At 71.8% G+C, this 55207-nt stretch carries 52 protein-coding genes and 1 riboswitch (1 of these 53 cut by a window edge); of the genes, 24 read left to right on the forward strand and 28 right to left on the reverse strand.

Annotation, left to right across the window (positions count from 1 at the left end; genetic code table 11):
- Positions 1-196: 196 nt before the first annotated feature.
- Together ACFVHO_RS15855 and ACFVHO_RS15860 are read right to left on the reverse strand one after the other, a co-directional pair.
- Positions 197-931, reverse strand: a complete 735-nt coding sequence (locus tag ACFVHO_RS15855; RefSeq protein WP_385713893.1) for an isocitrate lyase/phosphoenolpyruvate mutase family protein — start codon at positions 929-931, stop codon at positions 197-199.
- On the reverse strand, positions 928-1545 hold the full coding sequence (locus ACFVHO_RS15860; protein ID WP_385713895.1) for a carboxymuconolactone decarboxylase family protein: 618 nt from the start codon (positions 1543-1545) through the stop codon (positions 928-930). The genes ACFVHO_RS15855 and ACFVHO_RS15860 overlap by 4 nt, the downstream gene beginning before the upstream one ends.
- Before the next feature lie 47 nt (positions 1546-1592).
- Between ACFVHO_RS15860 and ACFVHO_RS15865 the strand changes: the two genes are divergently transcribed.
- Complete coding sequence (locus ACFVHO_RS15865) at positions 1593-3026, forward strand: PLP-dependent aminotransferase family protein (RefSeq protein ID WP_385713897.1); 1434 nt, start codon at positions 1593-1595, stop codon at positions 3024-3026.
- Positions 3027-3156: 130 nt separating this feature from the next.
- Here the strand turns inward: ACFVHO_RS15865 and ACFVHO_RS15870 are convergent, their stop codons facing one another.
- Positions 3157-3918 (reverse strand): SDR family oxidoreductase, encoded by a 762-nt coding sequence (locus tag ACFVHO_RS15870; protein WP_385713899.1) that lies wholly within the window; start codon positions 3916-3918, stop codon positions 3157-3159.
- A 119-nt stretch (positions 3919-4037) separates the two neighbouring features.
- Between ACFVHO_RS15870 and ACFVHO_RS15875 the strand changes: the two genes are divergently transcribed.
- The 3 genes from ACFVHO_RS15875 to ACFVHO_RS15885 all read left to right on the forward strand — a co-directional run bounded on the left by ACFVHO_RS15875 (position 4038) and on the right by ACFVHO_RS15885 (position 11672).
- The gene (locus ACFVHO_RS15875) at positions 4038-4511 is read left to right on the forward strand and encodes an RrF2 family transcriptional regulator (RefSeq protein WP_385713900.1); all 474 of its coding nucleotides are present in this window, start codon (positions 4038-4040) and stop codon (positions 4509-4511) included.
- Positions 4512-4740: 229 nt separating this feature from the next.
- Positions 4741-11148 (forward strand): DNA/RNA non-specific endonuclease, encoded by a 6408-nt coding sequence (locus ACFVHO_RS15880; protein WP_385713902.1) that lies wholly within the window; start codon positions 4741-4743, stop codon positions 11146-11148.
- Between the two features lie 119 nt (positions 11149-11267).
- The gene (locus ACFVHO_RS15885) at positions 11268-11672 is read left to right on the forward strand and encodes a hypothetical protein (protein ID WP_385713904.1); all 405 of its coding nucleotides are present in this window, start codon (positions 11268-11270) and stop codon (positions 11670-11672) included.
- 69 nt (positions 11673-11741) lie between these two features.
- Here the strand turns inward: ACFVHO_RS15885 and ACFVHO_RS15890 are convergent, their stop codons facing one another.
- Complete coding sequence (locus ACFVHO_RS15890) at positions 11742-12590, reverse strand: hypothetical protein (RefSeq protein ID WP_385714265.1); 849 nt, start codon at positions 12588-12590, stop codon at positions 11742-11744.
- A gap of 161 nt (positions 12591-12751) precedes the next feature.
- Here ACFVHO_RS15890 and ACFVHO_RS15895 point away from each other — a divergent pair, with 161 nt between their 5' ends.
- A complete protein-coding gene (locus tag ACFVHO_RS15895) occupies positions 12752-13078 on the forward strand; it encodes a hypothetical protein (RefSeq protein ID WP_385713906.1) in 327 nt (108 codons plus the stop codon).
- A 19-nt stretch (positions 13079-13097) separates the two neighbouring features.
- Positions 13098-14288 carry a glutathionylspermidine synthase family protein gene (locus ACFVHO_RS15900; protein ID WP_385713908.1) on the forward strand — a complete coding sequence of 397 codons (1191 nt, stop codon included), beginning with the start codon at positions 13098-13100 and terminating at the stop codon, positions 14286-14288.
- 39 nt (positions 14289-14327) lie between these two features.
- On the opposite strand, the gene ACFVHO_RS15905 is transcribed toward ACFVHO_RS15900, so the two are convergent.
- Both ACFVHO_RS15905 and ACFVHO_RS15910 read right to left on the reverse strand, forming a co-directional pair.
- A complete protein-coding gene (locus ACFVHO_RS15905; RefSeq protein WP_385713911.1) occupies positions 14328-15386 on the reverse strand; it encodes a hypothetical protein in 1059 nt (352 codons plus the stop codon).
- Positions 15387-15900: 514 nt separating this feature from the next.
- Entirely contained in the window at positions 15901-16338 is a 438-nt protein-coding gene (locus ACFVHO_RS15910; RefSeq protein ID WP_385713914.1) for a winged helix-turn-helix transcriptional regulator, read from the reverse strand.
- A gap of 155 nt (positions 16339-16493) precedes the next feature.
- Here ACFVHO_RS15910 and ACFVHO_RS15915 point away from each other — a divergent pair, with 155 nt between their 5' ends.
- On the forward strand, positions 16494-17120 hold the full coding sequence (locus ACFVHO_RS15915) for a hypothetical protein (protein WP_385713917.1): 627 nt from the start codon (positions 16494-16496) through the stop codon (positions 17118-17120).
- On the opposite strand, the gene ACFVHO_RS15920 is transcribed toward ACFVHO_RS15915, so the two are convergent.
- Positions 17101-18396, reverse strand: coding sequence for an MFS transporter (locus tag ACFVHO_RS15920; protein WP_385714268.1), 1296 nt, complete (start codon positions 18394-18396; stop codon positions 17101-17103). The two genes, ACFVHO_RS15915 and ACFVHO_RS15920, sit on opposite strands and share 20 nt — an antisense overlap.
- Positions 18397-18559: 163 nt before the next feature.
- Here ACFVHO_RS15920 and ACFVHO_RS15925 point away from each other — a divergent pair, with 163 nt between their 5' ends.
- Positions 18560-19492 carry a LysR family transcriptional regulator gene (locus ACFVHO_RS15925; protein ID WP_385713920.1) on the forward strand — a complete coding sequence of 311 codons (933 nt, stop codon included), beginning with the start codon at positions 18560-18562 and terminating at the stop codon, positions 19490-19492.
- Between the two features lie 16 nt (positions 19493-19508).
- Here ACFVHO_RS15925 and ACFVHO_RS15930 read toward each other — a convergent pair whose 3' ends face one another.
- The 4 genes from ACFVHO_RS15930 to ACFVHO_RS15945 form a co-directional block, all read right to left on the reverse strand.
- Complete coding sequence (locus tag ACFVHO_RS15930) at positions 19509-19874, reverse strand: hypothetical protein (RefSeq protein WP_385713923.1); 366 nt, start codon at positions 19872-19874, stop codon at positions 19509-19511.
- Positions 19875-19906: 32 nt separating this feature from the next.
- Positions 19907-20773, reverse strand: coding sequence for a polysaccharide deacetylase family protein (locus ACFVHO_RS15935; RefSeq protein ID WP_385713926.1), 867 nt, complete (start codon positions 20771-20773; stop codon positions 19907-19909).
- A gap of 178 nt (positions 20774-20951) precedes the next feature.
- Positions 20952-21377, reverse strand: a complete 426-nt coding sequence (locus ACFVHO_RS15940; protein WP_385713929.1) for a hypothetical protein — start codon at positions 21375-21377, stop codon at positions 20952-20954.
- A gap of 145 nt (positions 21378-21522) precedes the next feature.
- Positions 21523-22452, reverse strand: a complete 930-nt coding sequence (locus ACFVHO_RS15945) for a hypothetical protein (protein ID WP_385713932.1) — start codon at positions 22450-22452, stop codon at positions 21523-21525.
- Between the two features lie 224 nt (positions 22453-22676).
- Between ACFVHO_RS15945 and ACFVHO_RS15950 the strand changes: the two genes are divergently transcribed.
- From ACFVHO_RS15950 to ACFVHO_RS15970, 5 genes are all read left to right on the forward strand, one after another.
- The gene (locus tag ACFVHO_RS15950; RefSeq protein WP_385713935.1) at positions 22677-22937 is read left to right on the forward strand and encodes a hypothetical protein; all 261 of its coding nucleotides are present in this window, start codon (positions 22677-22679) and stop codon (positions 22935-22937) included.
- Positions 22918-23436 (forward strand): DUF6879 family protein, encoded by a 519-nt coding sequence (locus ACFVHO_RS15955; RefSeq protein WP_385713938.1) that lies wholly within the window; start codon positions 22918-22920, stop codon positions 23434-23436. The genes ACFVHO_RS15950 and ACFVHO_RS15955 overlap by 20 nt, the downstream gene beginning before the upstream one ends.
- Before the next feature lie 12 nt (positions 23437-23448).
- Positions 23449-24297: a helix-turn-helix domain-containing protein gene (locus ACFVHO_RS15960; RefSeq protein WP_385713940.1), complete on the forward strand. Its 849-nt coding sequence runs from the start codon at positions 23449-23451 to the stop codon at positions 24295-24297.
- A gap of 137 nt (positions 24298-24434) precedes the next feature.
- Positions 24435-25643, forward strand: coding sequence for an alpha/beta fold hydrolase (locus ACFVHO_RS15965; protein ID WP_385713943.1), 1209 nt, complete (start codon positions 24435-24437; stop codon positions 25641-25643).
- A 142-nt stretch (positions 25644-25785) separates the two neighbouring features.
- Positions 25786-26301: a GNAT family N-acetyltransferase gene (locus tag ACFVHO_RS15970; RefSeq protein ID WP_385713946.1), complete on the forward strand. Its 516-nt coding sequence runs from the start codon at positions 25786-25788 to the stop codon at positions 26299-26301.
- A gap of 103 nt (positions 26302-26404) precedes the next feature.
- Here the strand turns inward: ACFVHO_RS15970 and ACFVHO_RS15975 are convergent, their stop codons facing one another.
- Genes ACFVHO_RS15975 through ACFVHO_RS15985 form a run of 3 tightly spaced genes read right to left on the reverse strand, consistent with a single transcriptional unit; the run spans position 26405 to position 28178 of the window.
- Entirely contained in the window at positions 26405-27175 is a 771-nt protein-coding gene (locus ACFVHO_RS15975) for an MBL fold metallo-hydrolase (RefSeq protein WP_385713950.1), read from the reverse strand.
- Complete coding sequence (locus ACFVHO_RS15980; RefSeq protein ID WP_385713953.1) at positions 27172-27345, reverse strand: DUF397 domain-containing protein; 174 nt, start codon at positions 27343-27345, stop codon at positions 27172-27174. The genes ACFVHO_RS15975 and ACFVHO_RS15980 overlap by 4 nt, the downstream gene beginning before the upstream one ends.
- On the reverse strand, positions 27342-28178 hold the full coding sequence (locus ACFVHO_RS15985; RefSeq protein ID WP_385714271.1) for a helix-turn-helix domain-containing protein: 837 nt from the start codon (positions 28176-28178) through the stop codon (positions 27342-27344). Before ACFVHO_RS15985 ends, ACFVHO_RS15980 begins: the two co-directional genes overlap by 4 nt.
- 138 nt (positions 28179-28316) lie before the next feature.
- On the opposite strand from ACFVHO_RS15985, the gene ACFVHO_RS15990 reads away from it, so the two are divergent.
- Positions 28317-28784 (forward strand): ATP-binding protein, encoded by a 468-nt coding sequence (locus ACFVHO_RS15990; RefSeq protein ID WP_385713956.1) that lies wholly within the window; start codon positions 28317-28319, stop codon positions 28782-28784.
- Here the strand turns inward: ACFVHO_RS15990 and ACFVHO_RS15995 are convergent.
- From ACFVHO_RS15995 to ACFVHO_RS16005, 3 genes are all read right to left on the reverse strand, one after another.
- Positions 28765-29295 (reverse strand): GNAT family N-acetyltransferase, encoded by a 531-nt coding sequence (locus ACFVHO_RS15995; protein WP_385713959.1) that lies wholly within the window; start codon positions 29293-29295, stop codon positions 28765-28767. The two genes, ACFVHO_RS15990 and ACFVHO_RS15995, sit on opposite strands and share 20 nt — an antisense overlap.
- 151 nt (positions 29296-29446) lie before the next feature.
- Positions 29447-30304, reverse strand: a complete 858-nt coding sequence (locus ACFVHO_RS16000; RefSeq protein WP_385713962.1) for a hypothetical protein — start codon at positions 30302-30304, stop codon at positions 29447-29449.
- Positions 30305-30472: 168 nt separating this feature from the next.
- Positions 30473-31453, reverse strand: a complete 981-nt coding sequence (locus ACFVHO_RS16005) for a helix-turn-helix transcriptional regulator (protein ID WP_385713964.1) — start codon at positions 31451-31453, stop codon at positions 30473-30475.
- A 143-nt stretch (positions 31454-31596) separates the two neighbouring features.
- On the opposite strand from ACFVHO_RS16005, the gene ACFVHO_RS16010 reads away from it, so the two are divergent.
- Positions 31597-31992 (forward strand): RidA family protein, encoded by a 396-nt coding sequence (locus ACFVHO_RS16010; protein WP_385713967.1) that lies wholly within the window; start codon positions 31597-31599, stop codon positions 31990-31992.
- Positions 31993-31996: 4 nt separating this feature from the next.
- Here ACFVHO_RS16010 and ACFVHO_RS16015 read toward each other — a convergent pair whose 3' ends face one another.
- Positions 31997-32908 (reverse strand): SAM-dependent methyltransferase, encoded by a 912-nt coding sequence (locus ACFVHO_RS16015; RefSeq protein ID WP_385713970.1) that lies wholly within the window; start codon positions 32906-32908, stop codon positions 31997-31999.
- Between the two features lie 95 nt (positions 32909-33003).
- Positions 33004-35556 carry a tetratricopeptide repeat protein gene (locus ACFVHO_RS16020; protein ID WP_385713973.1) on the reverse strand — a complete coding sequence of 851 codons (2553 nt, stop codon included), beginning with the start codon at positions 35554-35556 and terminating at the stop codon, positions 33004-33006.
- Positions 35557-35708: 152 nt separating this feature from the next.
- On the opposite strand from ACFVHO_RS16020, the gene ACFVHO_RS16025 reads away from it, so the two are divergent.
- Positions 35709-36272: a DinB family protein gene (locus ACFVHO_RS16025; protein WP_385713976.1), complete on the forward strand. Its 564-nt coding sequence runs from the start codon at positions 35709-35711 to the stop codon at positions 36270-36272.
- Between the two features lie 55 nt (positions 36273-36327).
- On the opposite strand, the gene ACFVHO_RS16030 is transcribed toward ACFVHO_RS16025, so the two are convergent.
- On the reverse strand, positions 36328-36663 hold the full coding sequence (locus ACFVHO_RS16030) for a hypothetical protein (protein WP_385713979.1): 336 nt from the start codon (positions 36661-36663) through the stop codon (positions 36328-36330).
- Positions 36664-36880: 217 nt separating this feature from the next.
- On the opposite strand from ACFVHO_RS16030, the gene ACFVHO_RS16035 reads away from it, so the two are divergent.
- Positions 36881-37243 carry a hypothetical protein gene (locus tag ACFVHO_RS16035; protein ID WP_385713982.1) on the forward strand — a complete coding sequence of 121 codons (363 nt, stop codon included), beginning with the start codon at positions 36881-36883 and terminating at the stop codon, positions 37241-37243.
- Positions 37244-37329: 86 nt separating this feature from the next.
- Here the strand turns inward: ACFVHO_RS16035 and ACFVHO_RS16040 are convergent, their stop codons facing one another.
- Positions 37330-38049, reverse strand: a complete 720-nt coding sequence (locus tag ACFVHO_RS16040) for an NAD(P)H oxidoreductase (RefSeq protein ID WP_385713985.1) — start codon at positions 38047-38049, stop codon at positions 37330-37332.
- Complete coding sequence (locus ACFVHO_RS16045; RefSeq protein ID WP_385713988.1) at positions 38049-39068, reverse strand: NADP-dependent oxidoreductase; 1020 nt, start codon at positions 39066-39068, stop codon at positions 38049-38051. The genes ACFVHO_RS16040 and ACFVHO_RS16045 overlap by 1 nt, the downstream gene beginning before the upstream one ends.
- A gap of 285 nt (positions 39069-39353) precedes the next feature.
- Here ACFVHO_RS16045 and ACFVHO_RS16050 point away from each other — a divergent pair, with 285 nt between their 5' ends.
- Positions 39354-42935, forward strand: coding sequence for a BTAD domain-containing putative transcriptional regulator (locus tag ACFVHO_RS16050; protein ID WP_385713991.1), 3582 nt, complete (start codon positions 39354-39356; stop codon positions 42933-42935).
- A gap of 112 nt (positions 42936-43047) precedes the next feature.
- Here the strand turns inward: ACFVHO_RS16050 and rocD are convergent, their stop codons facing one another.
- The gene (gene rocD / locus ACFVHO_RS16055) at positions 43048-44250 is read right to left on the reverse strand and encodes an ornithine--oxo-acid transaminase (RefSeq protein ID WP_385713994.1); all 1203 of its coding nucleotides are present in this window, start codon (positions 44248-44250) and stop codon (positions 43048-43050) included.
- A 194-nt stretch (positions 44251-44444) separates the two neighbouring features.
- Positions 44445-44535, forward strand: a riboswitch (ZMP/ZTP riboswitch).
- Positions 44536-44576: 41 nt separating this feature from the next.
- Here rocD and glyA point away from each other — a divergent pair.
- Positions 44577-45884 carry a serine hydroxymethyltransferase gene (gene glyA / locus ACFVHO_RS16060; RefSeq protein ID WP_385713997.1) on the forward strand — a complete coding sequence of 436 codons (1308 nt, stop codon included), beginning with the start codon at positions 44577-44579 and terminating at the stop codon, positions 45882-45884.
- A gap of 67 nt (positions 45885-45951) precedes the next feature.
- On the opposite strand, the gene ACFVHO_RS16065 is transcribed toward glyA, so the two are convergent.
- From ACFVHO_RS16065 to ACFVHO_RS16075, 3 genes are all read right to left on the reverse strand, one after another.
- Positions 45952-46689 (reverse strand): hypothetical protein, encoded by a 738-nt coding sequence (locus ACFVHO_RS16065; protein WP_385714000.1) that lies wholly within the window; start codon positions 46687-46689, stop codon positions 45952-45954.
- A gap of 101 nt (positions 46690-46790) precedes the next feature.
- Positions 46791-47729 (reverse strand): hypothetical protein, encoded by a 939-nt coding sequence (locus ACFVHO_RS16070; RefSeq protein ID WP_385714002.1) that lies wholly within the window; start codon positions 47727-47729, stop codon positions 46791-46793.
- 5 nt (positions 47730-47734) lie between these two features.
- On the reverse strand, positions 47735-48313 hold the full coding sequence (locus ACFVHO_RS16075; RefSeq protein WP_385714274.1) for an RNA polymerase sigma factor: 579 nt from the start codon (positions 48311-48313) through the stop codon (positions 47735-47737).
- A 155-nt stretch (positions 48314-48468) separates the two neighbouring features.
- Between ACFVHO_RS16075 and trpS the strand changes: the two genes are divergently transcribed.
- The 3 genes from trpS (at position 48469) to ACFVHO_RS16090 (ending at position 51434) form a co-directional block, all read left to right on the forward strand.
- Positions 48469-49506 (forward strand): tryptophan--tRNA ligase, encoded by a 1038-nt coding sequence (gene trpS, locus ACFVHO_RS16080; protein WP_385714005.1) that lies wholly within the window; start codon positions 48469-48471, stop codon positions 49504-49506.
- 89 nt (positions 49507-49595) lie between these two features.
- Positions 49596-50177, forward strand: coding sequence for a 2'-5' RNA ligase family protein (locus ACFVHO_RS16085; RefSeq protein WP_385714007.1), 582 nt, complete (start codon positions 49596-49598; stop codon positions 50175-50177).
- Between the two features lie 48 nt (positions 50178-50225).
- Positions 50226-51434, forward strand: a complete 1209-nt coding sequence (locus ACFVHO_RS16090) for a hypothetical protein (RefSeq protein ID WP_385714010.1) — start codon at positions 50226-50228, stop codon at positions 51432-51434.
- A 157-nt stretch (positions 51435-51591) separates the two neighbouring features.
- Here ACFVHO_RS16090 and ACFVHO_RS16095 read toward each other — a convergent pair whose 3' ends face one another.
- On the reverse strand, positions 51592-52347 hold the full coding sequence (locus tag ACFVHO_RS16095; protein WP_385714013.1) for a decaprenylphospho-beta-D-erythro-pentofuranosid-2-ulose 2-reductase: 756 nt from the start codon (positions 52345-52347) through the stop codon (positions 51592-51594).
- Positions 52348-52756: 409 nt separating this feature from the next.
- The gene (locus ACFVHO_RS16100; RefSeq protein ID WP_385714015.1) at positions 52757-54142 is read right to left on the reverse strand and encodes an FAD-binding protein; all 1386 of its coding nucleotides are present in this window, start codon (positions 54140-54142) and stop codon (positions 52757-52759) included.
- Between the two features lie 150 nt (positions 54143-54292).
- Between ACFVHO_RS16100 and ACFVHO_RS16105 the strand changes: the two genes are divergently transcribed.
- Complete coding sequence (locus ACFVHO_RS16105) at positions 54293-54826, forward strand: phosphatase PAP2 family protein (protein WP_385714018.1); 534 nt, start codon at positions 54293-54295, stop codon at positions 54824-54826.
- Positions 54819-55207 carry the 5' end (the start) of a decaprenyl-phosphate phosphoribosyltransferase gene (locus ACFVHO_RS16110; RefSeq protein ID WP_385714021.1) on the forward strand. Its footprint extends 598 nt past the window's final position, so the window shows 389 of its 987 coding nt (coding positions 1-389); the start codon lies at positions 54819-54821; its stop codon lies beyond the right edge, outside the window. Before ACFVHO_RS16105 ends, ACFVHO_RS16110 begins: the two co-directional genes overlap by 8 nt.

A 55207-nucleotide genomic window follows, 5' to 3' on the forward strand; every position in this document is an offset into this window, starting at 1 on the left:
TGGGGCTCCGCCCCAGACCCCGCTCCTCAACCGCCGGAGGGGCTGAAACTTACCGGCACATTCCCAGCCCGCCCCGGCAACCATCTAGCCCGTCCGGCGCTTGAGGACGAGGCGCGGAGCGCCGATCAGCGGGGGTCCAGGGGGCGGCAGCCCCCGGGCTCGGGAAGGGGCGGGACTGGGGCGCCCCCGCGAGGGCCTACCCCAGCCCCTCCGCCACCCCCCGCAGCGCCTCCATCGCCCGGAACAGCAACCCCGGCCCGAAAGTGACCCTCGTGGCGCCCAGTTCGCCCAGCTCCTTGGGGGAGGGACCGCCCGGGAGGAAGACGACGTTGAGGGGGCCCTCGATGCCGTCCCGCAGGGCGGGGATCGCGTCGACCGGTGCCTTGATGACGTAGACGCAGTCGGCCCCGGCCTCGACGTAGAGCCGGGCCCGCCGCAGGGTCTCGTCCAGGTCGGCGACCCCGCGGACGTACGTGTCGACGCGAGCGTTGACGAAGAGCTCGCCCCCGGCGACGCCTCGCACGGCGGCGAGGAAGTCGGCCTGCTCCTGGGGGTCCTTGAGGGTGCCGGACGAGGCGCCCTCGCGCCCCCGGGAGTCCTCCAGGTTGCACCCGACGACCCCGGCGTCGAGAAGCCGCCCGACCAGCGTGCGGGCGGGCAGCCCGTACCCGTCCTCGACGTCCGCGCTGACCGGCACGGACACGGAGCGCGCGATGCGCTCGACGGCCTCGAACATCTCCCGGGGCGGCACGGCCCCGTCGGCGTACCCGAGGGACGCGGCGACGCCCGCGCTGGGCGTGGCGAGGGCGGGGAACCCGGCCTCCTCGAAGACGCGGGCGCTCGCCGCGTCCCACGGCCCGGGCAGGACGAGCGGATCGCCGGGCGCCCGCCCCCGGTGCAGCGCCCCGAACGCCTCGGCGGTGGCGGTCACTTGGCCGCACCGCCCTCGGAAGGCTGGGCGGCGGGCCGGTGGGCGGTGGAGCCGGGCGTGTAGTGGCCCGGCACCATGCGGGAGGTCACGGCGAAGCGGTTCCAGCCGTTGATGAGGGTGATCGCCGCGATCAGGTGGGCGAGTTCGGAGTCGTCGAAGTGCCGGGCGGCGCGCTCGTACACCTCGTCGGGAACGAAGCCGTCGGTGAGGACGGTGACGGCCTCGGTGAGTTCGATCGCGGCGATCTCGCGGGCGGTGTAGAAGTGCTTGGACTCCTCCCACGCGCTGAGCTGGACGATCCGCTCGACGGTCTCGCCCGCGGCGAGCGCGTCCTTGGTGTGCATGTCGATGCAGAAGGCGCAGTGGTTGAGCTGGGAGGCGCGGATCTGGACGAGTTCGAAGACGACGGGGTCGACGCCCTTCTTGGCGGCGGCGCCGAGCCGGATCATGGCGCGGTACGCGTCGGGGGCGAGCTCGGCCATGTTGAGGCGGGGGGTGTGCTCGGGGAGGCGGTCGCTGTCGGGGCGGGGCGCGCCGGTCGCGGGCGCCGTGCCCGTCGCGTCCGCCGTGCTCGTCGCGCCCGTCGTGTTCGAGGCATTGGTCGTGGTCGTCATGCCTGCGAACCTACGTCGCGATTAGCCCACCGGTATGGTCCATTCCCATGGATGATTCCTGGGCCAATCAAGGTGCGGAGAGCAGCCCCGGCGGCGGTGGCTGGAGCGTGGACCTCCACCTGGACGCGGCGGGCGCGGGCGCCCGCTCGGGGGTCCGCAGGAGCCTCACGGACGCGCTGCGCGAGGCGGTCAGGAGCGGCCGCCTCGCCCCCGGGACCCGCCTGCCCTCCTCCCGTACGCTCGCCGTGGACCTCGGCGTCGCGCGCAACACCGTCGCTGACGCGTACGCGGACCTGGTCGCCGAGGGCTGGCTGACGGCGCGGCAGGGTTCGGGCACCCGGGTCGCCGAGCGCGAGGTGCCGCGTCCGGTGGCGCCCGCGCGCCCGCCGAGGACGAGCGGGGCCCCGCTGTACGACCTGATGGCGGGCACGCCGGACCTGGCCTCGTTCCCGCGCGCGGAGTGGCTGAAGGCGGCCCGTCGCGCGCTCGCCGCCGCCCCCAACGACGTACTCGGCTACGAGGACCCGCGCGGCCGGGTCGAACTGCGCACGGCCCTCGCCGCCTATCTCGCCCGCGCGCGGGGCGTGCACGCCGACCCGGACCGGATCGTCGTCGTGCCCGGCTTCGCCCACGGCCTGACCCTCCTCGGTGAGCTGTTGCACGCGCGCGGGCTTCGGACCGTCGCCGTGGAGTCGTACGGCCTCGACCTGCACTGGGAGCGGCTGACCCGGGGCGGACTGCGCACCGTCCCGCTCGCCTTCGACGAACTCGGCACCCGCACCGACGGGTTGGCGGACCACCGGGCCGCCCTGCTGACCCCAGCCCACCAGTTCCCGATGGGCGTGCCGCTGCACCCCGACCGGCGGGCGGCGGCCGTCGACTGGGCGCGGCGCGCCGACGGGCTGATCCTGGAGGACGACTACGACGGGGAGTTCCGCTACGACCGGCAGCCGGTCGGCGCGCTCCAGGGGCTCGACCCCGACCGCGTGGTCTACCTCGGCACGGCCAGCAAGTCCCTGGCCCCCGGCCTTCGGCTCGCCTGGATGGTGCTGCCCGCCCAGCTCGCCCTGGAGGTCGCCGAGTTGAAGTACGCGGCGGGGGCGGCAAGCAGCTCCCTGGACCAGGTGACGCTCGCGGAGTTCATGACGTCCGGGGCGTACGACCGTCATGTCCGGGCCGCGCGGTTGCGCTACCGGCGCCGGCGGGACCAGTTGGTGGCCGCGCTCGCCGATCGGGCGCCGGATGTGCGGGTCACCGGGATCGCGGCGGGGCTCCACGCGCTGGTGCGGCTCCCTCCGGGGGCTGAGCAGGGGGTGGTCCAGGCTGCGCACTGGCAGCGGCTGGCCCTTCAAGGGGTGTCGCGGTTCCGGCACCCTTTGGCAGGGGTGCCTTTGGAGGACGCGCTGGTCGTGGGCTACGGGACGCCGCCGGACCATGCGTGGGAGGCCGCGCTGGCTGCCCTGTGCCGCGCCCTGCCCTGACCTCCGGTCCGGCCGGGGCTGCGCCCCTTTCCCCCGCTCATCGGCGCTCCGCGCCTCGCCCTCAAACGCCGGGCGGGCTGAGTAGCCCCGGCCCGGGTGGCCCGAGGAGCCCCGGCCCGGGTGGGCCGGATCAGACCCCCTTCTGCCCCTTCTGCCCCTCCAACCACTCCTCGAACGTCGTCGGCGCGATCCGCGCCCCCTCGCCCGGAAGCAGCACCTCGCCCGCCATCGACGTGCCGAACGGGCCCGACCACGTCGGTACCAGCTTGACCTCGCGGCCCCGGGCCTGATGTGTGCGGCGGGCCATGTCGACGAGGTCCTGCGTCTCGGGTCCGGCGACGTCGGCGTACCGGCCCTGTGCCTGCGGGCCCGTCGCGAGTTCCGCGAGGACGTCGGCCACGTCGGCGGGGGCGATCGGCTGGACCAGGAGGGGGGCGATCGTGGCGACGCCGTCCTGTTCGGTCCAGGCGGCGACCATCTCGGCGAAGTCGTGGAACTGCGTGGCCGGGACGACGGTCCACGGGATCGGGCCCTCGGCGACGAGGCGCTCCTGCTCGCGCTTGCCGACGTAGTGCGCGTTGCCGTCGACGCGGGACATCCCGGCGATGGAGAGGAGCACGTGGTGGCGGACGCCCGCCCGCTGCTCGGCGGCGAGGAGGTTGCGCGTGACGGTGCCGAAGAACGCGACGGTCTCCTCGGGGTCGGTGGCCGTGCAGTTGGTGGTGTCGACGACGGCGTCCACGCCCGCGAGGGCGTCGTCGAGCCCCTCCCCGGTGAGCAGGTCCACGCCGAGCGAGCGGCTGATGCGGACGACCTCGTGGCCCGCTTTCTCCAGGGCGGTGGTGGTGAGGGCACCGATGTTCCCGGTGGCTCCGGCGACGGCGATACGCATGACGGTTCTCCCCTGGACGGTGGGTGCGGGCACGGTCGTGGCCGACAGGGAGACGGTATCTCGGACTAAATCTATCCGCAATATCCGGGATCCGGGATGTCCGAGATAGACTCGGCGCCATGAAGCTGCCTGTGAGTACCGAGTGGGTGTTGCACTGCGCCACGTCGCTGGCGCAGCTGGAGCCGGGGGCGACCGCGTCGGCCGCGCAGCTCGCGGGCTACTTCGACGTGCCGCAGGCGTATCTGGCGAAGCAGCTCCAGCCCCTGGTCAAGGCGGGCGTCCTGGCCGCGACGACCGGCCCCCGGGGCGGTTTCCGGCTGGCGCGGCAGGCGGCCGACGTCACGCTGCTCGACATCGTCGAGGCGGTGGACGGCACAGCCTCTCCGTACGAGTGCCGGGAGATCCGGCAGCAGGGACGGGGCGCGCTGCCCGCCGAGGACTGCCGGGCGGCGTGCCCCATCGCGGCCAGGATGGCCGACGCCCACGCCGCGTGGCGCGCCAGCCTGGCGGCCGTCTCCCTGGCCGACCTGTTGACCGAGATCCCCTCGTGGGCGCCCGAGCGCACCCGCCGTCTGCTGACCGGCGCCGTCTGAGCCACGGGGCGGGGGGTCCGGACGCCGGGCGGAGAGGGGGCCCCGGTGGCGCCGAGATCTCCTCTCTTGTCGTGACGAGAGGGCAACTGCCCGACTTCTGCGGGCAGTTGACCCGCACCCACGCACCTGTCTAGAACTCCTCCCAGTTTTCCGTTCACTGCTCCTGGAATTCCACGGGGCGGCACTCCGTGCTGCCCGCAATCGGAAGCGCAGAGAGGTAGTCGGCACAGTGAGAACTGGTCATCGCGGGCCGTTAGCCGCCCTCGTCATCTCGGCGGTGGTCGCCACGGCGCTGCCGCAATTCGCCTTCGCGTCGGAGCCCGACGCCGTACCGGAACAGAGACAGACACAGGAACAGGGGCAGGCGGACGCTCCGGCGCCCCGGGCCGACCCGCCCAAGGACCCGCCCGAGCGGGCCTATCCCCGCAACTCGCCGCGCCTGAAGGTCACCTACGGCGCGGCCGGTGCCACCGCCATCAAGGCCCCCTCGGTCGTCCACGCGACGGGCCCCGAACTCTCCTGGCCCAAGGCCAAGGGCCGCGACATCGTCGGCTATCAGGTGCACCGCTCGCCGAAGGCCGACTTCCGCCCCACGACCTCGACCCTCGTGGCCGACCTCGGCAAGGGGGCCACGCGCCACCGGGACACCACCACCGCACCGACCCCACAAGCGAGCCGCACCGAGACCGGGCGTCGCTACGCGTACCGGATCCTGGCGAAGACCAGGGACGGCCGCCTGCTCGGCTCGCCGGTGCGGCGCGTGGCCGTGCCGAAGGCGGGCCACACCCTCCGCGTCACCGCTGCGGACAGGGGCGCGGAGAAGGCCGGGGACACGCTGACGTTCTCGGTGGCGGGGATCCCGAAGAAGGCCCGCGTCCTCGACGCGCGGGTCCACCTGCGGGCCGAGAACGGCAAGGAGCTCTCGCGGGACGCCACGCGCCTCGCCCGCCGGTGGCTCAAGGATCCGAAGGCCGACAAGGGCCTCTCGCTGAAGGCGGAGGCGGCCGGCTCGGGCCGCGCCCTGCTCAGGGTCGTCTACGCGACCCCCACCCCCTGGGACACCTACTACGCCCCGGGCACCCCGACCCGCATGACCGCCCGCAACACCTACCCGGTGACGGTCACGGTCACCAACACGACGACCTCGGCCTGGCCCGCGGGCGAGCGTCAACTCAGCTACCGGTGGGCGTTCCCGGACGGCTCGGACGCCACGTCCGGTGACAACCAGCTGCGTACGGACGTCCCGGCCCTCGCGGCAGGCGCCTCCGCGACCGTGCGGGCGGAGGTCAAGGCCCCGCCCGTGGACGGCAACCGCCGCGCGGGATTCACCCTGACCTGGGACGTGTACAACAAGGCCGACGACAGCTGGCTGTCCCAGAAGCCCGGCATCGGCGGCCTCGCCCAGGCGACGGCCGTCGAGGACCCGACCGCGGACCGGCTCGGCCTGGAGAAGTACCACGCGTACACGGGCAAGAACACCGGCGCGGGCTCGACCCTGATGTCCAACGTCGGTTCGGGCAACGCCGTCTGGTCCTACGACGCGTTCAGCAACCCGGGCCGCGGCATCAACACCTTCGCGCGCTTCACGTACAACGCGCAGGACACCTCCGACGGCTCGCTGGGCCACGGCTGGTCGGCGCAGGCGTCGGGGCCGCTGCGGCTGGGCGCCGTGCTCGACTTCCACCCGGACGTGAATCCGGGCGAGGCGTACGTCGTCGACGGTGACGGCACCCAGCAGATCTTCCGCAAGGACGGGGGCGGGGAGTGGAAGCCCTCGCCCGGGTACCACTACCGCCTGAAGGCCAAGGACGGCGCGCGCACGTCGTGCCTGCCGGGCGTCGACCCCGAGGTGCCGGACGCGTGGACGCTGACACGGCCGGACGGCACCCGCTTCCTGATCGGCTGTGACGGCTATCTGACCTCGGTCGTCGACAAGAACGGCAACACGCAGACGTACGAGTACGAGCTGCGCGACTCCGGCAACCGGCGCGTCAAGTTCCTCACCAGGATCAAGGACCCGTCGGCGCGCACGACGCTCAAGCTGGACTACTACCGGCCGGGCGACGCCACGTACGAGTACATCGACGACAAGGGCGAGAAGGCCTCCGGCAAGGACCTCTGGAACCCGAGGATCTACGACCACCTGAAGTCGGTCACGGACGTGTCGGGGCGCCAACTCGCCTTCCACTACACGGAGAAGGGCCATCTCGGCCGCCTCACCGACGGCGAGGGCTCGGCGCAGCCCAAGGTCTTCAAGTTCACCTACGACGCGACGCAGGGCGCCAAGAACCCGAAGCTGACGAAGGTCACCGACCCGCGCGGCAACAGCACCGCCCTGGACTACTCGGTCACCGCGGAGACCGACTACCGCTGGTCCACGAAGACGGTCACCGACCGTCTCGACGGCACGACGGACTTCACGTACAAGAAGCGGCAGGGCGGCGGTGACGAGACCAGGGTCACCGACGCCGAACGGCACGCCTCCACCTATGAGACCGACGACGGCGACCGGCCCGTCAAGGTCGTCAACGCCAAGTCCGAGCACACGAAGATGAGCTGGGACGGCGACAACAACGTCACGCTCCTGGAGGAGAACAACGGCGCGAAGACGGCGTACTGCTACGACGAGAAGACCGGCCATCCGCTGTGGGAGCGCTCGGCGGAGGAGAACAAGGACGGCGTCCCGCCCGCCGCGGACTGCGCGCCCGGCAAGTACCCGGCGCACTCGGTGCGCTACGCGTACGACACCCGCGAGGACGGCTACGTCGCCGACCTGAGGAAGAAGACCTCGGCGGAGAACCGGACCTGGGAGTTCGGCTACGACGCCAAGGGCAACCTGAAGAAGGTCACCGACCCGAAGGGCGTGGCGACCCCCGCGGACGGCGACTACACGACGACGTACGACTACGACGCGTACGGCCAGCTGACCAAGGCCACCGACGCGGTCGGCAACCCCACGCTCTACTCGGACTTCGCACCCTCCGGCTCCCCGCGCACCACCACGGACGCCCTCAGCAAGGTCACGAAGACCGAGTACGACGAGCGCGGCCAGGTCACCGCCGTCGTCGACGCGCTGGACAAGAAGACCACCCAGACCTACGACACCTACGGCCGCCCGCTGGTCTCGAAGGTCCCGAAGAACCAGGCGGCGGGCGAGTACATCACGACCCCGGCGCCCGTGTACGACCCGAACGACAACGTCGAGAAGTCCACCGCCCCGAACGACGCGGTGTCGACGGCCGTCTACGACAAGGCCGACCAGGTCACGTCCGCCACCGCGCCCAAGGACACGGGCACCTCCGCCGAGCGGAAGACGGTCTACACGTACGACAAGGTCGGCAACCTGCGCACGACCACGGAGCCGAAGGGCGTGGCGACCCCGTCGACGCCCGACGACTACGTCACGACGAACGCCTACGACGAGATCTACCAGCTGACCGCCGTCACCAACGCCAAGAAGGAGAAGGTCAGCTATCTGTACGACGGCGTGGGCAACCCGGTCCGCGTCATCGACCCGAAGAAGAACGCCACCTCCGACCCCGACGACTACACCACCAAGACCGACTACGACATGAACCACCGGGTGGTGGCGGTCACGGACGCGACCGGTCGCACCGTCAAGCAGGCCTACGACAAGGACTCCCTGGTCGTCTCGACGACCGACCAGGAGAACAACACCACCAAGAACCACTACGACGAGCGCGGCAAGCTCGCCGTGACCGAGGTCCCGCACGCGGACAAGACGCTCCGCACGACGAAGTTCGGCTACGACGAGGTCGGAAACCGGATCAAGGTGTTCACGCCGCGCAGCGTGGCCGCCGACCGTCCCGACGCCTTCGTCTCCGAGACCACCTACGACGAACTCAACCGCCCCAAGCGGCAGATCCAGCCGTACGACCCGAAGGACCCGCGCTACAACCGGAAGGTCTGGACGGAGACGACGTACGACGCGGTGGGCCGGGTCGCGAAGGTCTCGATGCCACCGTCCGAGGGCGAGCAGACCCGCAACGACACGGACTACGGGTACTACGACAACGGCTGGGTGAAGTCCTCCAAGGACGCCTGGAACATCACCACCGCCTACGACTACAACGCGCTCGGCCAGCAGAGCGCCCGCCAGCTCACCTCGGCGGCGGGCTCCTCCAGCCGCACCATGCGCTGGGGCCACTACCCGGACGGCAAGCTCAAGTCCCTCGACGACGACGGGATCCCGGTGGGCCGCAACGAGGTCCTGGGGGAGGCGGCCCAGAAGCGCGGGAGCGCCGGGTGGAAGCTGCCGATCCCGAAGTCGGGCACGTACACGGCGTACGCGGACCGCACGGGCGACGGCAAGGGCTGGGTGAAGCTGTCCACGAAGTCCTACAAGAAGAACGAGATCACGACGCTCACTGCTGCGGGCGCCTCGAAGGTCAAGCTCGTCCGTGACGCCCCCGCCGCGGCGGACACGGAGAACAAGCGCTTCGCGTACGCCTACGACGTCAACGGCAACCTCACCTCGATCGACGACAAGTCCACCGGCACGAAGGTCGACGCCTACACGATCTCCTACACGGGCCTCAACCAGGTCGAGAAGGTCGTGGAGGCCCTTGCGGGCCAGGAGAAGAAGGCCACGTCGTACACGTACGACGCGAACGGCCAACCCGAGACCCTGACCCACCCCGACCAGTTCGCCAAGTACACCTACGACCTGCGCGAACTCGTCAAGACGGCCTCGGTCGGCAAGTCCGCGTCCGACACCTCCCCGAAGGTCACGTCGTACGACTACACCTGGCGCGGGGAGAAGAAACAGGAGACGAAGGCCAACAAGAACACGGTCGATTACACCTACCACCTCGACGGCGCCCTCAAGTCCCAGACGGAGAAGAAGCCGAACGGCACCCTCGTCTCCTCGCACACCTACGCCTACGACCCCAACGGCAACAAGGCGCGGGACGAGGCGAAGAAGATGAACGCCGACGACGCCTCGAAGTACCTCTCCTCCACCACGGAGTACGCCTACGATCCGGCGGACCGCCTCGCGAAGTCGACCCGCACCGGCGACGGCGCGGGCACGGAGACTTATGTCCACGACGACAACGCGAACGTCATCTCCCAGACGGTCAAGGGCAAGACGACCACGTACGGCTACGACCGCAACCGCCTCCTGAAGGCGGCGTCGGGTGGCGCCGAGGCTTGGTACCAGTACGACCCCTTCGGCCGTCAGGAGACGGTGACGAGCGGCGGCAAGGTGGTCGAACGGAACACGTACGACGGCTTCGACCGGGTCACGCGGCACGAGAAGGACGGCGGCGGGTCGCGAGCCCTGAAGGCCACGACGTACGCCTACGACCCGCTGGACCGCACCGCGAACCGCACGGACTCCGGCGGCAAGAAGACGGACTTCAACTACCTGGGCATGTCCGGGGAGGTCCTCAGCGAGGACGTCGCGGGCAAGCTGACGAAGTCCTACCAGTACAGCCCCTGGGGCGAGCGCCTCTCCCAGGTCAAGCACGCCGCCGACGGCAAGACCGAGGACACCTACTACGGCTACAACAGCCACACGGACGTCGAGTCCCTGACGGACAAGGACGGCAACGCCAAGGCCACGTACGGCTACACGGCTTACGGCAACGCCGACCCCGCCGACTTCACCGGCATCGACAAGCCCACGGCCACCGACCCCACGAAGGATGCGTACAACCCGTACCGCTTCAACTCCAAGCGCTGGGACGGGGAGTCGGGGACCTACGACATGGGCTTCCGGGACTACAGCCCCGGACTCAACCGGTTCACGACCCGGGACATGTACACCGGCGCGCTGGCGGACATGGAGCTGGGATCCGACCCTCTGACGGGCAACCGGTACGCCTTCGCAGGCGGCAACCCCACCACGTTCCTGGAGTTCGACGGCCACGACTTCGGCATTCCCAGCATCACCAACACCTTCAAGGGCATGCGGGAAGGCCTGACGAACGGCTTCAAGGGGGCTGTGAAGGGCGGCGCGAAGCTCGTGGGGAAGCGCAATCCCGTGAGCAACGGCTTCAGTCTGCTCAGGATCCTCGGCGTCCTCGACCAGAATCCGGTGGACCGGGCCATCGACTCGGCGGTGGACCGGGCGGCGAGTGCGGTGTTCGGGGAGGATTCCCAGGGCGGGGCCGGTTCGGGGCGCCGAACGCCCGAGCAGCGCTGTGGTTCGGATTCCCGGTCGCAGCGCTTCAACTACCAGCCGCTCAAGGACGGGGCGCCCACGGGGGCGACGGCCCTGATCTGCCCGGAGGACCTCAAAGCACCGAACAGCAGGAGCCCTCGCCCCAGGTCCCTGACCGAGCCGCCCGGCTATGTGGGGAAAAAGGACAGGGACGGTCTGTGGATATTCAATCGGTCCCACATCATCGGTGACCGGTTCCACGGAGAATGGAGGCGGGAGAACGTATTCACCGGATACGCCGAGATGAACCAAGAGGGCATGAAGGCCTGTGAGGACGACATGGCGTCGGCTCTCAGCAGTGGTCAACCGGTGCTGTACTCTGGCCAGTTGCACTATGGCAACGGCCGCCAGAACCTTCCGACGTCCATCACCATGACAGCCTCGACTCCGAACGGTCTGCTCTTCAGGGAGACCGTGCAGAACAAGCCAGGAAAGCAGGTGACCTGTTGAGCGTCCAAGAGTTGGAGCAGGAGCTCCCCGAGCTCTTGCGGCATCGTGCGCCGGCCACCCGGGCCATCGATTGGGAAGGGACTGCCGAGGCGCTGGGAACGGCGCTTCCCTCGGACTTCATGGAGTTGTCCGAGAAGTACCCCGCGCTCACCATCGATGATTTCCTCTCGATTCACATCCCCGCCCCGGGCGAAGAGCGCTATTTCCTCTCCGGGACGCGGAAACTGCTCGACGCGCTGCGGGACCGGCGGGACGCGGGGAGGTCGCACGGCCACGTGCCCTACCCCGAGCCGGGCGGGCTGCTGCCCTGGGGGGACTCCTCCGACGGCGACCTCTTCTACTGGAGGACCACGGACGAGGGCCCCGACACCTGGACGATCCTCGTGAGCGGGCGCAACGACGACTGGTGCGAGTTCCGGGGCGGTCTCACGGAGTATCTGGCCGGTCTGGTCTCGGGGGCGGTGCCCCCTGACGGGCTGCCGCCGGACTTCCCGGGGCGGACGCCGAGCGTCGACTCCGACTGACGCGCGGAGCGTGGAGCAGGGCGGGGCGGTGAGAGGGCTGGTCCCCTCACCGCCCCGGCTGTCGTAGGGCTACCCCTCCGCCCCCGCCCCCGCGGGCACCCCCTCCGGCGCCTCCCCGAACCGCGCGAGCGCCAGCGCCCCCGCGACCGCCACCCCGAACCCGAGGATCGCCAGCCAGCCCAGGCCCTCCCGGGTGCGGTCGCCGAGGCAGACGACGCCGACCAGGGCGGGGCCGATCGTTTCGCCGATGACCATGCCTGCCGTGGCGGCCGTGACCGAGCCGCGTTGGAGGGCCGAGGTGAGGAGGAGGAAGGCGGCGCCGCCGCCGATCAGGAGGGCGTACGTCGCCGGGTTGGCGATCAACGCCCCCGGTGACACGTCGTCGATGAGGCGGACCGTCACCTCCACGACGCCGAAGCCGCAGCCCGCGCCGAGCCCGAGGGCCAGCGCCCGGCCCCGGTCGGGGAGCCGCCCGGCCGCCGCCCCGAGGAGCAGCACGGCCACGGCCACGGCCAGCATCACGTACCGCAGCGCCGTCGACCCGGTCTCGTCGCCCTCCGCGCCGGAGGCGAGCCCCAGCATGGCCAGGCCCGCCGAGACCACCCCCACCGCGCCCCACTCCGTCCCGCTGAGCCGCACCCGCAGCAGCCGCGCCGCGACGACCGCCGTCACGGCGAGCGACGCGGCGAGGGCGGCGCCGACCGCGTAGATGGGCAGGGAGCGCAGGGCGACGATCTGGAGGAGGAAGCCGAGGCCGTCGAGCGCGAGCCCGGCGACGTACCGCCACTGCCGTACGGCGCGCAGGAGCAGCGCCGGATCGACGCCGGAGCCCGTACCGGGCGCGGTCGCGCGCGCGGCGACCGCCTGAAGCACCGAGGCCGTACCGAAGCAGACCGCTGAACCGAGCGCGCAAATCATCCCAAGAGACACGAAAGGACAGTAGATCAGGGAGCGTCGAGCGACCCGTCGGCGGGGCGCGCCGCGTCGTCATCTACCCTGCGTCGTCGGTACGTTTCGCAGACGCAACGGCAGTAGCAACTTCAGTAGCAGTGGCAACAGCAACGGGGGAGCGGGAAGTCATGGCCGGAGACATACAGAAGCGGCGGCGCGTGCGGTCAAGCACCGTCGCCCTCGGCTCGATGGGCGTCCTCGCGGCCGCCCTCACGTCCTGCGGGTCCGAGCCGGACAAGCGCTGCGTGGATCGCGACAGCTACGACGTGCTGAGCGGCTATCGCGTCGTCAGCGATCGGCAGTGCGGGTCCAACACGCGCGCGTACGGCAAGACCGACGCCGACTGGTACTACGACGCCGACGTCAGCCGTGGCTACGCCGACGACGGCACCTTCAGCCGCAGCGAGGCCGTCGACCGGGACGGCTTCGGCTGCTCCGGCTCCGGCGGCGGCTGAGCCGCGAGGGGGTCGCGCCATGGAACGCCGCACCATCACGCCCCGCCCCGGCTGGCAGCAGACGGTCGAGGAGCAGGGGCTGATCTATCCGCTGACCCGGTACCCCGACGGCGAACTGCGCCCGTACTGGGACGAGTCCGCGTACTACGTCTTCAGCCTGCCGGAGGTGGAGGCCCTGGAGGAGGTCGTCGAGGAGCTGCACGCCATGTGCCTGGCCGCGGCGGCTCATATCGTCGAGAAGGACCGCCTCGCCGACCTCGGCATCACCGACCCGCGCCTCGCCGCCCTCGTCACCGAGGCCTGGCACCGGAGCTCCGAACTCCCTTCCCTGTACGGCAGGTTCGACCTCCGCTACGACGGCACGGGCGCCGCGAAGCTCCTGGAGTACAACGCGGACACCCCGACCTCCCTCGTGGAGGCGGCGAGCCCGCAGTGGTTCTGGATGGAGGAGCGCTTCCCGGGCGCCGACCAGTGGAACTCCCTGCACGAGCGGCTCGTGGACGCCTGGAAGGAGCAGGCCCGGCTGCTCCCGCCCGGCAGCCCCCTGTACTTCGCGCACTCGGCGGGCGACGAGCTGGGCGAGGACCTGATGACGGTCGCGTACCTGCGCGAGACCGCCGAGCAGGCGGGCCTCGCCACGGACGCCATCGCCATGGAGGACATCGGCTGGGACCGCCTCTCGCGCCGCTTCGTCGACAAGCGCCTCGGCTTCATCCGCTCCTGCTTCAAGCTGTATCCCTGGGAGTGGCTGACGACGGACCGCTTCGCGCCCTATGTGCTGGAGACGCTCGACAACGGTGGCGGCACGGGTACGACCCTGTGGATCGAGCCCGCCTGGAAGATGCTCCTGTCCAACAAGGCGCTGCTCGCTGTGTTGTGGGAGCTGTATCCCGGGCACCCCAATCTGCTGCCCGCGTATCTGGACGGGCCGCGCGAGCTCGCCGCGACGACGGGGTACGTGGCGAAGCCGCTGCTGGGGCGGGAGGGTGCGGGCGTCACCGTCCACGAGGCGGGTGCCGCCGCCCCGGCCGACGTGCCCCAAGAGCCCTGCTGCTACCAGGAGTTGGCTCCGCTTCCCGCGTTCGACGGCAACCGTGTCGTGCTCGGGGCGTGGGTGGTGGCGGACGAGGCCGCGGGGCTCGGGATCCGGGAGTCGGCGGGGCTCGTCACGGACGAGTACGCGCGGTTCCTGCCGCATGTGATCCTCTGACGCGCGACGGGCGGTGTGCGACGGGCGGTGCGTGGCGGGCTAGCCGAGGCGGGGCTGGGTGCCGGGGCGCAGTTCGACGCGGATGTCGTCGTCGTCCTTGATGACGTACGTCGGGTCGGTGCTCTTGCGCCAGTCCAGCGGCAGTACGTAGTAGCGCTGGTCGCGTTCGACGAGCAGGCGCAGGCCGCTGTAGCGGTAGCGGTAGTGGGTGCCTCGGCCGAGGTCCTCCACGGCGGGTCCCGGCGGGGCGAAGCTGAGGCGTTCGGTGCTGAGGACGACCACGGCCACCCGGCGCACGAGCTGGTCGGCGTCGTGGTGGGCGTCGTGGCGGCCTCGGTCCCCGGCGAGCAGGGCCACGGCCCAGATCAGGAAGAGGCCCGCGGCCAGGAGCGAGGCGGTGCGCCGCCACGGCGGCGGGGGTGCGGCGCCCGCGGGCGTGGCGGCGCGGGTGTGGCCGAGCAGGAGGCCCGCCGCGACGAGCAGCGGGGCCGACCAGGCGTACGGCTGTATCCACCGCCACAGCAGCAGCAAGGCGGCTCCGGCGGCGATGAGGACGGGGTGGGCCCGCGCCACCGCCCGCCCGGCCTCGCGCAGTCGGCGCACCTGGTGTGGGGGGACGCGCAGGGCCGTGAGGAGCCGGGGCAGGTAGGGGACGAGGAGGGTCAGGACGAGGACTTCCAGGGCGGGCAGGGCGGCGAGGCTCAGGCTGCGGACGACCAGTTCGAAGGTGTCGAAGCCGACGGCGAAGCTGTCGAGGTGGAAGTAGCCGAAGTAGGCGTTGGTGTAGATGTAGCCCGCGTAGAGCATGAGGGCGCCGGCGAACGAGGCCGCGCCGACGACGGAGTTGATGAGTTCGGCGGGGCTCCCGGCGGGATGTTCCGGCGGGGGGCTCGGGGGACGGGTGCGGACGCGGGCGGCCCGTCGTACGGCGGGAGAACGCCCCGCGCCCGGTGCTCGCGGCACTCGGGGCGCCCGCACCGCACGGCCCACGGTCAGGTCCCCTCGGGCGAGGCGCTGCCGCTGCCCGGCGCGACGTGTGACGCCGCCGGGCTCGTCCCGGGTGGTGGTGTCACCGGATCGGGAGTGCCCGGCGGCCACGGGCACCGCTCCCCGTCGGATTCCGGAGTCGCGCCCGGACTGCACTCCGGAGGGATTGCGGGCGTCGACCCGGTGACCCCCGGCCCGGGCGCCCCGGCCGGACCCGTGTCCGTCGGCGGCGGCTTGACCGGCGGCACCCCGGGGTCGCCGCCCCCTTGGGACCCACCGCTGTCCTGGGCGCCGGGCGCGGTGGCGGACCCGCTGGGGCCCGCCTGCGACGTGGGCGCGCCCGAGGTCGCCCCTGGCCGCCCCGGCACCTTCCCTCCGGGCCCGTCGGAGTGGCCGCACGCGGCGGCTCCGAGGCCCAGGACCACCACGACGACGGCTGTGCGTACGGCTCCGCCGCCCCCGGACACGATCCCCTGGCGTAAGCGCATCGTTCCCCCTCACACCGGAACGTCCTCACAGTGTGTGAGCGCAGGATGGCACCGGTCGCGGGGGCTGCCCAGATCCAGGACACGAATTCACCCCTGAGCGCCCCGAGTTGAGGCATGGCGCGAGGCCCGCCGCGCTGCTACCCGACGGCTTCCCGCGGTCCGGCGCCCTCCCGCTGCCCGACGGCCTCCCCCTGCCCCGCGTCGAACCGGCTGCGGGCCGTCTCGATCTCCGTCATGTACCGGTGCGTCCAGTCGCACATGGCGTCGATGGCGCGGAGCAGCGCCGTGCCCGCCTCGGTGAGGCGGTACTCGACGCGGGGCGGCACGGTGGGGTGGACGGTGCGGTGGACCACGCCGTCGCGTTCGAGGCCGCGCAGGGTCTGGGTGAGCATCTTGTGGCTGATGCCGTCGACGGTCGAGCGCAGTTCGGTGAAGCGCAGGGTGCGCTCGCCGAGGGCGCTGACGATGAGGATGGCCCACTTGTTGGCGAGGCCGATGAAGACCTCGCGGGCGAGCGCGTCGGTGCGTGCCACCTCCGCCGCGTCGGCGCCGCCCTCGATCTGCCGGAAGCTCATGGGATTCCCCTCCCATCGGAACATGCCTGCGTGTCACCGCGAGCGTACGTCGAGAGGGGGGCCGGGGCCGCCGGGCGCGGGCCCACAGGGCACCATGGGCGGTCGCAACGATCAGAGCGCCGTGGCGGACACGGCGTGGAACCACGGGGAAGCACATGAGCACTCTGCGCGCGCAGCGCAAGAACCACCGGTCTCTCGGTCTGGCGGCCCTCGGCCTGGCCACCGCCCTCGCGGTGACCGCCTGCGGCCCGTCCGAAGACTCGGACAAGGACGGGAAGCCCGGCGCGTCGAAGGCCGCCGACGAGGCGCCGAAGAACCTGAAGCTCGGCCAGCCCGGCCCGGTGCAGGAGATCACCAGCTACAAGAAGACCGGCAAGTTCTCGATCACGCCCACGAAGGTGTCCCTCGGCAAGCCCGAGGACCTCAAGGAGCTGGACGACCCGAAGAAGTACAAGGACAAGAAGGTCGCCTGGATCTATGTGAAGGCCAAGCACGTCGGCGGCCCCGACATCAAGGAGGCCAAGCCGATGAGCGACGTCGGCGCCGAGACCGACGCGGGCGCGCCCGCGACCCGGTTCATCGTCATCGGCGCGCTCGCCAGCACGCCGAAGGACTGCAAGCTCCTCAACGGCGCCGAGAAGCTGGGCAGCGACGACATCTGGAAGAAGGGCGAGGAGCGCACCGTGTGCGAGCCGTACCTGATCCCGGCGACCGCGAAGGTCAAGAGCGTCACGTACTCGCAGGGCTTCTACAAGGAGCCCATCAAGTGGGCCGTGCGGTAACACCGCGAAGCAACAGCGGGGTCCCGAGCAGAAGCAGGCCCGCCGCGGCGACGGCCGTGCGCGGGCCCGCGACCGTGGCGAGCAGCCCCCAGAGGGCGGTCAGCGCGGCGACCGTCGCCTTGCTGGTGACGGACCACGCCGACAGGGTGCGGGCGATCCGGTCGGGCGGGGTCCGCTCCAGGCGGTACGTGGCGTACACCGGGTTGAAGACGCCCATGCAGGTGATCAGGCCGAACTCGACGGCCATGACGAGGGCGAGCCCGGTCGGCCCCGGGTGGACGAAGGCCAGGCCGAGGGACCAGCAGGCGCGCAGCGTCCCGACGGTGCGCAGGACGGCCCGCTCGCCGTGGCGCCGGACGACGGCGGGGGAGAGGCGCGCGCCGACGAGCCCGCCGAGGCACGGCAGCGCGAACGCCAGGCCGTATTGCCAGGGGGCGAAGCCGAGCGGTCCGAGCATGAGGACGGCGAGCGGCGGGGCTGCCGCCATGATCAGCCCGCTGACCAGGACGGTGTTGAGGAACAGGGGCCGCAGGTCCGGGTGGGCGAGGATGAACCGCCAGCCGTCGGCGAGGTCGCGGGCGCGCAGGCGGGGCGGCCCGCTCTCCGTGGCGCCGGGCCCGTTCGCGTTCGTACGCGAGGTCGCGGCCGTACGCGATGCCGTGGCCGCAGGCCGCGCCTCGCCCCCGCCGATCGCCCGGATCCCCACCGCCGACAGCAGATAGCTGACCGCGTCCGCGGCCACCGTCACGACCGGCCCGAACGCGCCCACCGCCGCCCCGCCGAGCGGTGGCCCGAGCGCGGTCGCGGTCCAGGACGTGGACTCCAGGCGGCCGTTGGCGGTGAGGAGGCCCGCCGGGGGGACGAGCGCCTTCAGGCAGGCGCCTGCGGCGGAGCTGAAGGCGATGTCGGCGGCGGCGACGACCACCGCCACAACCAGGAGATGGGTGAAGGTGAGACGGCCGAGGGCGTAGGCGGCGGGCACGGTGAGCAGGGCCCCGCACCGGACCAGGTCGGCCGCGATCATCACGGGCCGCTTGCGCCGGTACTCCACCCAGGGCCCGAGCGGCACGGCCACCGCCGCGCCCACCGCGAGCCCGGCGGCGGAGAGCAGCGCCACCTGCCCCGTCCCGGCGTGCAGGACGAGCACCGCGATGAGCGCGAACGCGTCGAAGGCGAACCGGGTCCCGAAGGAGCTGATCGCGTACGCGGCCCACAGCCACCGGAACCCGCGCCCCAGCGAGACCCGCTCGCGCACCGCCTCGACCACTCCGAGCATCCCCTTCGCCGCCGACCCGACCCCTGTCACCGCCGACCCGGCCACCGTCACCGCCGACCCGACCGCCTCCGCCGACCGGCATCAAAACGAGGCACCCCACCCCGGGGCAAACAACCGCCCGCCCCCGCCGCACAACGCCCGGTTGTGTCCTTAGGGTGTCGGCGTGGATCTCAACGCCGTACGCACGTTCCTCGCCGCCGCCGAGTCCGGACAGTTCCAGGAGGCCGCCGTCGATCTCGGGATCACGCAGCAGGCGGTGTCCAAGCGGGTGGCCGCGCTGGAGAAGGAGCTGGGGGTGCGGCTGTTCGACCGGATGCCCCGGGGCGCCCGGCTCACCATCGACGGGCAGGCGTTCCTGCCGCACGCACGGGCGCTGGTGCTCGCCGAGGAGCGGGCGACGGCGTCGGTGCGGCCAGGGAAGCGGCCGCTGCGCGTGGACGTGGTGGGGCGCCGGGTCGCGACGGCCGGTCTGGTGCGGGACTTCCACCGGGCACACCCGGAGATCGAGTTGGACATCGTGACGTTGTACGGCGTGGACGCGGCCGTGGCGGCGCTGCAGTCGGGCGAGATCGACGCGACGTTCCGCGCGGTCACGATGCCGGGGCGGCGGCTTTTGGACGGCATCGAGGCCATGCCCGTACTGGACGAGCCGATGCAGCTGTTCACGGGCCCGGCGCACGAGTTCGCCGCCGAGAGCGCGATCGCCCCGGAGCGACTCGCGGGGCAGCGGATCTGGATGCCGGGCAACGAGGCGGGCACGGAGTGGGCGGCGTACTACGACGCGCTCGCGGCGACGTTCGGCTGTGTGATCGAGACGCTGGGCCGCCCGAACTTCGGCATCGAGTACCTCCTGGACACGATCGCGGAGTCGTCGACGCTCGCGACGTTCCTCAGCGAGCGGACACCGCTGGTCTGGCCCGCCGGGCACGATCTGCGCCTGATCCCGCTGCGCGACCCGACGCCGGTGTACCCGCACTCGCTGCTCTGGTACGGCACCAATCCGCACCCCGGCCTCGCGGTGCTCCGCGACCACCTGGCCGCCGCGGGGCTCGCCCACGACGGCACGGACACATGGCGGCCGACGTGGGCGAGGTGAGGGGAGGGCCGCGCCCTCAGCCCAGGAAGCACGCCGATACGTAGCCGACGACGCCGGTGCGCTTGTTCTGGACGAGCTGCCAGGCGACGGTGCTGCTGCCGTCCGGGCACTGGACGCGCGGGCCCGAGTCGGCCTGGTACCAGTACGCGCAGTCGCCCTGGTTGGCCCAGCCGACGTGGCTGCCGCCGGGCTTGTTGCGCATGTGGATGTTGGTGCCCTTGAAGTCGGTGTGGGGGCCGCCGTGCTCGCAGGCGGCGCGGGGCTGGGCGGCGGCCGGGGTGGTGGGCGCGGCTGCGACCGCGTGCCCGCTGGTGAACGGGACCATCAGCAGCGCGGCGCTCGCCACCGCCAGGGCGGCCGTCCTCTTGGTTCGCTTCATCATGAACGCAACGGTCCCGAACGGGAGCGGGCTCCTCAAGAAGGCGCGCCCCGATAGTGGTCCGCGATCTCGTCCGAGGTGGTCACCCACACCCCCGGGTGGTTGACGACGTACTCCAGGGCCTGGTCCAGGTACTTGGCACGGAAGGCCTGGCCGATGACGAAGGGGTGCAGGGCGAGGGCCATCACGCGCCCACTGTCGGCCGCGTCCGCGTCGGCGTGGAGCTGGTCGAGCTGGTCCTTGACGATCTGGACGAAGTCGGGGCCGGTCATGCTGTGGCCGACGAAGAGGTTGATGTCGTTGAGTTCGACGGAGTAGGGGACGCCGAACATGCCGGGGACGTTCAGGTCGAAGGGCTGGTCGTCGTTCGTCCAGTCGAGGACGTAGTCGAGGCCGAGTTCCTTGATGAGGTGTGGGGTCCGGAAGGTCTCCGTGAGGGCGGGCCCCATCCACCCGCGCGGCCGCGTCCCCGTGGTCCGCTCGATGGTCTCCACGACGTCCGTCAGGTACTTCCGCTCCTCGTCCTCCCCCATCTCCGCCTGGAAGATCGAGTTGTTCTTGCCGTGCGCGAGCCAGGCCCAGTCGCGTTCGCGCCCCGCCTGGATGATCTGCGGATAGCGGTCGCCCACATCGGAGTTGAGCAGCACGCTGGCCCGGATCCGGTGCTTGTCGAGGGTCTCCAAGGTGCGCCAGAAGCCCACGCGCGGCCCGTAGTCCCGCCAGCCGTAGTTCAGCGGGTCCGGGGTGAGGTGCGCGGTGCCGGGGAACGTCGACGTCGACGGCTTGTCGACCTCGTAGTGCTCGATGTTGAGCCCCACGTAGAAGGCGACCTTGGCGCCGCCCGGCCACTGGATCGGCTCGCGCTCGACTATGGGGCTGTAGTCGTAGAGCTTGTTGTCCATCCCACTCACCTCGGGAACGCTCGCGGCGGACTGCTGTCTGCATGTCTGCTGTCCGCAGTGTCTGGTGTCTGTCGTGTGCGGGGGTGTCCCGCCCACGACAGACATCCTCAAACGTTCACACTGGTGTGAGGGTCAAATGGTCACCGCAAGTCCCCTTCCACGCCCGCGTGTACGCCCCTCACTGCACCGCCACGGTGACCTTCCACGACCGGATCACGGCCGGGCAGGCGTAGCCGGGGTCGGGGACGCAGCTGCCTCCCGCGGTGACCGTGGCGGTGCCGACGCCGTCCGCGCTCAGGTTGGCGCGGGCGCCGCCGTCCGGCATGGTGCTGCCCCCGGTCTTGCGGAGCACGTCGGGGGTGTCGCTGTCCGGGACGCTCCACGTCCACCTGACGTGGCCCTCGCGGACGGGGGCGAGCCTGACCTCGACGGTGTCCCCGGTGGCCACGGTCACGGTCCGGCCGTCGTCCGCGTTCGTGAGGACGGCCCGTCCGGCCGCCGCCCGCGCCTCGGCCTGCGCGGTGGCCGGTACGACGGCGACGGCGAACGCGGCGAGGGCGAGGCCTGCGGCCAGCGGGACGGCGCGGTACGTCGATGACTTCATGGTTTCCCCAGGGTGTGCGTGGCGGTTCGGATCGGTGAGCGCAGGCGGGAGGGCCCGCGCCCAGAGATCAGAATCGGCCGCACCCGGTCCCTGCTTGCGGCTTTCGCAAACAAACACCCTGATTGGGTGAGCTGGTGGTGTTACGTCACGGGGTGACCGTCGAGCGTCCCGCCCGCAGGGCCGCCCGCACACCCGGTGCGCCCCGAGCCGCAGCGCCCGCCCCGGCCCAGTCGGCCCCGTCGCCTGCCCTGGCCCACCCCGACCCGGATTCCCTCCGGCCCGCCTCGGCCTGTTCCCTCCGGCACTCCCCGCACCGGTCCTCCCCGGCGACGGGCCGGAACAGCGTCGGCTGCGAGTGCGGCCCCGCGCACTCCCGAAGCGCGGCGACCTGCGGCTGCGCCGGACGCGGCGGCGCGGGGTCCCTGAGCAGGGACCGGACCAGGCCGCCCGGCTTGTGGATCACCTGATGCCTGCCGGGGAGGCCCCGCCGGATCTCGTCCCGTACGTCTTCTGGCCGGTGGCCCAGCGCCAGCCACTGCCCCGCAAGTTCGGTGAGCTGGGCCAGCATGCCTCGCGGCACGCGCAGGCGCGGGTCCAGGTCGGGAAGGCCCCGCACGATCAGGTCGGCCTGCGGCAAGTCAGCCACCAGCGGGGGAGGTTGGGGGGTGTTCTCCGGGGGTGTCGCGTCTGGATGACGGCCGACGGCCCGATCGGTCGGCCGACCGACCGCCGGAAACCGGTCACTCGGAGCGGAGTCCCGTAAGGCGGCGGCCTGCTCCGCGTCCAGCGGTACGTTCGAGAGGAGCTGGTAGGTGGCCCAGCGCCCCCGCTCGCGCTGCTCGCGCCACTCGTGGAGGTAGCCCTCGGCCTTCAGTTGCGCCTTGGCCCGGTTGAACCCGGTCCGCCCGATACCTGCGCTGCGCGCAGTGGTGGAGAGGGGTTCGGGCGCCCCGTCGGGGAGGGAGAGTTGCCAGGTCAGGAGCCGGACCGCGTCCGAGCTGAGCCGAGGATGGCGGAGGATCTCGTTCGGCACCTGGGAGAAGAAACGCGCAGGAGCGATAACATGGCGAAGCATTTTCGGTGCTCCTTCGAAGCACTGGAAGTGAAGGCCCTCGCCGCTGGCTGCAACCAGCACGGGGGCCGTTTAGCTGTGGTTACGGTACATCAACTCACGTGTACGGAACGTCACTTCGCGATGCGCGGAGAAGGTCACGCACTGTTACGTGGTATTGACGCATGGCCACAGCAGGTCGAAGGTGCATGCAACAGCGTGGAATCCGCTCGACGGAGGAGAAGGCGATGGCCCTACGCTTCCTCGGGATCTATCCCAACACCCCTGACGACGGCTCACCTACGATCTGGGTCGACGAGTCCTCCGGAGACCTCATCATCCAGTCGTGGAAGGCTGATGAGGCAACGGTGCGTCAGGCGCAGGAAGTTGGATCGGTCCCGGGACACTCTACGGACGTGCCCGACCACGAAACGGTGATCCGGCTACCCGCCAACATGCTTCAGTTCATCCCGCGCCCGGAGGTCAGCGGTGGCAACAGCGGTACGTGAGGAACTCGCGAAGGCGCAGCGCTCAGCCATGCACTTGGAGATGCGCGACAGCTACATGCTCGATGATCCCGAGTTCATCCGCTGGCGGGAAGGCCACCGTGAAGACCCCGATGACCGGGCTTCGTGGTGGCGTCCGTGGCTGGACGTTGTGCAGGAGGCCACACGGCGCGGCGTCGTGATGCGTCGCCTCCGGGTGGTCTCCGAGCCGATCAGCGACTACATCCGCTACGAGTACGACCTCACGTTCACCAACGTCGCCGCGGGGGAGATCGTCCGCTGGTTGCCGCGCTCGCGCGGACATGACCTGTTGCTGCCCGCCCTGGACGGCTGGGTGATGGACGAACAGACCGTGATCCTCCACCACTTCACGGGCGACGGCCAATGGAGCAGCACCGGCATGGAGACCTTCCACGACCCGGCGCTGGCCAAGCAGTACGCGACCGCATACGAGGCCGCGTGGCAACGGGCCATCCCCCACGAGGAGTACCGGCCCAGCTGAATCGCGCACGCCATGGCAGGCTCCCCGTCGTCCAGTGTCCAGAAGGCCCGGAAGGATCTCGCCGACCGCCTCGGCGAGATCCGCCGGGACGCAGGGCTGAGCGGCCGTGACCTCGCCGCCGCGATGGGCTGCTACCCCTCAAAGATCTCCCGCCTCCAGAACGCGACGACACCCCCATCGGCCGGCGACATCCGCGCCTGGTGCGAAGCATGCGGTGCCGCGGACCAGGCCGCGGACCTGGTTCAGTCCCTGCACGCCGTCGAGGGCATGTTCATCGAGTGGCGGCGAATGGAGCGCGCCGGCCTTCGCCGCGCACAGGAGGCGCGGCTTCCGCTGTACGCGTGCACCCGCCACTTCCGTGCGTACTCGTCCTGGCTGGTGCCCGGGCTGATCCAGACCAGGGCCTACACCACCGCCACCCTGCGCGAGATCCAGCGACGCCGCGGGCTGCCGGACGACGTGGATGAGGCCGTCGAAGCGCGCGTGGAACGCCAGCAGTTGCTGTACGCGCCAAACCGCACGTTCGCGTTCGTGGTCGAGGAGTCGGTGCTGAGGTCCGGCCCGGGCGACGCAGAGGTGATGGTCGGCCAGCTCGGCCATCTCATCGCGGTGGGCTCGTTGCCGAACGTGAGCGTCGGCGTGGTGCCGATGCGGGCAGGTCGGAGCCGGTGGGCCGCGGAGGGATTCTGGATCTATGACTCGGCACAGGTCAATGTCGAGTTGGTCTCCGGGTACCTGACCATTACGCAGGCATCCGAGGTTGCGATGTACGCGGACACCTTCGCGCAGTTCGTCGACCTCGCCTTGTACGGGGCGGACGCCCGTGCCCTCATGGCGGAGGTCCTCCGGAGCCTCGGGTGAATCCGCGTGGAATCTCGTGGAACTTCCTGGAAGCCGCTGACGCAGCGCCCTTACGTTCCGTAGCAGCGGCATGCCGCACTCGGCCATGAACATCGACTCCGCGGCCGAGCAGCCCACTCCAGCGGAGGCCCGTGAGGATGAACACGCAGGCGGAGAACAGATTGATCGCCGACTGGCTCGCACTGGCACACCCGCTGCCGGATCGGGCACGTCGCGAATGGGCGGACAGTCACGTGGCGCTGATCCCTCTCGGGCGACGCTTCGACGCGATTCGCGTACCCGCCGAGCGCATCCATGCCGCAGTGGGCAGCAACGAGCAGGAAGTCGTGGCCGCAGCGCTGACCGACTGGCTGCAAGGTCCGGTCGTCCGAGACCTCCGTAGCAGCCACGGCCCCTACTACGTGCTCGTGGCCCCGAGCGCCGAATGGAATGGCGACGAGGAGCGGCTCAGCGCCGGTGCGTACCTCGGCGTCCCCCAGGATCGAGCTGACCGTGGCGGAGGACGGCGTGCTGCGGATCGGGCTGTGGATCGGCTGCTGGTCAGCCGTGCGTTGTCACTGCCCCCTCCTAAGCTCTGCGTCATGCGTGAGTTCTTCGAGGTGGGTGGGCGGAAGCTGTCGTATCTGGACTTCGGTGGTCCGGGGAGGCCGCTTCTGGCGCTGCACGGGCACTACAACGAAGCGTCGGCGTTCGGGGCGCTCGCGGAGGCGTTGGCGCCGCGGTGGCGGGTGATCGCGCTCGATCAGCGCGGTCATGGGGAGTCCGACCGTGCCCCCGGCTACGAGCGGGACGACTACGTAGCCGATCTCGTCGCCTTCCACCGGCACCTGGGAGTCGGCCCCGTGCCGTTGCTGGGGCACTCCCTGGGTGGCGTGAACGCCTACCAGTTCGCCGCCCGGCATCCGGACAAGGTCAGCTCGCTGATCGTGGAGGACATCGGCGCGGACGTCGACTGCGACTGGTCGTTCACCACGCGCCTTCCCGCCCACGCACCATCGCGCGAGGCGCTGGTCGCGGCTCTGGGCACGGCGGCGCCCTACCTGGAATGCGCCTTCCGGCAGGCGGGCCAGGGTTGGGGCTTCTCGTTCGGCATCGATGACACCGTGCTGTCCCAGAAGGCGCTCAACGGTGATCACTGGGAGGACTGGACGGCGGTGTCCTGCCCCACCCTGCTGATCCGTGGCACGCGTAGCGAGGAGTTGGCGGGCGATCACGCCAGGGAGATGGTCACCCGCCGTGCCGGTCGGGCGCGCCTGGTCGAGCTGGCCGCCGGTCACGTGGTCCATCACGACGCTCCGGACCAGTTCGCCGCCGAGGTCGCCGCGTTTCTGGCCGGGCCCCGCTGAGGGTTCTTGGAGTGGCGGCCGGGTCCTGGTGGCCCTAGCCGCAAGGCCTGAGCGTGGCCACCGTCCGCTTGCCATGCGCACCCTTGAGTCGTCGCGCGACCAGGTTGACGATGCGCCTCACGCGGGATGGCAGACTGCACAGATGATCGATGATCTTCCTGCTGGCCTGATGGCTCGGCACCCTGCCGATGACGACCATCTCCGCGTGCTCGCCGTACTGGACGCGTGGTGGGGCGGCCTCAAAGGAGAGGCGGGGGCGACGGAACGTGCATTGCTGCTGCCCCAGCTGTACTTCCAGCACTTCACCACCACCAGTTTCCTGGTTGAACGCGGCGGTGGCGAGCTCGCCGCCTTCCTCGTGGGCTTCCTGTCGCAGACAGATCCCGAAACCGCCTATGTGCACTTTGTCGGCGTCGACCCGGCGCTGCATGGGCAGGGTGTCGGGCGCGCCCTTTACCGGGCCTTCTTCGAGCTCGCCCGGTCAAATGGGCGCCGTTACGTGAACTGCATCACCAGCCCGGAGAACACGGCGTCGCAGGCATTTCACACCCGGCTGGGTTTCACGGCCTCGGGAGTGAAGCCGGACTACGACGGCCCCGGACTCGACCGGGTGGCGTTCACCATCGAGCTTTCCACTGATCCGGTGACCACCCCCTAGATCAACGAGGTCCCGGTTCATCGCCAGGGGCCCGCCAACTGCGGTGACCCACTGTCACATTCGCGGCCAGTTCGTCGAGCGCCCTGAGGCAGCCAGCGGTGGCCTAGCCGATGGAGAAGGTGGCGCTGGGGGCGGCGTAGTCGACGGGACCGTCGAACCGCGCCGAGGCACGCGCCACCGCTTGCTGCGGCGTGAGAGCGCGGCCGACGTGTGTGACGATCAGTCGGCCCGCCCCGGCCGAGCCGGCTGTGTCGCCGGTGTCCTCGGGCGTGTGGTGCACCTGTTCGCCCTCGACTGGTGCCTCTGCGCTATCGGCTTCGCACAGCAGTACGTCGCATCCCTCGGCCAGCTCCGTGAGACTCGGGCACGGTGCCGTGTCTCCGGAGTACACCAGCGACTTGCCTGCCGCCTCGATGCGCACGGCGAAGGCCGGAATGCCGTGCGACACCGCCCGGCTGGTCAGCCGCAGCGAACCAACGGCCGCCTGATGCCCGTCGTACAGATCGGTGACTGCGAAAGCGGCTTCGATCGGGCTGCGAGCCGAAGTGTTGGTGAGAAAGCCGGCCAGCCGGTCGGCGATTCCAGGCGGACCGTAGAGAGGAATCGGCGCTGCGAGGCGGACGTCCGCGTACAGGGCGCCGTAGTACGCGGTGAGCAGGTCCGCGCTGTGATCGGCGTGCAGATGCGAGATCCAGATCGCATCGAGCTCATCCAGCCGCACATGACGCTGGAGCGGGCCGAGCGTCCCGCTGCCCGCGTCCACCCAGATACGGGTGTCCCCGCTCGACACCAGATAGCCGGAGCACGGATTGTCCACGCTCGGATAGGGCGTCGCGCTGCCCAGAACCGTCAGGTGAAGAAGCTCGGGGCTCACTTCGCGGCGCCGTGTATGAACTCCGCCCAGACGGCTGGCGTGAGGGTGAGGCGGGGGCCGTCGGGGTTCTTGGAGTCGCGGATGAGGATGGTGGTGGGGGTGGCGGCAACCTCGACGCACTCCGGCCCGTCGGCGGTGCTGTAGCTGCTCTTGACCCACTCCAGTGTCATGTCTTTCCCCGCACTTTCTCGATGAAGTCCAGTGACTCCCGGGGGCCGAGAGCCTGTGCCCGGATCATGCCATGGCGCATTTCGAGGATTTGGAGCTCGCGCGGGTCCGAGATGACTCGGCTGATGAGCTGGACTTCAAGGTGTCCGAACGTGGTCCCGCTCTTGAGTTTGAACAGGGTGAGCGGCCCGCCGAGCCCGGCGTTCTCCTCGCGGTCCAACGGTAGGACCTGAATGGTCACGTTCCGCAACTGCCCTACCTCCAACAGGTGTTCGAGCTGTCCGCGCATCACCATTGTTCCCCCGTTGGACCGTCGCAACGTCGACTCGCACTGCACAAAGCTGAAAACAGGCAGTCCCGATGTGCTGTCCACGATGCTCTGCCGGGCCATGCGGCCAGCCACGCGCCGTTCCACTTCCTCCTCCGGGAAGGGCGGTTGCCGATTCCGGACCTCGGCCTGTGCGTACTCCTCCGTCTGCAACAACCCATGGATCACCGAGTTGTTGTACGTGCACAGCTCCAGCGCCTGGGCCTCAAGCTTCGCCAGGTCCCGCACCTTCTTCGGGTACCGGACCTTCTCCGCGTCGGGCTTCAACGACACCAGGTGACCGCCCGCGTTCAGGACCTCGTCCGCCCGGTCCAGGAACTCCGGCCTCGGAATCCGCGCCCCCCGCTCCACCTTGTGGATCAGGTTCTCCCCGTACCCCATCAACTCCCCGAACTGCACCACCCGCAGCCCGGCGGCCTCCCGCCAGAACTTGATCTGGCGCCCGATGATCTCAGCGACCACGCTGGACTCGTCGTCGGAGTCGACCTCCCAACCGACCTCGTCCATGCCCTCGTTGTCGTCCAAGGCCACCTCCCGGTGGGGTCACGGGTACGTTCGGTACGGGTGGGTACACCCTCGTACAGCCACCGGACGTACAGGAATCGTCACTGTTCAGGCTAGGTGTCGGCCGCCACGCTGAGTCACGTGAACTCAGAAATCACCCGAACCGTGCGTTCCGCCGCACGGCCAGTGCACCGCTTCCGCGCTCAGCTGCCCGCCACGTGGCGCGGCGCCCGCAGGGCAAGGCTGCTCGGGACAGAGCAACTGCAAGCATGGGGACTCCCGTTCGAGGATGCGGCGCACATCCTCGCGGAGCTGGCGACGAACGCGGCGGTGTACGGGCGCGTGCCCGCGCGGGACTTCAGGATCGAGCTGACGGCGACGGAGTGCGGCGTGCTGCGGATCGAGGTGGCGGACACGCGCGGTGACCGGCTGCCGGTCGTACGGGAGCCGGACGCGGAGAACGAGTCGGGCCGGGGGCTGTTGATCGTGGACGCGCTCGCGGACCGGTGGGGCGTGGAGCTGGGGCCGGAGCCGCTGAAGACGGTGTGGGCGGAGCTGGACGGTCAACTGCCGTACGAGTGTTGGTCGTTCAGGCCTGATACTCGGTGAGGTCGATGGCGTGAACGGTCAGCGGGACACCGTACGCGGGGTGGTCCGTCTCGCGCTCCGGCGCCATGCCGAGCTTGCGGGCGACGTTCTCCGAGGCCGGGTCCCCGGTCCGCGGGACGGCGACGACGCGGTCGAGGCCGCGGTCCTGGAGGGCGAACTCCAGGGTCGCGTGGGCGGCCTCGGAGGCGTAACCCTGGCCCCAGAACTGGGGGCCGAGCCGCCACCCGATCGCCACGCCGGGCGAGACCTCGGGGAAGAACTCGGCCACGGACAGGCCCGTGAAGCCGATCAGCTCGCCGGAACCGAGCAGCTCGATGGCGAAGAGCCCGAAGCCCTCCTCGTCCCACTCCTCCTCCCACCGCTCGACGTCCTCGGCGGTGGTGTCCGCTTCGATCACGGAGCCGTCGCCGACCCACCGCATCGCCCGGGGGTCGGCGTTGATCTCCGCCATGAACGGGACGTCGTCCTCGTGCCAGTGACGGAGGAGGCGAAGGGTGTGGATCTCGGTCATACGGGCCATCCTGCCGAAGGCGCGGGCCGCGGCGTCAATCCGCGGGACGTCCGGCTCGGCCCGGAGCCGCTGAAGGCGTTCCGGTCGAGCCAGACCTCCACAACCTCGCGATAGAACGCTCGTTTTAGTCGCATCGCGCCCGCGTGCGCGGCTACGACGAGGTGCAGGTCGCCTCCGCGGTCACCTTCTGGGGCGTGCCCGTCGTGTTCTCGCCGGTGATCTGCCATCCGGTGCCGTCGGGGAGCGGGCGGGAGGCGCCGACGAAGGCCTGGCCGCTGGGGTAGGAGCCGCCTCCGCTCACCATTTGGCCGGGGCCGCACCGGGCGGTCGCGACGCCCTCGGCGCCGGGCTGGACGGTGATCTGCGGGCCGATCCGGGTCTCATGGGCGGCCGTCGAGCACAGGGCGACCGCGTTGAAGCTCTGCGTGAAGTCCGTGTCGTTGAACAGCACGGCGTGGTAGTTCCCGACCGAGGCGGAGAACCGCATGCCGATCACCTGGATGCTCGACGCCTCCCACCCTCCGCCGGTGGGCGTCTGGCCTTCGGGGCAGCGGACGTCGCTGATGCCGCTCTGCGAGTGGGCGGGCACCGTCAGGGGGTTGGCGGCGGCCACGCGCGTGTGGGACTTGGGGGTACAGACGACGAAGGCCGAAGCGCGCCGCTCCGCCCCCGACTTGTTGGTGAACCTGACTTCCCACGCGTTGTTGCGGGGTGTCGAGCCGGACATGAAGAGTCCCTTGCCGGACCTGATGCCGCCGCCTCCGCTCGGCTGGCGGCCGGACGGGCACGACGCGATGACCGTGGTGGACACGCCCGGCGGGATGACCAGTTCGGGGCCCTGGTGCCCCGTGTGGTCCATGGGGGCCGCGGCCCTGGGCTCGGGGGCGGGTGCGCCGCCCACCCGACCGCTGGCCTCGGTCACTCCCGCGGTGAGGGTCAGGGCGGCGACCGCCGCCATCACGGGAATCCTGATCCGCTTCACTTCGTCCTCCGAGTGCTGCTGCTGCATCTGCTTCTGCTGCTTCGGCTTTGCTGCTTCTGCAAGACAGGCATGCCCGATGCACCCGAAGAATCCGGGAATATCACTCCTTGGGCTGACGTACATCGGCCGGGCGGCGGGCGTCCCTGCTGCGCTGACCCGCGCTCGGTGTTCTTCGGCTTGGCCGGTGCTCTTCGGCTAGCCGGTTTCGTAGCGGACGGCGAGAGCGGCGGCGCGGTCGCGCAAGGACGTGCGCAACCACGCCGGAGCCAGCGCCTCCGCGCCCGTGCCGAGCTGCCACAGGGCCCACTCGGCGTGCCGCGCGTCCTGGAAGGTCACTTCGAGCCGCAGCCATCCGTCCGCGTCGGCCTCTTCCTCCTCGGAGTGGACGGCGAGCGCGGTGCCGACCAGCGTCTCCCGGAGCGCCGGGGCCAGCCGTACGAGGACGGTGACCTGGTCGTCGCCACCCGTACGGAAGCGTGTGCCGCGCTCCTGCCAGGCGCGCTCCAGGTCCACGCGGTCGGCCCGCTCGGCGGGCTCGGACAGCTCCTCGGCGGCGCGGATCCGGGACAGCCGGTAGGTGCGGTCGTCGCCCGACCTCGTGGCCAGGAGATAGCCCTGCTCGCGGACGGTGACCAGGCCGATCGGGTCCACGGTGCGCAGGCGTGGCGGCTGGTCCGTGGCCGCGTAACGGATGCGCAGCCTGTGCCCGGCGAGCACCGCGCGCCGGATCTCCGCCATGACGGCGTCGGGCACCTCGTCCGTGGTCACGCGGCGCGAGAGGAGGTCGGTCTCCGGGTCGATGAGCAGCCGCTCGGCCACGTCGGCGGCGGTGTCCCGCTGGCTCTCGGGCAGCGCGTCGACGACCTTGAGCATTGCGGCCGCGAGGGCCGAGCCGAGGCCGAAGACCTGCGCTCCGCGCCGGGACCCGGCGACGAGGAGGGCGAGCGCCTCGTCGTGGTTCAGCCCGGTCAGCTCCGTCTGGAAACCGGGGAGCAGCGCGAAGCCGCCGTGGCGGCCGCGCTCGGCGTAGACGGGGACACCCGCCGCCGACAGCGCCTCGATGTCGCGCAGGACGGTGCGCGTGGACACCTCCAGCTCGCGGGCCAGCGTCGCGGCGGAGAGGCGGCCGCGCTGGCGCAGCAGCAGCACCAGGGAAACCAGCCGGTCGGCGCGCATGCGGGGACCCCAACGGAACGCGTACGAAATACGTGACCAAGGGTGTCGTACTTGGCTTGGCAGGCTCATCAGCAAGACGTCGGACAACACACGAGTCGTACGCGTCGGACGTGTCGTACGCATCGAATGGAGCTGATGAGGCGATGGAGCGAACCGCGATCAACCCGGTGACGTGGTCGGTGGAGATGGGATTCAACCAGGGGGAGGTCGTCACCGGGGAGACCCGGACCCTGTACACATCCGGACAGACGGCGATGAGCGACGACGGGAAGCCCCAGCACGACGGGGACATGGCGGCGCAGTTGGCGCTGAGCCTCGACAACCTGGAGGCCGTCCTCGCCGAGGCGGACATGTCCCTGGCGAACCTGGTCCGGCTCAACGTCTACACGACGGACGTCGACCAACTCTTCCAGCACTACGGCGTGCTGGCGGCCCGGCTCGGCGGGGCCCGCGTGGCGCCGACCACGACGATGCTCGGCGTGACACGGCTGGCGATCCCCACGCTGCTGGTCGAGCTGGAGGGGACCGCCGTCGCGTGAGGGCCTAGGCGGTGGCCCGGCGGCCGTGGAAGATGCCCCAGCGCAGCCGCTCGGCGCGGGTGGTGTCGACCCACAGGGGGAGGTTGGCGAGCAGTCCGTCGACGTACGCGGGGCTGATGGCGGCGCGCAGGTCGGCCTCGCGGGCCCGGGTGTCGGCGGTCAGGCGGACGTAGTGCCGGGCGATCTGGCCGCTGTGGTCGTCGAAGTCGACGGGGTCGAGGCCCAGTTCGGCGAGCCGGTCCAGGTAGAACGCGGGGGTGGCGAGGGTGTCCACGCCGAGGCGGGAGACGACCGGGCGCAGGGCCTCGGCGGGGGTGTCCTCGGCGGCCATGATGTCGGTGAAGGCGAGGGCGCCACCGGGCTTGAGCACGCGGACGCCCTCGCTGAGGACGCGGGCCCGGTCCCCGCTGTGGCAGAACGCCTCCAGGGAGCACACGGCGTCGAAGTGCCCGTCCCCGTACGGCACTTCGTGGAACGACCCGGTGACGACCTCGATGAGCCCGTCGAGCCCCCGCTTGGCGTTGGCCGCGCGGTGGCGTTCGTTCTGGGCCTCGCTGAGGTTCAGCGCGACGACATTGCAGCCGAAGCGGTCGGCCAGGTAGCGGGCGGTGCCGCCGTAGCCGGAGCCGAGGTCGAGGACTGTCCGGCCGGGGGCGAGGTGGTCCGCGAGCCGGTCGGCGAGGCGCTCCACGGTGCGACGGGAGGCGTCGGCTACGGGCTCCGCGTCGTGGTCGTAGATGCCGGTGTGGATGTCCTCGCCGCCCCAGACGATGTCGTAGAAGCGGTCGACGTCGGTGGATTCGTAGTAGGTGCGGGTGGCGGTCTCGTTGCTGGTCAGGGTCGAGTTCTCGCTGCTGGCCGGGGTGGCGTCGTCGGTCTGCTTCCGGGTTCGCCGGTCGGCCTGCTTCTCGGTCATGTGCGCTGTCCCCTCGGTGCTCGCCGTGCTCGCTGGGCCGCCGTGGTGGCGGCTTCGCAAGCGTGGGTGCTCCGGCCGGAGTTGATCAAGAGCGCCTAGTCGGCCACGGGGGCGGATCGGGTGGCGAGGAGGTCGTGGCAGAGGCGGGCGCGGTCGGCCAGGGCGCCGTCTACGGCGAAGAGTTCGGTGAGGTAGAGGAGGAGGTTGGTGATGGCGGCCTGGTTCGGACTGCCGGAGAGGAAGGCCTCGGTGACGGTGGCCAGATCGCTCGACGGTTCGAGGATCAGTGCCCGGAAGACGTCACGGAACCTGGCTTCGAGCGGCTGCGGCGCGTCCGGGGCGAGCAGCTCCACCCAGTGCGGCCTGCATGATTCGAGGCCTGACTCGACCGTGTCCAACATGGTCAGCTCGAACGGGAAATTGTGGTCGCTGACCCTGCGGTCGGCGACCCTGGACAGATCCTCCCGTGCCTTCGTGAAATCTCCTGCCTGCCGGTACGTGACGCCGCGCACGGCACGGTGCCAGACACGTTCGGAGTCGTGTGAGAGCGCGGCGGTGAGGTCGCTGATGGCTTCGTCGTAGCGACCGGCCTGCCGGTGGACATCACCCCGCTGCGCTTGGAAGTGGAACGCGGTGGGCTTGAGGCCGAACGCCGTGGTGAGGTCCTGGACGGCTTCCGCGAGCCGTCCGGTCCGCTGGTGGGCGAGGCCTCGGAAGAAGAGGGCACTGGCATGAGTCGGCTCGAACTCAAGGGCGGCGGTGTAGTCGTCGATGGCGTCCTGATACCAACCGGCCTCACGATGGACCGAACCGCGCAGTACCAGGACGTAAGGCATGCCGCTTCCGCTGTCGATGACAGCGGTGTAGTCCGCGACTGCCTCGTCGAAGTGTCGGAGCCTGCGATGCGCTTCCGCGCGAGGCACCCGGCCGAGAAGATTGTCGGGGTCGACGGCGAGGGCGCGGTCGAGTTCGGCGAGTGCTTCCTCGTTGCGTTCGGCGAACATGAGGTGCTTGCCGCGGTACGTATGGGCCAGGCTTCGGTTCTTGGCGCTCAGCGCATCATGGCTCAGCACGGCGCTGAGGAAGTCCACAGCGGGATCCTGGCCGGAGACGGCGGTGCGGAGCGTCTCGGCCCACGCCAGCAGATCCGGATCAGCCGCGTCGCGGGCCGCCTGCTGGAAGGCGTCCGTCCACTGCCGTAGTACCGCCATGTCCTCATCGGCGGCACCGACGGCCACCGCCAGCGCAGTCGTCAACGCGACCGACGGACGGGCGCACAGACGGTGGTACATCTCGTCCAGGCGGTGCCGGAGCCACCGGGCGTCGCCCCACCGCTTCGACACGGGCAAGTCCTCCTGGATCGCCGCGCGCCAAGCGCCGTGCGCCTCCGCCAACTGCAGGTGCGCCTCACCCCACCGTTGCGGCGAGAACGCCCGCCGCTGCCGCACCATGCTCGCCCGCACCACCGCGTGGTACTGCTTGAAATCCCCGTGCCCGCTCACGAACGGCTGCCCGCACAGCCAGCCCCACAGCCCCCGCGCCTCCTCCGGGACCGCCGCCGTGAACACGTCCTCGTTCAGGCGGGGCGCCAAGGCGCAGGCCAGGACCGCGTCCCGTTCGGCCGGGTCGCCGATCCACTGGACGAAGCGCTCGACGGCCGCGTCCGCCACGTCCGCCTCGGCGCCCACCTCCTCCGCGCTCTCCGGCTGTGCAAGGGCGAGGAGTTCGACGAGGAGCGGCAGGCCGAGGGACAGGTGCAGGACGGCGTCCACCACGTCCGGCTCGGTCACCCCGCGTGCGGCCAGGAGGGTGCGGGTCTCCGTCTGCGTGAAGACCTCCAGGGGTACGTCCGTGACGTGGGGCCGCAGCGGCGCCCACGGGCGTTCCGCCAGCTCGTCCCGTCCGGCCAGGACCACGATCACGTTCGCCGACAGCGGCCCGAACTCGTCCTGGAGCAGATCCAGCAGCCACGCGTCCAGGAAACGCCCCGTCTGCTCCCACGTGTCGAAGAACAGCACCACCCACGCGTGCTTCCCGCACAGGCGGTCCAGCTCCCCGACGAACGCTCGGCCGAGCCCGCTCGCGTCCGCACCACGGTCCCGGCGCCCCCGGCTCCCCTGTCCTCGTATCCCCGCACGCAACCGATCCAGCCCCTGCGCCGCCGCATCCGGACTCGCCATCGACGTCGCCGCCCCGACCCCGGGGATCAGCGACGCCGCACCCAGCGCCGCCTGCGTCACCACCCGGCTCGACATGGACGCCTCGGCGCCCGCCGCGTCGGCCCCCTCAGGAAGCAACGACTCGGCCACCGCCGCCTCCTGCTCCTTGCGGTACTGCTCCGCCGCCTTGTCGAACTCCTTGAGCGGGCCCGCCTGTTCAGCGAGCTGCCGGGCCAGCTCCGCAAGGGCCTGCGGCACCCCGTGCACATCACTCTCGTCCACCACGGCGGTGACCGCGCCCGCCTTCCGGGCCACCTCCTGCCACTGCCGCAACAGCGTCGACTTGCCCACGCCCCCGACCCCGCGCACATGGAACAGGAAGTCCGCCGGGTCCTCCGCCGACGCCGGGTCCTTCGTCAGGTTCTCCGTGAACAACGACACCTGCGCCCGCCGCCCCACGAACCGCGCCCGCGTGCGCTCCCGGATCAACTCGCCCCGCGACCTTCCCCGACGCCCCGCCCCGGCCATGCGCCCACCTCCACCAGCGCCATGCTGCCATCCGGGGCCCACGGGGGACGGCTCCTTGCCGAACCGGGGCGCCAGGCGTAAAGCAGTGGCGCCCCCGCGCCCCGCGCACGACCATGGGCCGCATGAGCGACCAACCCGCGCGATGGACCGAGGCGACCGTCTACCCCGACATGTGGACGGATCCGGACAACGACCCGCGTGAGAGCGAGGGGCCGAGCCCGGACGGGGAGCTGCCGACGCTCCTCGACTTCCTCTCCGGCTACCGCATCACCCTGCGCATGAAGTGCGAGGGCCTGGACCCCGAGCAGCTCGCCCGCCGCTCCGTCCCGCCCTCGACGATGTCCCTCCTCGGCCTGATCCGGCACCTCGCCGAGGTCGAACTGGACTGGCGCGGCTGGATCGAGGGCGAGTCCATCCCGAAGCTGTACGGCAAGAAGGACGCCGACTTCGAGGGCGCCGTCGCCGACCAGGCCATGGTGGACGCCGCGTACGCCGACCTGGAGCGCGAACAGGCCGCGACGGACGCCGCGCTCGCCGCCCGCCCGGACCTGGGGGAGCGCCTGAAGAACGGCACCTCGATCCGGGAACTGATGGTCCACCGGATCGAGGAGTACGCCCGGCACTGCGGCCATGCGGACCTGCTGCGGGAGTGCGTGGACGGCAGGGTGGGGCAGTAGCCCTTCAGCGGCACTTCAGTAGCTCTTCAGCTCTCTGGGCCCTTGCCCCGGCCTGCTAGCCGAACTGCACGCTGTGCGGGAGCGCCCCGGTGAAGGTCGTCGCCTGCCCGGGCTGGAGGACGGTCCGGACCTCCTCGCAGCCGTGGTCGTTGTACACCGTGGCCCTGGCGTTCGTGCCGTTCTCGGCCGAGGTCGCGCCACCCTGGACGAGCAGGCGGCACTCCCCGTTGGCAGGGTTCTCCATCTCCAGGTCGCCCGCCTGGACCGAGTGGTAGGAGAACGTGCCGTCGGCCGCGTAGGCGGTGCTGGTCGGCAGTGCGGCGAAGAGGGCGAGGGCGGCACCGAGGGCCAGGGCCGCGCGGGCGGTTTTCGAGGTGTGCGTGGTCGTCATGAACATCAACGGTTCCTGACGGAAGCGGGTGGCGACAGGGAGTGCGGGGGCGTTTGCCGCCGGGTTCGCGCCTCGCGCGCCCCTGTTGTGCGCGGGGCGAACTCGCGTGGCCCCTGGCATTCCCTCGTGCGGGTGAGGCCTGGCATATGCGGATTTGGGGGCGGGGAGGTAGGGGGCCGTTGCCCGCACCACCAGTCCGTACGAAAGGTCCGCGCACATGCGCTTCCGCACCGCCCTGGCCGCCGCCTCCGGCGCCCTCGCCCTGATCGTCACCCTGCCGACCTCGGCCACCGCCGCCGAGGGGTACTTCCGTTACACGTACAGCGGTCTCGACGGCACTCCCCAGGTGGCCGTCCTGGAGAACCCGGAGAACGGCGAGTGCATCACCCTGCCGGAGGTGGCGGACCCGGACTCCAGCTCGCCCGCCCACTCGCCGCGCAACAGGACGGACGCGTTCATCGAGGTCTTCACGGAGCCGGACTGCACCGGCGACTCGTTCACTCTGCGACCCCTCACCGGGTACGGATCCGAACGACTCAAGCTCCGCTCGATCGTGGTCACTCCTCCCGAGGAGTCGTAGTGTCCGCGCCCGCATGACAACGGGGAGGGCCGCCCGCGCGCACTCGCGCAGGCGGCCCTTCCGGCCCCGATCTCGGCCCTTCGTGCCTACCGCGGGCCCTTCGGGAGCAGCTCGTCGAGCGCCCCGTCCAGCGTCTTGAACGCCCCCTCGCCCGCGCTCAGCGACTCGTACACGTACCGGACCGCCACCCGCTCCGGCGCCATCCCGCAGAACTCGGAGATGCCCTTGCCGAGCGTCAGCCTGACCGAGTCCTCGAAGCCCAACTCCGCGAACCGCGCCTGGTCGTAGCTGACCAGGCCGAGCCACAGCATCCGCTTCCTGGCGAGGAGCTTCTTCCGGCCGCCGTACGCGAATCCGTGGTTCCACACCCGGTCGATCCAGCCCTTGAGCAGCGCAGGGAGACCGAACCACCAGAGCGGGAAGACGACCACGATCGCGTCCGCCTCCGCGACGCGCCGCATGTGCGCGCGGACCTCCGGCGAGTACTCCTTGTCCCGGTCGGCCCAGTCCGGCTCGTCGGCCGGGGTCATCCGGGGGTCGAAGCCCTCCGCGTCGAGGTCGAGGAGGTCGACGGTGTGGCCCTCGGCGGTGAGGCGCTCCTGGGCGTGGCGGACGAGCTGGGCGGTGAGGGAGTCGGGGCGGGGGTGGCCGGTGACGAGGAGGACCTTGGAGCGGGGGGACTCGGGCTGCGGCTGCTCGGGCTGCGGCTCTGCGGGCTGCAGCTTTTCGGGCTGCGACTCTGTGGGCTGCGGCTCTGCGGGACGGGGCTCCTCGGGCTGCGGCTCTGCGGGCCGGGGCGTCGGCATTACTTGGCCTCCCCGTCCAGACGGACCAGCATCTTGCCGGTGTTGGCGCCGCGCAGCACCCCGAGGAAGGCCTCCGGCGCCTGCTCGATGCCGTCGACGACGGTCTCCTCCGTACGCAGCAGCCCTTCGCCGCGCAGCCGCACCGCCTCGCCGATCCACTCCGGGAACAGGTCCAGGTGGCTGGTGACCAGCATGCCGCGCAGGGTCGCCTCCTGCTTCGCGGCGTGGAAGAGGTTGTCGGGGCCGGGGGCGGGCGTGGTCGCGTTGTACGTGCTGATGGCGCCGACCATGGCGACCCGGGCCTGCGGGCGCAGGGCGCCGATCGCGGCCTGGAGGTGGTCGCCGCCCACGTTGTCCAAGTAGACGTCGATGCCGTCGGGCGCCGCCTCGGCGAGCTGCTCGGCCAGACCGCCCTGGCGGTAGTCGATCGCCGCGTCGTACCCGAACGTGTCGAGCAGCTTCTTCGTCTTCTCCGGACCGCCCGCCGACCCGATCACCCGGGACGCGCCGAGCGCACGGGCCACCTGCCCGGCGACACTGCCCACCGCGCCGGCGGCGGCCGAAACGAACACGACGTCCCCCTTCTCGACGGGCGCGGTACGGGTCAGCGCCGCGTACGCCGTGAGCCCCGTCGTACCGAGCGGCCCGAGGTAGGCGGACGCCGGGGCTATCCCCGTGTCCACCACCGTCACGGCGGCGGCGTCCAGCACGGCGTACTCACGCCACCCGGCGAAGTGCGAGACCGTCGCCCCGACCGGCACCTCGGGGGCACCCGAAGCGACGACCTCACCGATCGCCCCGCCCTCCAGCGGCGCCCCCAGCTCGAACGGCGGGATGTACGAGGGCACGTCGTCCATCCGCCCCCGCATGTACGGGTCGACCGACATCCACGTGTTGCGGACCAGGATCTGCCCCGCACCCGGGGCGTCGGGCAGCTCGGCGACGGCGAGCCGGAAGTCGGAGAGGACGGGCTCCCCGGTGGGACGGGCGGCAAGACGGATTTCACGGGACTGCGGCATGGCGGGCTCCTGAGCTGTGGTGTCTGTGGTGTCTGTGGTGTCTGTGGGGTGCCTCCGCTGTGTCGCGGTGACGAGGAAGAGATTGGCGCGGGGTGCGCACGGAACGCTGATGGTTCACGCACGGGCATTTCAGCCCGTCCGGCGTTTGAGGACGAGGCCGAAGGCCGACAGGGGGAGAGGGGCGAAGCCCCATGAGAGCGGGCGGGGGCCCGGGGGCGGCAGCCCCAGGTTTCGGGAAAGGGGTGGGCCTGGGGCGCCCCGCGAGGCCCCACATACGGTGACCTCATGCGATTCGAGGTGCTGGGCCCCCTGGCGGTGCGCACGGAGGACGGGACGGCCGTCCCCGTCCCGGAGGCAAAGGTGCGCACCCTGCTGGCCGCCCTACTCGTACGCGGCGGCCACCCCACCCCCGTGGACACCCTCGTCGACACCCTGTGGGGAGACCGCCCCCCGTCCAACCCCACCAACTCCCTCCAGACCAAGATCTCCCAACTACGCCGAGCCCTCGCCGCAGGCGCCCCCGGCGGCCGCGACCTGGTGGCCCACGGCCCGGCGGGCTACCGCCTGGCGGTGACCGGGGACGCGACGGACGCGGACCGCTTCGTGGCGCTGACCACCAAGGCGTACGGGACTGGGACCGGGGCCGACGCCGAGCCGGACGCCGAGAGCACGGACCCCCGTACCAAAGCGTCACTCCTGACCACAGCCCTGTCCCTCTGGCGAGGCCCCGCCTACGCAGACTTCCGCGACGCGGACTTCGCACGGGCGGCAGCAGCCCGCCTGGAGGAACAACGCCTCACCGCGACGGAGACCCTGGCCGAACTCCGCCTGACCCTGGGCGAGCACGCCCTCCTGGCCGACGAACTGGCCGACCTGGTCACCCGCGAGCCCCTGCGCGAACGCCTCCGCGCGGCCCACATGCGCGCCCTCTACCGTGCCGGACGCCCCACCGAGGCCCTGGACGCGTACCACGACCTGCGCCACCGTCTGGCCGACGACCTGGGCATCGACCCGGGCCCCGACATCACGGCCCTGCACGCGGCGATCCTCCGCCAGGACCCGACCCTCACACCGCCCCCGCGCACACCCACGCCCACGCCCACGAACGCACCCGTATCCGCGCCCCACCCCGAGCCCTTCGCACCCCCGGCCCAGCCCCGCACCAACCTGCCCGCCCGCATCACGGACCTCATCGGCCGCGACGCCGAGGTCTCCCGCGTACGTGACCTGGTCCGCTCCACGCGCCTGGTCACCCTGACCGGCCCCGGCGGCGTGGGAAAGACCCGCCTGGCCCTGGAGGCGGCCCGCACCCTCCTCACCGACCACGCAGACGAACTCCCGGACGGCGCCTGGCTGGTGGAACTTGCGGGAACGAAGGACGGCGTGGCGGAGACGGTGGCGACGGCGCTGGGCATCCGCGAAGAAGCGACGCCGTCCGAGGCCATGTCGACTCACCCGACGTCCGAGTCCGAGGCCATCTCAGCCCGTCCGGCATCCGAGTCCGAGGCCATCTCAGCCCGTCCGGCGTCCGAGGCCGAGGACATTCCAGCCCGTCCGGCGTTTGAGGACGAGGCCGAAGGCCGATCGACGCAAGCCGTCCCACCCCAAGGCGACTCCCTGGCCCAAGCCCTGGCCCAAGCCCTGGCCCAAGCGCTGGCGCAACGCCACGCGCTACTCGTACTGGACAACTGCGAGCACCTGCTCGACCCCGTGGCCGACCTGGTGGCCCACCTCCTCCGCACCGCCCCCCACCTCCGCATCCTCACCACCAGCCAAGAACCCCTCGCCCTGACCGGCGAAACCCTGGAACCCGTGGCCCCCCTCCCCGAGGACGAGGCCCTGCGCCTGTTCGCGGAACGAGCCCGGGCCACCACCCCCGACTTCACCCTGAACGACGACAACCGCGAGGCGGCGGCCCTCATCTGCCGCCGCCTCGACGGCATCCCCCTGGCCGTCGAACTCGCCGCGACCCGCGTCCGCACCCTCGGCGTACACGCCCTCGCCGACCGTCTGCACGACCGCTTCCGCCTCCTCAACCAGGTCCGCCGCGACGCCCCGGCCCGCCAGCGCACCCTGCGCGCGATGATCGACTGGAGCTGGGAACTCCTCACCGCCCCGGAACGCCTGGCCCTGCGCCGACTGGCCGTGTTCTCGGGCGGCTTCACCCTGGAGAGCGCGGAAGCCGTACTCGGCGAAGAGATGGACGAAGCCGTACTCGGCGAAGAGATGGACGAAGCCGTCCTCGGTGACGAGGTGGCCGCCGGGGGCACGGACACCGCCGCCCGGGCCGACGCCCCGGCCACCTCCGTCCTGGACCTGGTGACCCGCCTCGCCGACCGCTCCCTCCTCACCCCCGCGGCCCCCGCCCCCGACGGCACCCTCCGCCACCGCATGCTGGAATCCGTCACCGCCTACAGCCTCGAACGCCTGGAGGAGGCAGGCGAGTCGGCCGACCTGCGCCACCGCCACGCCCTCCACTACGCCGACCTCGCCGAACGCGCGGCCCCCGCCCTGACGGGCCCCGACCAGCGCCACTGGCTGCACCGCCTGGACGCCGAGACGGTCAACCTCCGCGCCGCCCTCGACTGGTCCACCACCCGCCCCGACCCCGCCCTCACCCTCCGCCTGGTCAACTCCCTGACCTGGTACTGGTTCCTGCGCGGCCGCCTCAGCGAGGCCCGCCGCTGGCTCCGCCTCGCCCTGCGCCCACACCCGGAGGACACCCGGCCCGGAACCCCGCACGGAGACGGCACCCCGCACGGGGCCCGAGCCACCGCCTCCGCCGCCCTCGGCGCCTTCAGCCTCCTCACCGGCGAGGAGACCTGCGCGTACGGCGCGGACTGCGGCCTCGGGGAATCCGGGCCCGGAGAAGAAGGGGCCGAGGAAGCCGGACCTGGAGGAGACCCCGCCGACCCCCGCTCCCGCTGGCTCCTTGCCTTCGCCCGCTGCGGCTTCGAACGCACCGAGCAGGAGGCGGCCCGCGTCGACGCGCTCCTCGACGAGTTCCGCGCCGCGGGCGACCGCTGGGGCGAGGCCGCCACCCTCAGCGTCCGCGCCACCCGCGCCCTCTACTCCGGGGACCTCCCCGCCCTGCGCGCTAACGCCACCAGCAGCGCCGCCCTCTTCGCCGAACTCGGCGACCGCTGGGGGCAGTTGCAGTCCTCCGAACAGCTCGGCATCCTCGCCGAGATCGCCGCCGGCTACGACGAGGCCGCCCGCCTGCAGCACGAGGGCATGGCCATCGCCGAAGAGCTGGAACTCTGGATCGACGTCTCCTTCCGCCTGTCCCGCCTCGGCCGCCTCGCCCTCCTCACCGGCGACGACACCCGCGCCACCGAGTACCACGAACGGGCCGCCCGCATCGCCGTCCGCCAGTCCCACCGGCCCGCGCAGCAGTTTGCCGAGGTGGGCCTCGCCCTCGGCGCCCGCCGCCGCGGCGACCTCGACACCGCCGAACGCCACCTGCTGCGCTGGCTCGACTTCAACCGCCGCTTCGGCGTCGACTCCGGCAACGCGCTGATCCTCGCCCAGCTCGGCTACGTCGCCGAGCAGCGCGGCGACGCCACCCGCGCCGAGGCCCTGCACCGCGAGGGCCTGGACGTGGCCGCGGGCACCGGCGACAACCGGGCCGTGGCCCTCGCCCTCGAAGGCCTGGCGGGCGCCCGCTCCCTGGCCGGCGACCACCTGCACGCCGCCGCCCTCCTCGGCGAGGCCGCCGCCCGCCGCGCCACCGAGGACTCCCCGCTGCCCCCGGCCGAACGCACCGACGTCGACCGCGCCACCACCCGCTCCCACACGGCCCTCGGCCCGGCCGACTTCGAGACCGCGTACAAGGCCGCGTACGAGGCTGCGTACGAAACCGCGTAGGAAACCATGTACGAGAAGGGCGCCGCGGGGGCCACCGGATAGCGCCGCCTCCGGGGAGGCCGGGGTGAGGTGGGGTCCTGCCCGCGCCCCCACCCCCCAACCCGCGCCGGGGCTACCCCAGCACCGCCCGCAGCTGGTCGAGCCCCCAGTCCAGGTCCTCCTTGCTGATCACCAGGGGCGGCGCGATCCGGATCGTCGAACCGTGGGTGTCCTTCACCAGGACCCCGCGGTCCATCAGCTTCTCCGAGATCTCCCGGCCGGTGCCGTGCGCCGGGTCGATGTCGACGCCCGCCCACAGGCCGCGCCCGCGCACCCGCGTGACCTTGCCGGAGCCCACGAGCAGGCGCAGCTCGGCGTGCAGATGCTCGCCCAGCTCCGTGGCCCGCTGCTGGAACTCGCCGGTGTTCAGCATCGCGACGACCTCCAGGGCCACCGCGCACGCCAGCGGATTCCCGCCGAACGTCGACCCGTGCTCACCCGGCCGGAACACCCCGAGCACGTCCGCGTCCGCCACCACCGCCGAGACCGGCACCACCCCGCCGCCGAGCGCCTTGCCGAGGACGTACACGTCCGGCACCACGCCCTCGTGGTCGCACGCGAACGTCCGGCCCGTCCTGCCGAGCCCCGACTGGATCTCGTCCGCGATGAACAGGATGTTGTAGTCGCTGGTCAGCTCCCTGACACCCGGGAGATAGCCGGGCGGCGGCACCAACACCCCCGCCTCGCCCTGGATCGGCTCGATGAGCACCGCCACCGTGTCGTCCGTGACCGCCTCGCGCAGCGCGTCCAGATCGCCGTACGGCACGATGTCGAAGCCCGGGGTGTACGGGCCGTAGTCCGCGCGGGCCTCCGGGTCCGTGGAGAAGCTGACGATCGTCGTCGTGCGGCCGTGGAAGTTGTCGCTCGCCACCACGATCCGCGCCCGGCCGTCCGGCACCCCCTTGACCCGGTACCCCCACTTCCGGGCCGTCTTCACCGCCGTCTCCACGGCCTCCGCGCCCGTGTTCATCGGCAGCACCATGTCCTTGCCGCACAGCTCGGCCAGGCGCGCGCAGAACTCCGCGAACCGGTCGTGGTGGAACGCCCGTGACGTCAGCGTCACCCGCTCCAACTGCTCCTTGGCCGCCTCGATCAGACGGCGGTTGCCGTGCCCGAAGTTCAGGGCCGAGTACCCGGCGAGCATGTCGAGGTAGCGGCGTCCCTCCACATCCGTCATCCACGCGCCCTCCGCCGAGGCGACCACGAGGGGCAGCGGGTGGTAGTTGTGCGCGCTGTGCGCTTCGGCCGAGGAGATGAGGTCTTCCGTAGCGGTCACGGGGGCTCCGTTTCTCTCGTGCGCACGTCGTTGTGCGCTTTCTTCCGGCTGTTCACGGCGCGGTGCGCGTTCTTCCGGTACGGGACAGGACCTGACAGGACAGGCACGTGTCCTGTCCTATCGTCGCTCGCATCCTCGACGAAGGGCACGGACGCAGGACCACGACACAGTGGAGTGCCCGATAGGCTGGTTTTTCACAGCACGGCGACTGGCGCACAGGGAAACGACCCTGAGGGAGCCGTGCGAGGCAACACCTTCGAGGTGCCGCCCGCCTGGGCACCCCGGGACCACGACCGGACCTCTCACCGCTCGCCCCGGAGGACGCCATGACGCAGCCCCCTGCCCACAAGACCGCTGCCCACGAGACCGCTGCCCACCAGCACCCCGCCCTCGCCGCAGCCGACCCCGAACTCGCCGCCCTCGTCACCGCCGAGGAACGCCTCCAGGCCGACACCCTCCGCCTGATCCCCAGCGAGAACTACGTCTCCACCGCCGTCCTCGAAGCCTCCGGCACCGTCCTGCAGAACAAGTACAGCGAGGGCTACCCGGGCCGCCGCTACTACGAGGGCCAGCAGAACATCGACCAGGTCGAGCGCCTCGCCGTCGCCCGCGCCAAGGCCCTCTTCGGCACCGACCACGCCAACGTCCAGCCCTACTCCGGCTCCCCGGCCAACCTCGCCGTCTACCTCGCCTTCGCCGAGCCCGGCGACACCGTCATGGGCATGGCCCTGCCGATGGGCGGCCACCTCACCCACGGCTGGGGCGTCTCCGCCACCGGCAAGTGGTTCCGCGGCGTGCAGTACGCCGTGCGGCAGGACACCGGCCTCGTCGACTTCGACGCCGTCCGCGAACTCGCCCTGAAGGAACGGCCCAAGCTGATCTTCTGCGGCGGCACCGCCCTGCCCCGCACCATCGACTTCGCCGCCTTCGCCGAGATCGCCCGCGAGTCCGGCGCCGTCCTCGTCGCCGACATCGCCCACATCGCCGGCCTCATCGCCGGCGGCGCCCACCCCTCACCCGTGCCGCACGCCGACGTGATCTCCACGACCACCCACAAGACCCTGCGCGGCCCCCGCGGCGCCATGCTCCTGGCCCGCGAGGAACACGCCAAGGCCATCGACAAGGCCGTCTTCCCCGGCCTCCAGGGCGGCCCCCACAACCAGACCACCGCCGCCATCGCCGTCGCCCTCCACGAAGCCGCCCAACCCTCCTTCCGCACCTACGCCCACGCCGTCGTCGCCAACGCCAAGGCCCTCGCCGAAGCCCTCCTCGCCCGCGGCTTCGACCTCGTCTCCGGCGGCACCGACAACCACCTCGTCCTGATGGACCTCACCCCCAAGGACGTCCCCGGCAAGGTCGCCGCGAAGGCCCTCGACCGCGCCGGGATCGTCGTCAACTACAACACCGTCCCCTACGACCCCAGGAAGCCGTTCGACCCCTCCGGTGTCCGCATCGGCACCCCCTCCCTGACGTCACGCGGTCTCGGCACCGAGCACATGGCCGCCGTCGCCGACTGGATCGACCGCGGGGTCCGCGCCGCCGGGTCCGGCGACGAGGACGCGCTCCTGAAGATCCGCGGCGAGGTCGCCGAGCTGATGGCGGCCTTCCCGGCCCCGGGCCTGCCCACGGCCTGACCCTTCCAGCGCGGACGGCTCAGGGCTCGGACTGCTCACGGCGCGAGAGGCTCAGGGCACGGAAGGCTCAGGCGTCGAGCAGCTCCTGGCGCGGGGGCCCGTCCCCATGGTCGCGGCGGCGGAGGCGGTACATCACGGCGGCTCCCGCCGCCGCACCCGCCGCCGCGCTCGGTATCGCCCAGTGCCAGCCCGAGTCGTCCCCGCCGCCCGAGCCCCGGGCGACTCCGCCGTCCGCGTCCGGGGCCGCCGCCCGGGCCGGTGCCGGGTTCTCCGGGCCCGGCGCCGGATCGCTCGGGCGGATCCCCGCGTGGTCGCGCTCCGACAGCCTGCCCATCAGGCCCAGGTCCTTCAGGAGGGCACGCAGGGCCGTCGGGTCCGGAGACCGGTGCCAGGACCCCTTCATCGTCTCCGGGTCCGTCGACGTGTGGATCCATATCGCCGCGTCCTTCGCCGCCGACGGCTCCGGATACACCCGGTCCACGCGCCACGGCCGCACGTCGTGCACCAGCCAGGTCACATTGATCTGGCGGGTGGCGCCCAGGCTCAGGCCCGGCGGCCGCTCGCGCTCACCCTTGGCCGTGGGGCCGAGCAGGGTCTCCAACTCGGCATACCTCTTCCCCTCTCTGTACAGCGACGCCGTCTCGCCGCTCTCCGGTGACGTGAGCAGCACGCTCGTCGGCCCGCCCGCCGCCGCCCACGGCGCGCCCAGCAGCACCACGGCCAGCGCCGCGGCCAGCGCGGTCAGTCCCCTTGCCGTTCCCCGCGCTGCCGTTCCCCGCGCTGACCTTCCCCGTGCCCATCGCATGTCCGACCCCCTGCGGCTCCCGGCACGGTCCCTCCGCGCCGCCTCACTTCTGGTACACCGCCCGAGCCCCGCAGGTTCCACTCCACGGCCGCCAATCCGAACTAATCCCCGGACCTCGACTCCGTCCCCGCCTCCGCTCCTGTCCCCGCACCCCGCTCCGGCACGGACTTCGCGATCTCCGTCGCCCGCGCCTTCGACGTCACCCCCTCAAGGCGCAGCGTCAGCCGCCGCCCGTCCGTCCACAGCAGCGTCGGGCCCGCGGGCCGCACCGTCCGCTTCCAGCTCCCGCCGTCCGGATCGAGGAGCCACAGCTCAAGGCGGTGCGGGCGGGCGAACCACAGGGCCGTGCCGTGGCCGAGGTCGATCCACTCGGGCATGCCGGGCACCAGCTTCGTGAAGCCCGGGTCGAGCGGGGCCGGGAACTCGTCGAGCCGGACCGTCCGGCCGTCCTCGCGCCAGCACAGCGTGATCAGGGAACGCCCCGCCGGTTCCCGTGTCACCACCACCGCGTCCGGCTCCCCGAGCGCCCCGGGCACGACCGGCCGGAACCCGGCCTCCCGCTCGGCCCGCGCGAGCGACACCGACGGCGCCCCGCACTCCGGCGTGCGCGCCCCTGTCGGCGGAGGTGACGGGTCGTACCGCACCTCGACCCCGCCGAAGTCGAACCAGTCGAAGACCGCCGCCCGCACCGGAGGCGTCAGCGCGAGCACGGTCAGCAGGCCGCACACGGACGCGACGACCGCCCGCCGACGCGTCCGCAGTCCCCGCCGCAGGCGCCGCAGGGCACGGCGGAGCCGCTCGCCCCGGCCGGGCGGCTCGGGCGTGGGGACCCCGGCGCCCTCGGCCAGTATCTGCGCGAGCACCCGCTCGACCATCGTCTCCTCGCCCGGGTGCCGGTCCAGCGAGCGCCCAAGGGCCCGCAACTCCTCCGGCAGCCCCGCGCCCTCGGCGCCCCGCGCGCCTTCCGCGCCGCCCACACCATCCGAACTGTCCCAGTTGCCCGAATCGTTCGAGTCGTCCGGGCTGTCCGGGCCGTCCATGCCCCTCACTTCCCCTCACCCCCTTCCGGAAGCAGTCGCTCCAGCTTGCGCAGGGCCCGGTTCAGCCGGGACTTCACCGTGCCCCTCGGCCAGCCCAGGGCCTGGGCTGTCTCCGTCTCGTCCATCTCCAGGAGATAGCGGTACGTCACGACCAGGCGGTGGTCCTCGCCCAGGCGGTCCAGGGCGGCCAGGAGCGCCGCCCGGCGCTCCCGCTCCAGGGCCGCCACCGCCGGGTCCGCCGACTCCGCTATCAGCGGCTCGGGCTCCGTCAGCGCGGCCTCACGGCCCGCCACGGTGCGCTGCCGCGCCGCCGAACGCACTGTGTTCCTCGTCTCATTGGCGACGATCGACAGCAGCCACGGCTTGAACGCCGAGCCGTCCCGGAACCGCCCCAGCGCGCAGTACGCCTTGAAGAAGGACTGCTGCACCACGTCCTCCGCGTCCGAGCCCGCGCCGAGGGCCGCCGCCGCCCGCAGCGCCACGCCCGTGAAGGCGCGCACCAGCTCGGCGTACGCCTCCGGCTCGCCGGCGCGCACCCGTGCGATGACCGCCGCCTCGTCGACGCCGATGCCGTCCCCCTCCAGCGCCCGCCCCTCCGTGCTCCCAGGGCTCCCCGGAGCCTCCTGAAGAGCCTTCCCCCGTGCACTCACACTCTTGGTACACCGCCCGGACCGAATCGGTTCCCACCCGTCACGCACCAGTTCCCGACCAACGGGCGACACCTGAGAGAATGCTGGGCATGGCCTCTGAACGTCCCCGCTCGACCTCCGGCGAACGTCCCCGTGTGCTCTCCGGGATCCAGCCCACCGCAGGCTCGTTCCACCTCGGCAACTACCTGGGCGCCGTCCGCCAGTGGGTGGCCCTCCAGGAGTCCCACGACGCCTTCTACATGGTCGTGGACCTGCACGCGATCACGGTCCCGCAGGACCCGGCCGAGCTGCGCGCGAACACCCGCCTCGCCGCCGCCCAGCTGCTCGCCGCCGGGCTCGACCCCGAGCGCTGCACGCTGTTCGTCCAGAGCCACGTCCCCGAGCACGCCCAGCTCGCCTGGGTCATGAACTGCCTCACCGGCTTCGGCGAGGCCAGCCGCATGACGCAGTTCAAGGACAAGTCGGCCAAGCAGGGCGCCGACCGCGCGTCGGTGGGCCTGTTCACGTACCCGGTCCTCCAGGTCGCGGACATCCTGCTCTACCAGGCCAACGAGGTGCCGGTCGGCGAGGACCAGCGCCAGCACATCGAGCTGACCCGGGACCTCGCCGAGCGCTTCAACGGCCGCTTCGGGCAGACGTTCACGGTCCCCTCGCCGTACATCCTCAAGGAGACGGCGAAGATCTACGACCTGCAGGACCCGGCGATCAAGATGAGCAAGTCGGCGTCCACGCCGAAGGGTCTCGTCAACCTGCTCGACGAGCCCAAGGCCACCGCGAAGAAGGTCAAGAGCGCGGTCACCGACACCGACACGGTGATCAAGTACGACCCCGTGGACAAGCCGGGCGTCAGCAACCTCCTGACCATTTACTCCACGCTCACGGGCACCGGTATCGCGGAACTTGAGCAGAAGTACACCGGCAAGGGCTACGGTGCGCTGAAGACCGACCTCGCCGAGGTCATGGTCGAGTTCGTGACCCCGTTCCGGGACCGCACCCAGGCGTACCTGGACGACCCGGAGACGCTCGACGCGATCCTGGCCAAGGGCGCGGAGAAGGCGCGTGCCGTCGCGGCCGAGACCCTGGCCCAGGCGTACGACAAGGTGGGCTTCCTGCCCGCCAAGCACTGAGCTCCACCCGGAGCGACCCGACCGAGCACCACCCCGCCGTCCGGCACGGCGGAGACCCCTGCCCACCAACACGACGACAGGAGTACGACGTGGGGACCGTAACGATCGGTGTGTCGATCGCGGTCCCGGAGCCACACGGCAGCCTGCTCCAGGAGCTGCGCGCCGGCTTCGGGGACCCCGCCGCCCACGGCATCCCCACGCACGTCACGCTGGTGCCGCCGACCGAGGTGGAGTCCGGGGCGCTGCCCGCCATCGAGGAACACCTCACGGCGGTCGCCGCCGCCGGGCGGCCGTTCCCGATGCGGCTCTCCGGGACGGGCACCTTCCGGCCCCTGTCGCCCGTTGTCTTCGTACAGGTCGTCGAGGGCGGCTCGGCCTGCTCCTGGCTCCAGGAGCGGGTCCGCGACACCGCGGGCCCGCTCGTACGGGAACTGCAGTTCCCGTACCACCCGCATGTCACCGTCGCCCACGGCATCGCGGAAGAAGCCATGGACCGGGCGTACGAGGAGCTCTCCGAGTACGAGGCCGAGTGGCCCTGCACCGGCTTCGCGCTGTACGAGCAGGGGGCCGACGGCGTCTGGCGCAAACTGCGCGAATTCGTCTTCGGCGGTACGACGGTTCCCCCGCAGGCCGGTGCTCCCGCCGCGCGGGGTACGCTGCCCGCCCGCTGACCTGGCGGGACTCGGGGGAACCCGAGGGGTGCCGGACGGGGGGCTTCCATGCGGGCGTCCAGAGGCGTGGTCGGCGCGATCGCCGGAGTGCTGCTCCTGGCCGGGTGCGGCGGGGACGGTGGGGACGGCGGTGGCTCCGCGGGCGACGCCGACGGATCGCGCGCGCCGGGCGGGCCCGGCGCCGCCAAGGGCGCCTGGAAGATCGTCCACATCGACAAGCGGGCCAGTGGCACCGTGGAGGCCGTCGCGGCCACCGCCGCCGACGACATCTGGGCCGCGGGCACCGACCAGGGCGTGGCCCGCCCCGACCCCTACCTCCTGCGCTACGACGGCACCACGTGGCGGCGCACCCCGCTGCCCGCCGCACTCGGCGGACGCGTCTCCCAGCCCCGGCTCGACGCGTCCGGTCCCGACAACGTATGGCTCCACGGCGTGGCGCGCGGGCACGGCTCCCGCATCGCCCGCTGGGACGGCACCCGCTGGCGCGCCGTCCCGCCGCCGCCCGTCGAGGGTGCCGTCGGCGACCTCAAGGCCTTCGCGCCCGACGACGTCTGGGCGCTCGTCGGCGGCCGGGCCGCGCACTGGGACGGCGCCCGCTGGACCGCCACCCCGCTGCCCGCCGTCGCCAACAGGCTCGACGGGAGCTCCGGGGACCACGTGTGGGCCGTCGGACACCGCGACAGCGGGCCCGGCGTCGGTGGCGCCGGAGGCGAGAAGACCCAGCCCGCCGCCATGCGCTGGGACGCCCGCGCCCGCGCCTGGAAGCTCACACCGACGCCCGCCTACCGCTTCCCCGACCCCGTCCCGCCCGAGCCCGGCGCCTCCCTCGACGGGCTGCTCGCCGTGTCCCGCGACGAGGTGTGGGCGTACGGCGTCCACTCCTTCGACCAGGGCGAAACGCCGACCGGCCCGGCCACCGAGCGCGTCCTGCTCCGCTGGGACGGCACCCGCTGGCGGCAGCAGCCGGACGCCGACACCGACCCCTGCCTCTCACGGCCGCCCGTCGCCCACGACGGCGCGGGCGGCCTCCTCTTCGAACGCCACCGCTTCCGCACCGCCGACGGCTCCTGCCGCAAGGTCCCCTGGCAGCGGCTGCCCGCCACCGGCGCGGTCACCTCGGGCGGCAAGCAGCAGCTGTGGTTCGAGCGGGTGGGGCGGGTGCCCGGGACGAAGCGGTTCGTGGGGGGCGGGAAGGTGTACGTGATGCAGAGCGGGAATCCGCTCGTGCTGCCTGTGGTGGCGGTGTACGAGCCCTGAGGTGGGCGATTTGGTGGGCGGGTCGGGAGGTCTTCTGGCTTGGGGGGCGGGTGGGCCGGGCAGGTCTTCCGGCCCGGGGTGGGTGGGTCGGAAGGGGCTTCCGGCCGAGGGCGGGTGGGGCGGAGGGCTCGTCGAGAGCGGTCGGGGGCGGTCGGGGTCAGACCGGTAGGCGGCGGAACACCGGGCGGGGCACGTGGCGCAGCGCCGACATCACCACCCGCAGCGCGCCCGGCACCCACACCGTCTCCGAGCGGCGGCGCAGGCCCGTCTCGATGGCCTCCGCCACCGCCTCCGGCGTCGTCGCCATCGGAGCCTCCGCCAGGCCCGCCGTCATCTTCGACCGTACGAAGCCGGGGCGTACGACCATGACGTGCACGCCCGTGCCGTGCAGGGCGTCGCCCAGGCCCTGGGCGAAGGCGTCCAGGCCCGCCTTGCTCGAGCCGTAGATGAAGTTGGCCCTGCGGGCGCGTTCGCCCGCCACCGAGGACAGGACCACCAGGGAGCCGTGGCCCTGCGTCTGCAGTGCGCGGGCGCAGACCAGGCCCGCCGAGACCGCTCCCGTGTAGTTCGTCTGCGCCACCCTCACCGCCGACAGCGGGTTGTCCTCGTCCTTCGCCTGGTCGCCCAGGATGCCGAACGCCAGCAGGACCATGTCGATGTCGTTCTCGGCGAAGAGGGTGCCGAGGGTGTCGGCGTGGGACTCCGCGTCCAGGGCGTCGAACGGGATCGTCCGGGCGTCCGCGCCCGTGTCCCGGAGTTGCTTGGCCGCCTTCTCCAAGGCGGGGGAGGGGCGGCCTGCCAGCCAGATCTTGTGGGTTCTGCGGGTTGTGAGGCGGTGGGCTGTGGCCAGGGCGATTTCGGACGTGCCGCCGAGGATCAGGAGGGACTGGGGGGTGCCGAAGGCGTCTTTCATGGGGGTCCTTGGGGGTGTTGTCGTGTGCGGGGTGGTGGGCCCTGCGGGGCATTCCCCAGTCCCGCCCCTTCCCGAAACCGGGGCTCCGCCCCGGGCCCCGGGGGTGGGTGTCCCCTTCGGGTGGGACAGCCTCCGCCGAATCGGCGCTTCGCGCCTCGTCCTCAAACGCCGGACGGGCTGAAAACTTCGCCGGGGCGGGCCGGAGAGGCGCTTGGGGGCGGGGCGGAGAGGTGCTGCGGGGTGGGGCGGAGAGGCGCTGCGGGGTGGGCTGGAGTGGTGCTGCGGGGTGGGCTGGAGTGGTGCTGCGGGGCGGGGCCGGGAGTGCCGGTTGCGTTCCGTGGGGCAAGTTCGGGCGGGTGGGTGGGAGATGGGGGTCTGGGGGCGGAGCCCCCAGGGGGAGGGGCGGGGGTCAGAGGGTCAGGCGGCGGGAGAGGTCCGAGCGGAAGAGGGAGGTGGGGTCGAGGGAGTGGCGGAGGGCGCGGAAATCGGGGAGGCGGGGGTACATCGCGGTGAGGGTCTCGGGGCGGATGCGGGAGTCCTTGGCGAGGTAGACGCGTCCGCCCGCCGCGGCGACTTCGGAGTCGAGCTCGTCCAGGAGGGCGGCGAGGCCGGGAAGGTTCGCGGGGATGTCCAGGGCCAGGGTCCAGCCGGGCATGGGGAAGGAGAGCCAGCCGGGGTCGGCGTCGCCGAAGCGTTTGAGGACGGCGAGGAAGGACGGGCAGCGGTGCCCGGAGATGCGGTGGACGATGCGGCGGAGGGCCTCTTCGGAGCCGTAGCCGACGACGAATTGGTACTGGACGAAGCCGGTGGGGCCGTAGATCCGGTTCCAGTGCGGGACGCCGTCCAGGGGGTGGAAGAAGGCGGAGAGCTTCTGGAGCTGCCCGGTGCGGGAGCGGGGCGCCTTGCGGTACCAGAGCTCGTTGAAGAGCCCCACTGAGCGCCGCCCGAGGAGGCCTTCGGGGACGAAGCGGGGCGCGGCCGGGAGCTGCCGGGGGCGGAAGGCCAGGGGAGCGGTGCGGGCGCGGGCGGGGAGGGCGTCGAGGGGGGCGTGGTCGCCGCGGGTGAGGACCGCGCGGCCGGTGGCGGCGCCGCGGGCGAGGAGGTCGATCCAGGCGACGGAGTAGCGGTAGCGGTGGTCGGTGGCGGTGAGGCGGGCCATCAAGTCGTCGAGGTCGGCGGCGCGTTCGGTGTCGACGGCCATCAGGGACGTCTCGACGGGGTGCAGCTGGAGGGTCGCGGACAGGATGACGCCGGTGAGGCCCATGCCGCCGGCCGTCGCGTCGAAGAGGGGGCTGCCCGGCTCGACGGTGCGCACCGTGCCGTCGGCCGTGAGGAGGTCGAGGGAGCGGACGTGGCGGGCGAAGGAGCCCGACACGTGGTGGTTCTTGCCGTGGATGTCGGCGCCGATCGCACCGCCGACGGTGACGTAGCGGGTGCCGGGGGTCACCGGCACGAACCAGCCGAGCGGCAGCAGCACTTCCATCAGGCGGTGCAGCGAGACACCCGCGTCGCACACGACGGTGCCCGCGTCCGCGTCGATGGCGTGCACGCGGTCCAGGCCGGTCATGTCGAGGACCGCGCCGCCCGCGTTCTGCGCGGCGTCCCCGTACGCGCGCCCGAGCCCGCGCGCGATGCCGCCGCGCTCGGCGCAGACGCGCAGCGCGGCCACGGCCTCCTCGTGCGTACGCGGCCGCATCACGTGGGCGGCGGAGGGGGCGGTCCGGCCCCAGCCGGTGAGGGGGACGGGCGCGCGCGTCGGGGCCGATGCGGGGGCTGAGGGCTGGGTGGCTGGCATGCCAGTGACCGTATCGCCCGTTATTGGAGGCTTTGCTCACCTCCATCAGTCTCCTCACCGAAATGGGTGATTGAGGGAGTGTCATTAAAGATTGCCGTAATTAATGAGGGGTTTTGAGAGAAGAGTTGATATGTGATTAATGAGCGGATTGTGGAGGAGGAAGGGGGCGGGGTGCTGCGTGCCGTCGATCTGCGGCTCCTTGCCGCGCTGCGCGACTGCGGGCGTGACCCGCGCGTGGCCGCCGCGGCCCGCGCCCTGTCGTGGAGCGGCGAGCACGGCGCGCTCTGGCTGGCCGCGGGCCTCGCGGGCGCGGCGCTCGACCGCGAGCGGCGCGCCGACTGGCTGCGCGGCACCGCGCTCACCGCGGCGGCGCACCTGGCCAGCATGGGCGTGAAGCGGATCGTGCGGCGCCCGCGCCCCGGCCACGTCGAGCCGCTGGTGCGCACCGCGGGACGCCACTCCTTCCCCAGCTCGCACGCCACGTCGGCCGTCGCCGCCGCCGTCGCGTACGGCGCCCTGCGCCCGGCCGGAGCCCGCCTCGTACCACCGCTGGCCGCCGCGATGTGCGTGTCCCGCATGGTCGTCGGCGTGCACTACCCGTCGGACGTCGCGGCGGGCGCGGTCCTCGGCGCGTTCGCCGCCCGAGTCGGCACGACCTGGACGGGAGCCCGTACCGATGCCTGAACGCGCCGCCGTCCTCGACCGGAAGCCCCCCGTCGGCCCCGGCCGCCCCAAGCCGGGCCCCGCCGCCCTCCCGCTGGGCCTCCTGAGGACCGCCCGGCCCCGCCAATGGGTCAAGAACGTCCTGGTCATCGCCGCCCCCGCCGCCGCGGGCGAGCTGTTCTCGCGCCACGCCCTGACCCAAGTCGCCCTGGTCTTCGCCCTGTTCACGGCCGCGGCGGCCGCCGTCTACCTCATCAACGACGCACGCGACGCCGAGGCCGACCGGGCCCACCCCACCAAGTGCCGCCGCCCCGTGGCCGCGGGCCAGGTCCCGGTGCCCGTCGCGTACGCCGTCGGCGGGCTGCTCGCCGCCCTCGCGCCCGCCGCCGCGGCCGTCCTGTG

The organism is Streptomyces sp. NPDC127108 (assembly GCF_042677545.1).
In the GTDB taxonomy this organism is placed as follows: domain Bacteria; phylum Actinomycetota; class Actinomycetes; order Streptomycetales; family Streptomycetaceae; genus Streptomyces.

Excerpts from the sequence above, each read along its gene's own strand:
- ACFVHO_RS15860 (WP_385713895.1), bottom strand. The coding sequence starts at position 1,545 with ATGACGACCACGACCAATGCCTCGAACACGACGGGCGCGACGAGCACG.
- ACFVHO_RS15865 (WP_385713897.1), top strand. The coding sequence starts at position 1,593 with ATGGATGATTCCTGGGCCAATCAAGGTGCGGAGAGCAGCCCCGGCGGC.
- ACFVHO_RS15870 (WP_385713899.1), bottom strand. The coding sequence starts at position 3,918 with ATGCGTATCGCCGTCGCCGGAGCCACCGGGAACATCGGTGCCCTCACC.
- ACFVHO_RS15875 (WP_385713900.1), top strand. The coding sequence starts at position 4,038 with ATGAAGCTGCCTGTGAGTACCGAGTGGGTGTTGCACTGCGCCACGTCG.
- ACFVHO_RS15885 (WP_385713904.1), top strand. The coding sequence starts at position 11,268 with ATGGAGTTGTCCGAGAAGTACCCCGCGCTCACCATCGATGATTTCCTC.
- ACFVHO_RS15890 (WP_385714265.1), bottom strand. The coding sequence starts at position 12,590 with ATGATTTGCGCGCTCGGTTCAGCGGTCTGCTTCGGTACGGCCTCGGTG.
- ACFVHO_RS15895 (WP_385713906.1), top strand. The coding sequence starts at position 12,752 with ATGGCCGGAGACATACAGAAGCGGCGGCGCGTGCGGTCAAGCACCGTC.
- ACFVHO_RS15900 (WP_385713908.1), top strand. The coding sequence starts at position 13,098 with ATGGAACGCCGCACCATCACGCCCCGCCCCGGCTGGCAGCAGACGGTC.
- ACFVHO_RS15910 (WP_385713914.1), bottom strand. The coding sequence starts at position 16,338 with ATGAGCTTCCGGCAGATCGAGGGCGGCGCCGACGCGGCGGAGGTGGCA.
- ACFVHO_RS15915 (WP_385713917.1), top strand. The coding sequence starts at position 16,494 with ATGAGCACTCTGCGCGCGCAGCGCAAGAACCACCGGTCTCTCGGTCTG.
- ACFVHO_RS15920 (WP_385714268.1), bottom strand. The coding sequence starts at position 18,396 with ATGCTCGGAGTGGTCGAGGCGGTGCGCGAGCGGGTCTCGCTGGGGCGC.
- ACFVHO_RS15930 (WP_385713923.1), bottom strand. The coding sequence starts at position 19,874 with ATGATGAAGCGAACCAAGAGGACGGCCGCCCTGGCGGTGGCGAGCGCC.
- ACFVHO_RS15935 (WP_385713926.1), bottom strand. The coding sequence starts at position 20,773 with ATGGACAACAAGCTCTACGACTACAGCCCCATAGTCGAGCGCGAGCCG.
- ACFVHO_RS15940 (WP_385713929.1), bottom strand. The coding sequence starts at position 21,377 with ATGAAGTCATCGACGTACCGCGCCGTCCCGCTGGCCGCAGGCCTCGCC.
- ACFVHO_RS15945 (WP_385713932.1), bottom strand. The coding sequence starts at position 22,452 with ATGCTTCGCCATGTTATCGCTCCTGCGCGTTTCTTCTCCCAGGTGCCG.
- ACFVHO_RS15950 (WP_385713935.1), top strand. The coding sequence starts at position 22,677 with ATGGCCCTACGCTTCCTCGGGATCTATCCCAACACCCCTGACGACGGC.
- ACFVHO_RS15960 (WP_385713940.1), top strand. The coding sequence starts at position 23,449 with ATGGCAGGCTCCCCGTCGTCCAGTGTCCAGAAGGCCCGGAAGGATCTC.
- ACFVHO_RS15965 (WP_385713943.1), top strand. The coding sequence starts at position 24,435 with ATGAACACGCAGGCGGAGAACAGATTGATCGCCGACTGGCTCGCACTG.
- ACFVHO_RS15970 (WP_385713946.1), top strand. The coding sequence starts at position 25,786 with ATGATCGATGATCTTCCTGCTGGCCTGATGGCTCGGCACCCTGCCGAT.
- ACFVHO_RS15980 (WP_385713953.1), bottom strand. The coding sequence starts at position 27,345 with ATGACACTGGAGTGGGTCAAGAGCAGCTACAGCACCGCCGACGGGCCG.
- ACFVHO_RS15985 (WP_385714271.1), bottom strand. The coding sequence starts at position 28,178 with ATGGACGAGGTCGGTTGGGAGGTCGACTCCGACGACGAGTCCAGCGTG.
- ACFVHO_RS15995 (WP_385713959.1), bottom strand. The coding sequence starts at position 29,295 with ATGACCGAGATCCACACCCTTCGCCTCCTCCGTCACTGGCACGAGGAC.
- ACFVHO_RS16000 (WP_385713962.1), bottom strand. The coding sequence starts at position 30,304 with ATGCAGCAGCAGCACTCGGAGGACGAAGTGAAGCGGATCAGGATTCCC.
- ACFVHO_RS16005 (WP_385713964.1), bottom strand. The coding sequence starts at position 31,453 with ATGCGCGCCGACCGGCTGGTTTCCCTGGTGCTGCTGCTGCGCCAGCGC.
- ACFVHO_RS16010 (WP_385713967.1), top strand. The coding sequence starts at position 31,597 with ATGGAGCGAACCGCGATCAACCCGGTGACGTGGTCGGTGGAGATGGGA.
- ACFVHO_RS16015 (WP_385713970.1), bottom strand. The coding sequence starts at position 32,908 with ATGACCGAGAAGCAGGCCGACCGGCGAACCCGGAAGCAGACCGACGAC.
- ACFVHO_RS16025 (WP_385713976.1), top strand. The coding sequence starts at position 35,709 with ATGGGCCGCATGAGCGACCAACCCGCGCGATGGACCGAGGCGACCGTC.
- ACFVHO_RS16030 (WP_385713979.1), bottom strand. The coding sequence starts at position 36,663 with ATGACGACCACGCACACCTCGAAAACCGCCCGCGCGGCCCTGGCCCTC.
- ACFVHO_RS16035 (WP_385713982.1), top strand. The coding sequence starts at position 36,881 with ATGCGCTTCCGCACCGCCCTGGCCGCCGCCTCCGGCGCCCTCGCCCTG.
- ACFVHO_RS16040 (WP_385713985.1), bottom strand. The coding sequence starts at position 38,049 with ATGCCGACGCCCCGGCCCGCAGAGCCGCAGCCCGAGGAGCCCCGTCCC.
- ACFVHO_RS16045 (WP_385713988.1), bottom strand. The coding sequence starts at position 39,068 with ATGCCGCAGTCCCGTGAAATCCGTCTTGCCGCCCGTCCCACCGGGGAG.
- ACFVHO_RS16050 (WP_385713991.1), top strand. The coding sequence starts at position 39,354 with ATGCGATTCGAGGTGCTGGGCCCCCTGGCGGTGCGCACGGAGGACGGG.
- glyA (WP_385713997.1), top strand. The coding sequence starts at position 44,577 with ATGACGCAGCCCCCTGCCCACAAGACCGCTGCCCACGAGACCGCTGCC.
- ACFVHO_RS16065 (WP_385714000.1), bottom strand. The coding sequence starts at position 46,689 with ATGCGATGGGCACGGGGAAGGTCAGCGCGGGGAACGGCAGCGCGGGGA.
- ACFVHO_RS16070 (WP_385714002.1), bottom strand. The coding sequence starts at position 47,729 with ATGGACGGCCCGGACAGCCCGGACGACTCGAACGATTCGGGCAACTGG.
- trpS (WP_385714005.1), top strand. The coding sequence starts at position 48,469 with ATGGCCTCTGAACGTCCCCGCTCGACCTCCGGCGAACGTCCCCGTGTG.
- ACFVHO_RS16090 (WP_385714010.1), top strand. The coding sequence starts at position 50,226 with ATGCGGGCGTCCAGAGGCGTGGTCGGCGCGATCGCCGGAGTGCTGCTC.
- ACFVHO_RS16095 (WP_385714013.1), bottom strand. The coding sequence starts at position 52,347 with ATGAAAGACGCCTTCGGCACCCCCCAGTCCCTCCTGATCCTCGGCGGC.
- ACFVHO_RS16100 (WP_385714015.1), bottom strand. The coding sequence starts at position 54,142 with ATGCCAGCCACCCAGCCCTCAGCCCCCGCATCGGCCCCGACGCGCGCG.